The organism is Corynebacterium auris (assembly GCF_030408575.1).
GTDB classification, from domain to species: Bacteria; Actinomycetota; Actinomycetes; order Mycobacteriales; family Mycobacteriaceae; genus Corynebacterium; species Corynebacterium auris.
This window is the reverse complement of record NZ_CP047047.1, coordinates 2,268,124-2,323,754: the sequence shown is the minus strand read 5'-3', so window position 1 is coordinate 2,323,754 and position 55,631 is coordinate 2,268,124. Positions and strand designations below refer to the sequence as shown.

The window sequence follows — 55,631 nt, the reverse complement described above, 5'->3', positions numbered from 1 at the left end:
CGCGCCGGGCTCGAGGGAAGGCCCCGAAAGCGGCCCGAGGGGCACCAGGCCGTCCGGCCAAGAGCGCTGCGGGCAGGTGGCGCGCGCGACCGTCACACCCGCCACGGAGCGCAGCTCGCGCGATAGTCCGCCGATGTCGGCCACGACAGGCGTGCCGCACTCGGGGGCGAGCGCGTGGGCGAGCCGCCAACCGCCGAAGGTCACGGTGACGTCGGCCACGACGTGCACGTCGGCGGCCTCACCCGTATCCGCGTCGATCCCGCTGGGAACGTCGATGGCGAGCACCTGGCGCGCCGCCGTAAGGGTCCGCTCCAGCTCGGCGGGCAGGCTCCCGGAGCCGCCGAGGCCGACCACCCCGTCGACGAGCAAATCGTAAAGATCGTTCGGCGGGGCCGAAAGAACCCGGCCCCCGGCGTTGCGCAACGCCTCGAGGGCGGGGGAATGGGCGGTGCCGAACACGCACCACGCGTCGACGCGGTGCCCGGCGAGGGCAAGTTCGGCGCCCGCGTAGAGCGCGTCTGCGCCGTTGCCGCCCTTGCCCACCAGCAGAAGCACCCGCGAGGGTGCGCCGAGCATCGCCTCGGCGGTGCGGAAGGCGGCGTGCGCCGCCTGCTTCATCAGTTCATCCGGCGCGGATTGCGCGCTGATCAGAGGTTTTTCCGCCGCGCGGATCTGTTCTGCGGTGTAGGCCGTGTGGAACATGCCGCCATGCTACTGGCAGCCCGGGCACCAGAACAGGTTGCGCCCCTCCACCTTTTTCACTGCGATCGGCGTGGAGCAGACAAGGCAGGGCTCGCCGGCGCGGCGGTAAACGTAGACCTCGCCGCCGTGATCGTCCGCCCGCGGGGCGCGCCCCATCGCCTCTGGCGAGTGCTCGGGGCGCACGGTGTCTATGCGTCCGTGCTCTACCCCGTAGTGCATGAGTGCGACAAGGTCTGCCCAGAGCGCATCGAATTCCTCCCGAGCGAGGTCACGGCCCGGAAGAAAGGGTGAGATACCAAGGCGAAAAAGGGGCTCGGCGCGGTAGATGTTTCCCACCCCGGCGAAAAGCTTCTGGTCCATCATCAGCGAGCCGATGGAACGCCGGGAAGCGTGAACCCGCTCCCACAGCGCGTCCGGGTCGGCGTCCTCGCGCAGCGGGTCTTCGCCGGCGGTATCCAGAATTTCCTGCTGCTCCACGGGGGAGACGTAGCGGCAGGTCTGGGGGCCGCGCAGGTTCGCAGCCTGCTCGGCGGAGACTAGGCGCAGCCGGATCTGGCCCCGCACCTCGGCGGGTGGCTCGAAGCGCAGCGAGCCGATGAGGCCGAGGTGGATGTGGACGGTGTGACCGGAGGAAAACGCCATGAAAAGGTGTTTGCCGAAGGCCTCGGCCCGGAGCAGGAGGGAGGCGTCGATAGGCGAGGCCTCGAAGCGGCCCTGGGGCGAGGAGGCCTCCAAGGGGGCGCCGCGGAAGTGCGCGTTGAGGTGGTGGGCAAGCCGGTGTAGAACGTGGCCTTCGGGCATGCCCCCACCTTAAGGGCGCTAGTCGTGGTCGATGGGCTCCGGGGTGACCACGATGCCGTCCGCGTCCGCGTACAGGAAGTGGCCGGGGTGGAACTCCACGCCGCCGATGACCACGCGCGAGTTGACGGAGCCGACGCCGTCCTTGGAGGACTTGCGCGGGTTGGTGCCCAGCGCCTTGCAGCCGATCTGCATGGTCGCCACCGCGGCGGAGTCGCGGATCGCGCCGTTGATGACCACGCCGGCCCAGCCGTTGTCCACGCCCGCCTGCGCGATCTTGTCACCCATCAGGGCCGTGTGCACGCTGCCGTGGCCGTCGACGACCAAGACCTTGCCCCGGCCGGGGGAGTTGAGGGTCTTTTTCACCAGGCCGTTGTCCTCGAAGCAGGTGATGGTGACAATCTCCCCGCAAAACGAGGTGAGGCCGCCGAAGTTGATGAATTGGGTGTCGCAGCTGGCCAGCTGCTCCTGGTCGCCGTAGAGGTCGGCGATGTCTGCTGTTGCTATGCAGGATGGCATGGATTTCTCCTCGTTCTCAGGGGGCGTCTACGCAAAAAGGGGAAACCCTGCGGTTTCCCCTCACGCGCGGTGAACGCTTAGAACCGCTTAGAACTGCGACTCCTCGGTGGAGCCCTTCAGCGCTGCGGTGGAGGTGTTCGGGTCGACGGTGGTGGCGATGGTGTCGAAGTAGCCGGCACCGACCTCGCGCTGGTGCTTGACGGCGGTGAAGCCGCGCTCCTCGGCGGCCTTGAACTCGCGGTTCTGCAGGTCCACGAAGGCGCTCATGCCGTCGCGGGCGTAGCCGTGAGCCAGGTCGAACATGCTGTAGTTGAGGGCGTGGAAGCCGGCCAGGGTGATGAACTGGAAGGTGAAGCCCATGGCGCCGAGCTCCTTCTGGAACTTGGCGATCTCCTCCGGCGACAGGTGCTTGGACCAGTTGAAGGAGGGGGAGCAGTTGTAGGCGAGCAGCTGGTCCGGGAACTCGGCCTTGACGGACTCGGCGAACTTCTTGGCCACCTCGAGGTCCGGGGTGCCGGTCTCCATCCAGATCAGGTCCGCGTACGGGGCGTAGGACTTCGCGCGCGCAATGGAGGGCTCGATGCCGTTCTTGACGTAGTAGTAGCCCTCGGCGGACTTCTCGCCGGTGAGGAACTGCTGGTCGCGCTCGTCGACGTCGGAGGTGATGAGCGTGGCGGCCTCGGCGTCGGTGCGGGCGATGACGACGGTCGGGGTGTTGGCGACGTCGGCAGCCAGGCGGGCCGAGGTGAGGGTGCGGATGTGCTGCTGCGTCGGGATGAGCACCTTGCCGCCGAGGTGGCCGCACTTCTTCTCGGAGGCCAGCTGGTCCTCCCAGTGGGTGCCGGCGGCGCCGGCGGCGATCATCGCCTTCTGCAGCTCGTAGACGTTCAGCGCGCCACCGAAGCCGGCCTCGCCGTCAGCGACGATCGGAACGACCCAGTTGTCCACGGAGGTGTCGCCCTCGACGCGGGCGATCTCGTCGGCGCGCAGCAGCGCGTTGTTGATGCGGCGGACGACGTTCGGGACGGAGTTCGCCGGGTAGAGGGACTGGTCCGGGTAGGTGTGGCCCGCCAGGTTGGCGTCGCCGGCAACCTGCCAACCGGAGAGGTAGACGGCCTTCAGGCCGCCGCGCACCTGCTGCACAGCCTGGTTGCCGGTCAGGGCGCCGAGGGCGTGGATGTAGGAGCCGTCGCCCTTGGTCACGCCGTCCCAGAGGATCTCGGCGCCGCGCTTGGCCAGGGTGTGCTCCTCGACCACGGTGCCCTGCAGCTTCTCAACCTGCTCGGCGGTGTAGTCGCGCTGGATGCCCTTCCAGCGCGGGTTCTCGTCCCAGTCCTTCTGGATCTCCGCTGCGGTACGTGCCTTACCGGTGTTGGTCGTCATAGTGAAGTAGCCCCTTTCGCTGGACTGCCGTGCCTGTCTGCACTCAGGCCCATCAATGTGAAGTGCGCCACGAAGAATTGGCGTTGCCAGCCAGTATTGCGATTTTCGCCACATGAGTCAATACCTCGGCATTGTTAGGTTTCGCATGGGGGGATGCGGCTGTGGTGCTAATTTTGCGAACCTAACTCGCGCTTCCAGGAGGGGCCCTCCCGCGCTCGCGCAGCTCGGGGCACCTTTGGGCCGACCCTAAGGGGGGTTCAAGCGGGGGGAGAAAAGCGGCGACCGGGGCGCGCCGGATGTTGCCAGCGGGGGTAGGAGACGGGTTGTCATTGGAAAATCCGTTTACTTTGGTGACGTCCATCACTAGCCTCAATCAAGTAAGTCCAGATAACACAACCGGGCGCTAAGCGACGGCCCGCACCCTGACCGCACAGACAGAAAGGACCCCGTCCCATGACCACTGACCGTTTCGAAGTCTCCGACGACCGCACGGAACGCGTCGAGGTGGCGGGCCTTCAGGTGGCCCGCCCGCTGCACGACTTCGTGGCCGACGAGCTGCTCCCCGAAATCGGCATCGCCGCCGACGAGTTCTGGGACAAGGCGGCGTCCTACTTCGCCGACCTCACCCCGAAGAACAAGGCCCTGCTCGAGCGCCGCGACGAGCTGCAGAGCCAGCTCGACGACTACTACCGCGCCACCCCGGGCAAGCCCGACCCGGCAGAGCACGAAAAGTTTCTCCGGGCAATCGGCTACCTGGTGGACCAGCCGCGCGGGGAGAAGATCCGCACCGAAAACGTCGACGCGGAGTTCGCTGAGGTCGCCGGCCCGCAGCTCGTCGTTCCCATCACCAATGCCCGCTTTGCCATCAACGCGGCCAACGCCCGCTACGGGTCGCTGTACGACGCCCTCTACGGCACCGACGTCATTTCCGAGGAAGGCGGCGCCGAACCCGGCACGAGCTACAACCCCGTCCGCGGCGACAAGGTGATCGCCTGGGCGCGCGAGTTCCTCGACCGCGCCGTTCCGCTCGAGGGGGCGCGCCACGCGGACGTCGAGAAGTACTCGGTGAGTGGGGGGACCTTCGCCGCCACCGTCGACGGCGAGGAGCGCGGCCTCGCGCAGCCCGAGGTCTACGTGGGCTACCAGGGCTCGGAGGACGCCCCGGAGGGAATCGTGCTGCGCCACAACGGGCTGCACATCATCATCCAGATCGACGCCGAGCACCCGGTGGGCAAGACGGACAAAGCGCACGTCAAGGACGTCCTGCTCGAGGCGGCCGTCAGCTCCATCATGGACTTCGAGGACTCCGCCGCGGCCGTCGACGGCGCCGACAAGGCGGCCGCCTACGCCACCTGGTTCGGGCTGAACAGGGGCGATATCTCGGAGACGGTGTCCAAGGGCGGAAAGACCTTCGAGCGCACCCAGGCCGACGACCTCACCTACACCGCCGCCGACGGCAGCGGCGAGGTTCGCCTGCACGGGCGCGCCATGATGCTGTGCCGCAACGTTGGCCACCTCATGACCACCCCGGCCATCCTCGTCGACGGCGAGGAGGTGCCCGAGGGCCTCCTCGACGGCCTGCTCACCGTCGCCGCCGCCATCCCCGGCCTGCGCGAGGACAACCCGCACCGCAACTCCCGCACGGGCTCGATGTACATCGTCAAGCCCAAGCAGCACGGCCCGGACGAGGTTGCCTTCACCAACGAGATCTTCGACCGCGTCGAGGAGATCCTCGGCCTGCCCAAGTACACCGTCAAGGTCGGCGTGATGGACGAGGAGCGCCGCACCTCCGTCAACCTCGACGCCTGCATCGCGAACGCCGCCGACCGCCTCGTGTTCATCAACACCGGCTTCCTCGACCGCACCGGCGACGAGATCCACACCTCCATGTACGCCGGGCCCTTCGTGCGCAAGGCTGACCTGCAGACCGCCCCGTGGAAGCAGGCCTACGAGGACAACAACGTCGACGCCGGCATCGAGCACGGCCTGCCCGGCCGCGCCCAGATCGGCAAGGGCATGTGGGCCGAGACCGAGCACATGGCCGCGATGATCGAAAAGAAGATCGGCCAGCCCAGGGAGGGCGCCAACACCGCGTGGGTGCCTTCGCCGACCGGCGCGACCCTGCACGCCATCCATTACCACGAGGTCGACGTCCAGGCCGTCCAGGAGGAGCTGCGCTCCGCCGGGCGCCGCGAGTGCCTCACTGACCTGCTCACCGTCCCCGTCGCCGCCGGCGACAACTGGTCCGAGGAGGAAAAGCGCGAGGAGGTGGACAACAACTGTCAGTCCATCCTGGGCTACGTCATCCGCTGGGTTGAGCAGGGCGTTGGCTGCTCCAAGGTGCCCGATATCCACGACGTCGACCTCATGGAGGACCGCGCCACCTTGCGCATCTCCTCGCAGCTTCTGGCCAACTGGATCACCCACGGCGTGGTCACCGAGGAGCAGGTGCTCGAGTCCCTGAAGCGCATGGCCAAGGTGGTGGACAAGCAGAACGAGGGCGACGCCAACTACCTGCCCATGGCCGCCGACTATGACGCCTCCATCGGCTTCCAGGCGGCGAAGGATCTCATCTTCGAGGGCACCCGCTCACCCGCCGGCTACACCGAGCCGATCCTGCACGCCCGCCGCCGCGAGTTCAAGCAGGCCCACGCCCTGTAGCGGTGCGGCGCCCGCGCTAGACTTTCCTCGTTCTCCACGCGACGTTCTCCACGCGAAAGGAAGGCGCCCATGCCGTATGCCACAGGATTCGACCGCGAGCGGTACATCGAGATGCAGTCGGAGCACATCAGCGCCCGGCGCAGCGCGATCGGCGGCACCCTCTATCTGGAGATGGGGGGCAAGCTTTTCGACGACCACCACGCGTCCCGGGTCCTGCCGGGCTTTACCCCGGACAACAAGATCGCGATGCTCGAGCGGATCAAGGACGAGGTCGAGATCATGGTGTGCGTCAACGCTGGCGACATCCTCCGCCAGAAGGTCCGCGCCGACCTGGGCATCACCTACGAGGACGACGTGCTCCGGTTGATCGACGCGTTCCGCGGCCTCGGCTTCCTCGTCGACAACGTCGTGGTCACCCAGGTCGAGGACGGAACCCCGCAGGTGGAGGCGTTCATCGCCCGCCTGCGCCGCCTCGGCCTGAAGGTCTCGCGGCACCGCGTCATCCCCGGCTACCCCAACGACACCGCGCGCATCGTCTCCGAGGAGGGCTTCGGGCTCAACGAGTACGCCGAAACCAGCCGCGACCTCATCGTCATGACCGCGCCGGGCCCCGGCTCCGGCAAGCTGGCCACCTGCCTGAGTCAGATCTACCACGAGCACAAGCGGGGCAAAAAGGCCGGCTACGCCAAGTTCGAGACCTTCCCCATCTGGAACCTCCCCCTCAGCCACCCGGTCAACCTGGCCTACGAGGCCGCCACCGCGGACCTCGACGACATCAACGTCATCGACCAGTACCACCTCGAGGCATACGGCGAGAAGGTCTCCAGCTACAACCGCGACATCGAGGTCTTCCCGCTTTTGCGTTCCCTGCTGCGTGAGGTCACCGGCGAGGAGCCCTACCAGTCCCCGACCGACATGGGCGTGAACATGGCGGGCCACTGCATCTCCGACGACGCCGCCTGCCGCCACGCCGCCGAGCAGGAGATCATCCGCCGCTACTACAAGGCGCTCGTCGACGAGCGCCGCGCCGAGGCGGACTCCACCATCTCCGACCGCGTCGCCACCGTCATGCGCAAAGCCGACTGCAGCGTCAGCGACCGCGTCGTCGTCGCCCCGGCCCTCGAGGTCGCCGAGCGCACGGGCAACCCCGGGGTCGCCCTCGAGCTGTCCGACGGCCGCATCGTCACCGGCAAGACCTCCGACCTGCTCGGGCCTTCGGCGGCCGTGGTCCTCAACGCCCTGAAGCTCCTCGCCGGGATCCCCGACGAGGTGCACTTGCTCTCGCCCGCCTCGATCGAGCCGATCCAGTCGCTCAAGACCGTCTACCTCGGCTCCTCCAACCCGCGCCTGCACACCGACGAGGTCCTCATCGCCCTGTCCGCCTCCGCCGCCGCAAACCCGGATGCCCGCCGCGCCCTAGACATGCTGCCGCAGCTGCGCGGCTGCGACGCGCACGCCACCACCATCCTCGGCTCCGTGGACGAGGGGATCTTCCGCAGCCTCGGGGTGATGGTCACGTCCGAGCCGCAGTACTGGAAGAAGTCGCTCTACCACAAGCACTAACGCGGCCGGAGAATGAACGCGGGGGTTTTCATACCGAAACAGCAAAACCCGAAAACCCTCGAAAAACGCGGTATGTTTCTTCGGGAAACTACGTATAGTTGCCGCCATGAACATCAGAAACGTCACCGTTTTGGGCGCCGGAGTCCTCGGCGCGCAGATTGCCCTCGTCACAGCTTACCGCGGCTTCAACGTCGTCTCCTGGGACATCACCGACGAGGCCCTCCAGGCCGCCAGCGCGCGCTTCGATGCCTTCGGCGCGCAGATGGTGGCGGAGCTGGAGGACGCCACCGAGGAATCCATGTCCGCGGCGCGCGGCCGACTCCGCCAAAGTACTGATCTGGAGGACGCCGTCCGCGAGGCGGACCTAGTCATCGAGGCCGTCCCGGAGAAGCTGGAGATCAAAAGAGACGTCTGGCAGCGGGTGGGCCAGGCCGCGCCGGCCGAGGCCGTCTTTGCCACCAACACCTCGACTCTGCTGCCCAGCGACTTCGCCGCCGCCACCGGCTCGCCGCAGCGATTCCTGGCGCTGCACTTTGCCAACCACATTTGGCTGCAGAACACCGCGGAGATCATGCCGTACGCGGGCACCGACCTGAAGTACGTGGACGTGCTCACCGAGTTCGCCGAGAACATCGGCATGGTCCCGGTGCAGCTGAAGAAGGAACAGCCGGGCTACATCCTCAACACTCTTCTCGTGCCCTTCCTCAACGCCGGCAAGTACCTCTACGCCAACGGCATCGCCGAGCCCGCGGACATCGACCTGGACTGGCGCAATTCCTCGGGGGCTCCCCGTGGGCCCTTCGAAATAATGGACGTGATCGGCCTGCGCACGATGCTGGCCGTCGCCAAGCTGAACGAAAACCCGGCGGACTGGCAGCAGAAGTTCACGGGGATCCTCGAGGAGATGATCGCCGAGGGGCGCATCGGCGTTGAGGTGGGGCGCGGCTTTTTCATCTACGACTCCAACGGCAAGCGGGTCGATGAAACCGCTGCCTCGTAGAATCGAGGAATGATCAGCAAGATCCTCCTGTACTACAAGTTCCAGCCCGTCGCCGACCCGGAGGCCGTGCGCCTGTGGCAGCGCGACCTTTGTGAGGGGCTGGGGCTGCACGGCAGGATCATCGTCTCCCCGCACGGTATCAACGGCACGGTAGGCGGGGACATCGGCGCCTGCAAGGCCTACGCGCGCAAAACGCGCGAGTACTTCCGCGGCATTGAGTACAAGTGGTCGGAGGGCGGCAGGGAGGACTTTCCCAAGCTCAGCGTCAAGGCGCGCGAGGAGATCGTCTCCTTCGGGGTGCCGGAGGAGCTTCGCGTCGACGAGCACGGGGTCGTCGGCGGCGGCACCCGCCTGAGCCCGGAGGAGGTGAACTCGCTTATCGACGCCCGGCCCGACGCCGTCTTCTTCGACGGGCGCAATACCCGGGAGGCGCAGATCGGGCGGTTCAAAAACGCCGTGGTCCCCGACGTGGACACCACCCACGACTTCATCGCGGAGCTCGACAGCGGCAAGTACGACTGGATGAAGGACCGGCCCGTCATCTCCTACTGCACCGGGGGGATCCGCTGTGAGGTGCTCTCCAGCCTGATGGTCAATCGTGGATTCACCGAGGTCTACCAGCTTGACGGCGGGATCGTGCGCTACGGGGAAAAGTACGAAAACGACGGGCTGTGGGAGGGCTCGCTCTACGTCTTTGACAAGCGCATGCACACCGAGTTCGGCGCGCCGGACGACCCGAACTACGTCCAGCTCGGGCACTGCGTGCACTGCGGGGAGGCGACCAACCAGTTCTACAACTGCGCCAACGAGCCCGAGTGCCGCGCCCAGTACCTGAGCTGCCCGGCCTGCCGTGAGGCCCAGCCCGTGTGCGCAGCGTGCGCGGGTGCCTAGGCGGTGTCGCGGGCGAGGATGCCGATGGTCACCGTCAGCCACCACATGGTGAACGGGACGATGGGTAGCCAGAACACGCCCATCCACGGCACCCAGCGCTCATACCGGTTGAGCTTGCGCACCATGATCACCGCGCAGCCGATCAGGCCCGCGACCGGGGGCACCGAGTTGATGATCGCCCACCACAGGCGGGCTTCGCGCGTGCACAGCCAGGTCGCCGGGCCGGAGTCGCAAAGCGGGCCGCCGGCGAGCCGGAACGCGAGCGCCGTGAGAAAACCGACGAGCGCGGTGACCGCGAGCGTGCCGATGGCGTAGAAGATGGCCTGGCGCGTCGAGTTTCGGTTGCGCTGCGCCACCTCGAGCGGGTCGGGCTCGTCCGCGAGGTCGTCGAAGCTCTGCGGCTCGGGGCGGGGGCGGTTGTAGTAGTCGGCCCTGCCGTGCAGGTCGTTTTCCGGGTGGTCGCGCATGCCCCCACCATAGGCGCGGCGGCGTTTAATCCTCGACGTGGCCCTCGACGCGGCCCTCGACGCGGGGGAAGATGATCACTGGGGCCGGCGCGTAGCGCAAGAACTCGCTCGCCCGCGAACCGGCTAACACGCGCTGGTCCACAGCGGTGGGGTGGGAGCCGAGGCAGACGATGTCCCCCTTCTTCCATTTCACTGAGGTCACCGCCTTTTCCCAGCCGTTGCCATACGCGAGCGCGGTCTCCACCTCGAGGGGCGACTCGGACGCCGCGGCCTCCTCGGCGGCGAGTTCGAAGGCCTCGTCGCGGGCCCGGTCCAGAAGCGACAGCGCCGATTCGTAGGATTCGGCGGGCTCGGATCCCAGCCCGTCCACGTCGGGCATCTCGGGCAGCACCGAAACGAGGCGCAGCGGGGCCTCGAGGCGCAGCGCCAGGCGCACCGCGCACAGCAGGCCCGAGGTCTCGTCGCCCGCCGGGCCTCCGAAGCCCCCGGTGTGCAGCAACGCAAGGTTGACGCGGGTGACGCCCTTCTTCGACAGCTTTAGGCCCTTAGGGACGAGGCCGAGGGGCAGCGGCGAGGAATGCATGAGGGCGTCGGCGGTGGGGGAGGCAAGGAACCGGGCCTGCTTCAGGTGCGCGCTGGAGCTGAGCACGATGATGTCGGCGCCGACGGAGCGGGCCGCTTCGGTGAGGGCAGCGGGCTCGCTGGAGGCGTCGACAAGCATGCATGGTTCCTGCGCCCACTGGTGGCGGGGGAGGTGATCGGCGAGCGCCGAAAGCGCCCGCGAGGTGGCGTTTTCCTTCTCGGCGGCGAGCCACTTTTTGTACTTCTTCGGGGACAGCGACTTCGTCCACGAGCGCGGGGAGGCCGAGATGACGTTGACGGAAACGGCCATGGAACGGCCCAGCCAGGCTGCGAACTCCAACCCGTCGGGGTTGGCGGTGTCCCAGCCGACCGTCAGGCGCAGGGCGGGGGTGGGGTCGTCGCTGCGCCGGGAAAGGTCGAGAGTCATGGTCGTGAGGAAAGGGGTAGGGATCTGGACAACGGTCCCATTATCCCCTGTCAGTCCCGCTTGCCGTTAATGGGGGAGTTGACGTAGGCCTCGGCCAGCGCGTTGACCACATCCGCCAGTTCGCTCGCCTTGCGCAGATTCTCCTCGGAGAGGGTGGAAATCATGTCGGCCAGGTAGGCCGTGCGCTCCTCGCCCACCCGGTCGAGCTCAGTGCGACCCTTCTCGGTCAGCTCCACGGTCACGCCGCGCCGGTCGGACTCGTCGCGGGCGCGGTGCACGAGTCCGCGCTTTTCCAGCTGGTTGACGGTGTTCGAGGCGGTGGGCATGCGCACGCCCTCGGCCTCCGCGATCTTGCTGATGCGCGACGGGCCGTAGTCGTTGAGGCGGGAGAGGATGGACAGCTGCGGGCCCGTCAGATCCGACTGCTCCGCGATGCGGAAGTACGTGACGTACAGGCTCGTCATGGAGGGGCGGATGCGCTCCGCGATCTCGCGGGGGCTGGGCGTGGTGCCGCTGGGGGTGGCGCCGGAGTCTTCAGACATCTCCTACCTTCTTACGATTGCAAAACTATTGAGGAATCTTACCACCTGCGACGCAAAACCCAACCACGTTAGGATGGCGACGATGATCGCCTACAGCCAAGAGATCTCCCACGAGTGGCAAAGGCGTACCCTCCTGCGGGAGTTCAACCAGGGGCGGGTGCCTGTCGACGCCATATGCGACGCCGATTTCCTCCTCCGCGCGGCCGCGCAGTTCCACGGTACCGACTCCGCCCGGCCGTGCCCGGTCTGCGAGCGCGACATGCGCGAGGTGCTCTGGGTCTACGGGGACAACCTGGGCCGCAGGTCGGGCACGGCCCGCAGTGCGGAAGAGGTCGAAGCGCTGGTCGCGGAGGTCGGGCCGATTACCGTTCACGTCGTCGAGGTCTGCCAACATTGCAGCTGGAACCACCTTCTGCGAGAAGTCACAGCCGCGCCGGTAGTGTGATTCGTCAGCGGAGGACGTAGGGTATCACCTAGCAATCAACGCGCACGCGCTAAAGCGGTGCAGGGACGACGCAGGAAAAACTCGTGACAGACAAAGAAGACCTCACGCCCGAAGGGCAGGCACAGCGTACGGAGGCGGGGCAGGCGACCCGCAAGCGGAGCAAGGCGACGCAGTGGGTTCTCGCGATCCTCCTCGGCCTCGCGCTGCTCGCGGCGATCCCGCTGGGTTGGTTTGTGTGGCAGTACGCCCGCGCGGAGATCCCCCAGCCGCACGAGATCAACGCCGCGCAGGTGTCCAACATCTACTTCAACGACGGTGAAACCGAGCTCGCCCGCGTGGTCCCGGCGGAGGGCAACCGCGTCCAGATCCCGCTGGAGGAGGTGCCCGAGCACGTCCAGAACGCGGTGCTCGCCGCCGAGGACCGCGATTTCTGGACCAACTCCGGGTTCTCCTTCACGGGCTTCGCCCGCGCCGTGATCGGCCAGATCACGGGCAACCCCGCCGCCGGCGGTGGCTCGACCGTCACCCAGCAGTACGTCAAGAACGCCTTGGTGGGCGACGAGTACTCCTACGAGCGCAAGGCGAAGGAGCTGGTCTACTCCATCAAAATGACCAATTCGTGGAGCAAGGACGAGATCCTCAACGCCTACCTCAACACCGTCTACTTCGGGCGCAACGCCTACGGCATCGAGGCCGCGGCCCACGCCTTCTTCGACAAGCCAGCCGCCGAGCTGACGGTGGAGGAGGGCGGCGTGCTCGCCGCGTCCATCCAGCTGCCCAGCCAGCTCGACCCCTGGGCGAACCCGGACGCGGCGCGGGAGCGCTGGGACTACGTGATGGACGGCATGGTGGAAATGGGCGAGCTCTCCGCCGAGGAGCGCCAGCAGTTGACCTACCCGGAGACCCGTGACCCGCAGACCTACTCCGCCTACACCGAGGCGACGGGCCCGAACGGCCTGATCAAGAACCAGGTGATGGAGGAGCTCGAGCGCATCGGCATCACCGAGGATGACCTGACCAACCGTGGCCTGCAGATCACCACGACCGTCAGCGCCGCGCTGCAGGACGACGTCGAGCGCATCTCCAACGAGCGCCTCTCCGTGCTGCAGGAAGACGCGCGCACGGGCGTGGTGGCCATCGAGCCCGCAACCGGCGCCGTACGCGCCTACTACGGCGGCGACGACCCCAGCGGCTGGGACTACGCCAACGCGGGCCTGCAGACCGGTTCGACCTTCAAGATCTTCGCGCTCGCCGCGGCGCTGCAGCAGGGCATCCCGCTGACCGCCACCTTCGACGACTCCCCGGTTCCGCTGCCCGGCGGCATCACCGTCAACAACTGGGACGGCGGCAACGCGGGCATGATCTCCATGGCGGAAGCCACCCGCATCTCCTCCAACACCGCGTTCCTGCGCATCCAGGACGAGCTGCACAACACCACCCAGGACACCGCCGACATGGCGCACGCGCTCGGCGTGGCCCGCTCGATCCCGGGCATTCCCGTCACGTTGCGCGAAAACGGCGGCCAGCCTTACGAAGGCATCGTGCTGGGCCAGTACCAGAGCCGCGTGCTGGACATGGCGACGGCGATGACCACGCTGACCAACCGCGGCATTTACAGGCCCACGCACTTCGTGGAAAGGGTCGCCGACGCGCGCGGCGAGGTCCTCTACGAGGTGGACCGCTCCTACGAGGAGCGCCGCGTGTCCGAGCAGGTCGCCGACAACGTCATGCAGGCGCTGGGGCCCGTGATCCCGTACTCGAACGCCACCCTCGCGGGCGGTCGACCCTCCGCGGGCAAGACCGGCACCGCCCAGATGGGCGACACCGGCACGAACAAGGACGCCTGGATGGTCGGCTCCACCCCGCAGCTCGCTATGGCTGTGTGGGTCGGCACCGCCGACAACACCACCCCGATCTTCAACCAGTGGGGCGCCAACATGTACGGCTCCGACGCCCCGGCCCAGATCTGGAAGGGCGTCATGGACACCACCCTCGAGGGCCAGGAGTTCGAGTCCTTCCCCGACGCAGCGCCGGTGACCTGGGGCGTCAATGCTTACAGCGGAGGGACGGGCCTCGGTGGCGGCGGCGGCTACTACTACAACTACGGCTCGGGCACCGGCACTGGAGGCGGCGGCGGTGGCGGCGGCTACGCGCCTGCCCCGGCGCCCGCCCCCGCTCCTGCCCCGGCTCCCGCGCCCGCGCCTGCACCGGCCCCGGCTCCCGCCCCGGCTCCCGCCCCCGCTCCCGAGCCGGAGCTGCCGGAAGCGCCCGCCCCGGTGCAGGACGCGCTCGACGCGATCGGCGAGTTGCTCGGCGGCTAAGCGTGGTGGTGAGAGAGCACACGGCCCCCGACCCGACCGCGCGCGTCCAGCCGGGCCGCACCGAGCCTCTCGCCCAGGGGTGGGTGGCTTTCCTCGGCGGCCCGCTGGGCCGCTTCGCGGTGCCGGGGCGCGCGTCCTTCTGGACGCCACTCCGGGCGATCCTCGCCCTCGCCTGGGCCTTCCTTTCTCTGGGTGTGTTCAGCAAGGCGAACTGCACAGGCGGCGCGCCGGACGACAACGGGGTGCTCCAACTCGATTGGTCGGGCGCCCGGCAGTACACCTCCTTTTGCTACAACGACATCGTCCCGCTCTACCACGGTCGGGGGCTGGACCAGCCCGGCTTCGCGTACGACTACTCCTGGGTGGAAGACGGCGTCACCCGCTACATGGAGTACCCCGTCCTGGCCGGGGTGTTCCAGAACATCATGGGATTCATTGCCCGCAACACCGCGGGCCTGGTTTCCGGCGTGCTCCCGGAGGCCGGCTGGTACTTCTACCTCACCGCCTTCGTGATGGCCCTTGTGTGGGTCGCCACCGCACGCATGGTCGCGGAGCTCGCGGGAAACCGCGTCTGGGACACCCTCCTCGTGGCAGGCAGCCCGCTGCTGATCACCCACGCCTTCACCAACTGGGACATCCCCTCGATCTTCTTCCTCGTCGCGGCGCTCCTGGCGGCGCGCAACCGGCGGTTCTGGCTCGCCGGCGCTCTCATCGGCCTGGGCACGGCGTTCAAGCTCTGGCCCTTGTTCGTCCTCGGCGCCTACTTCACCCTGGCGCTGCGCACGCGGACGTGGGCTCCCTTCCTGCGGATGGCGGGCGCCGCGGCGCTCACGTGGATCGCGGTGAACCTCCCCGTCTACCTGCGCAACCCCGAGGCGTGGGCCGAGTTCAACCGCCTCAACACCGAGCGCGGCTGGGAGTGGACCACGATCTACGCCGTGATCTCGCGTCTGACCGGGTGGGAGGGCTTCGACGGGGAAGGCACCCCGGTCATCCTGAACACCGTGACCCTTCTGCTTTTTATTGGCGGCTGCCTGTTCACCCTCGTGCTCGGCCTCACAGCGCCGCGGCAGCCGCGCGTAGCGGAGCTGCTCTTCCTCATCGTGGCGTTCTTCCTACTCTTCAACAAGGTGTGGAGCCCCCAGTACTCCCTGTGGCTGGTCGTGCCCGCCGTGCTCGCGCTGCCGCGCTGGCGCCTGCTCCTGGCGTGGATGACGGTGGACATGATGGTCTGGCCGATCCTCATGTGGCACCTGCTCGGGGTGGACAACAACGGCCTGCCCGGGGAGGCCGTCAACGTCATCGTCATCGCGCGCGACGCCTTCATCGTGGCCATGATGGTGCTCGTCGTGCGCCAGGTGCTGGGCTACACCCGCGACAGGGTTGCCGAAGCGCACGCCGGGCGCGACCCGCTGCTTACCGTCCCGGTGCAGTGGAGGCGCCCGTGAATACCGCGACCATTGTCGGAATCGCCTCGATCGTCGTTGGGTTCGTGCTCATTGCGGCGTCCTTCTATGTGACGGCGCGCCGGCGCCACGTCCCGCTCGCCGTGGGGCTCGGCGTCGCGGCCTTCCTCTTCGTCACCGTGATCCCCGTCTTCATCGCGGTGTTCATCGCGGCACCCAACCCGGGCATGTAATCGGGGGCGTGTAATCGGGCGAAGACGCTGGTGAGGCGTCGATAAGCATTTTGCCCTGCGGCAACGGTGGGGTAGGCTGGTCGAGTTGCTTGACGCAACGACCCTCCTGCCACCGCGAGGTGCGGTGGCCGAAACCGTAAATTTTTAGACCACAGGAGGTGATGAGGTCCGTGCGTCACTACGAAGTAATGATCATCCTCGATCCGCAGCAGGATGAGCGCACCGTTGCCCCGTCCCTGGACAAGTTCCTGGAGACTGTTCGCAAGGACAACGGCACGGTGGAGAAGGTTGATGTCTGGGGCAAGCGCCGCCTGGCCTACCCGATCAACAAGAAGGAAGAGGGCTTTTACGCTGTCGTCAACCTCGTGTGCGAGGCCGACACCGTCAACGAGTTCGACCGTGTCCTGAACCTGAACGACAACATCCTGCGCACCAAGGTTCTGCGCACCGACAAGTAAGAGCGGATAGGCTCGTTTCCACACTGTCTTCTCCCATACTGTCGAGCGTCTCGCGAGGAAGGTAAAAGAGCATGGCCCAAGGAGATACCCCGATCACCGTCGTCGGCAACCTGGTTGCCGACCCGGAGCTGCGTTTCACCGCGGCCGGCGCCCCGGTGGCGAACTTTCGCGTCGCCTCCACCCCCCGTACGTACAACCGCGACACCAATCAGTGGGAGGACGGCGAATCCCTGTTCCTGACGTGCAACGTGTGGCGTCAGACGGCGGAAAACGTCGCTGAATCCCTTTCCAAGGGCATGCGCGTGATTGTCCAGGGTCGGCTGCGCCAGCGCTCCTTCCAGACCCGCGAAGGGGAAAACCGCACTGTTTTCGAGGTTGAGGTCGACGAGGTCGGCCCCTCCCTGAAGTACGCCACCGCCTCCGTGACCCGCACGCCGCGTGAGGGCGGCCAGGGCGGGTACGGCGGCGGCCAGCAGCAGCCGCGGCCCCAGCAGGGCGGCTTCGGCGGCGGCCAGCAGCAGTCGCGGCCCCAGCAGGGCGGCAACCGGCAGCCTGAGAATGACCCGTGGAACTCCGCTCCCCCCGCCGGTGGATACGGCGGGATGGACGACGAGCCCCCGTTCTAAACGTTTTCAACAGACCAGAATTATTCAACTCAAGGAAGGTTAGGATTCATGAAGCTGATCCTCACCGCTGCCGTTGATAACCTTGGCGAGCCCGGCGACGTTGTCGAGGTCAAGGACGGCTACGGACGTAACTTCCTGCTTCCGCGCGGCCTGGCTATCCCGGCCACCCGCGGCGCAGAGAAGCAGATCGAAGACATCAAGCGCGTGCAGGCCGAGCGCCAGGTCCGCGACTTGGACCACGCGAAGGAGCTGCGCGACCAGCTCGACCAGCTGACCGGCGTGAAGGTGACCGTCCGCACGTCCGGCAGCGGCAAGCTGTTCGGCTCCGTCAAGGCCGGCGACATCGCCGATGCCGTCAAGGCGGCCGGCGGCCCCTCCCTGGACAAGCGCCGCATCGATGTGCCGAAGGGCCTCATCACCAAGACCGGTGGATACCAGGTGAAGGTGAACCTCCACGACGACGTGGAGGGCAAGGTGAACTTCGAGGTCGCCGGCGCCTAACGCCCGGCGACGGCCCGTTACAGGGCCCAACGACAACAGCTATAACTTCGGCCCCACTTGTGAGGAGTGGGGCCGAAGCCATGAGCGGGGCCTATCGCCTCTCGACGCCCCACCCCTGTGGATAACATCCCCGCCTGTGGGATCTTTCGTGCCGTTCTGGAAAACAGCAGGTCAGACGGCTACGCGGACGTAGGTTTCTGCGGCGCGGGCACGCGGATTTATCCACAGGGAAAGCTCTGGCTGTGGATAATGTGATCGCGCACGGGCGCAGCCATGTCGACCCCGCGCGCTACGATAGGCGCATTAACCAACACGGAGGTGGATCATGGCTAACGCAAGCGCGGGGGACTTCGGGGCGTTCGCGGACACGGAGGAGGACTACGCCCTCCCGCCGGAGCCCGCGGAGCGTAGCTACGGCCGCGACAGGTTCGACCGGGATCGGTCCGACCTGCGGGAATATCGCCAGCCGCCCCACGACGAGCGCGCCGAGCGGGGCGTGCTCGGCGCCATGCTGCTCAGCCCGGACACCGTCGTCGACGTCACGGAGACGCTGCGGGCCGAGGACTTCTACTACCCGGCGCACCAGCTCATCTTCGGCGCCATCGTCGAGCTGTTTTCCCAGGGCAGCGATATCGACGTGCTGATCGTCGTCGGCCGCCTCGATCGCCTGAACCAGCTGGAGCGCGTCGGCGGCGCGCCGTATCTGCACACGCTTATCTCGGAGGTGCCCACCGCGGCGAACGCGCGCTACTACGCGGAAATCGTCGCGGAAAAGTCGCTGCTGCGCCAGCTGGTCAACGCGGGGACCCGTGTGGTGCAGTACGGCTACGAGGGCGAGGAGGGCATGGAGGTCGAGCAGATCGTCGACCGCGCCCAGCAGGAGGTCTTCGCCGTCTCCCGCAAGAAGGCGGGGGAGGACTACAAGTCCCTGTCCGAGCTGCTCAAGCCGACGATCGACGAGCTGGCCATCATCGAGCAGGGGGGCGGCCTGGAGCAGGGCGTGCCAACGGGGTTTTTGGACCTCGACCGGCTGACCAACGGCCTGCACCCCGGCCAAATGGTCATCATCGCCGCGCGGCCGGGCGTGGGCAAATCCACTCTGGCGCTCGACTTCATGCGCTCCTGCTCCATCGCGCACGGCAAGACCTCGGTGATCTTCTCCCTGGAGATGAGCGCCTCCGAAATCATCATGCGCATGCTCTCGGCGGAGACGGAGATCAAGCTCTCCGCCATGCGCTCCGGTCAGATGCAGGAGGCGGACTGGGAGAAGCTGACGCAGCGGCTGACCGAGATCCAGGACGCCCCCCTGTTCATCGACGACTCGCCGAACCTCACCATGATGGAGATCCGCAAAAAGGCGCGCGACCTCAAGCGCAGCCACGGCCTCGACCTCATCGTGCTGGACTACCTGCAGCTCATGAGCTCGGGGCGGAAGGTGGAATCGCGCCAGCAGGAGGTCTCCGAGTTCTCCCGTAACCTCAAGCTCCTGGCCAAGGAACTCGAGGTGCCCGTCATCGCCATCTCGCAGCTCAATCGCGGGCCCGAGGCACGCACCGACAAGAAGCCGCAGCTGGCGGACCTGCGCGAGTCCGGCTCGCTGGAGCAGGACGCCGACATGGTGTTCCTGCTGTACCGCCCGGATTCCCAGGACCGCGACGACGAGCGCGCGGGCGAGGCGGACATCATCGTGGCCAAGCACCGTGGCGGGCCGATCGACACGATCCCGGTGGCGCACCAGCTCCACTACTCGCGCTTCGTCAACATGGCCCACGGCTAGGTGATTAGGGAAGGCTCAGCAACGGTGACAGCGGGCCCCCGGGGGCCTAGCATTGCAGTTAAGAGCCTTTTTCGCCGTCCCTAAAAACGTCTTTCAAACCCAAAAAGGAGGGGCCATGTCTGTCCGATCCATTAAGGGCGCCAACCCGTGCGCGCACACTGTTCAGAAGACCGAAATGGTAGCGGTGTGGTGAGTATCTGGTAGCGCCTGAGTGGGTACCCGGTAGCGGTATCTCACTCAGGCGTTGCCGGTTGTTATGCGATGGTGGTCAGGCGCATGTTTGGTCCTTTGTCAAGCCCCGAGTTTTGTAGAGGGTCCTATTGTTGTCGATTAGGCCGCTTGGGTGTTCGCGGCGGTGTATTCCTGATGGACCTGGCGGGGTGGGCGGTACCCCAGCGCCGAGTGCACACGACGGTTGTTGTACCCGCCGACCCATGTCGACGTCGCGACGAGAACATCTCGCAGCCCCGGCCAGGTCCTACGGTCGATGAGTTCAGCTTTGAACACTGAGTTCAGCGCTTCTGCCATCGCGTTGTCGTAGGAGTCTCCCCGCGAGCCAACCGAAGCGATAACCTGCGACTGAGCCAAGGTCTCTCCGTAGACAACCGACCTGTACTGCACGCCCCTGTCTAAAGTGATGGATCAGACCGGAGACATCTTCACCGGCGCGCAGGCGCGCTGACAAGGCCATGTCAAGTGCGTCTTTAGCCAGCGATGTGCGCATGTGGTTGGTGATCTGCCAGCCAACAATCTCCCGGGTATACGCGTCGAGGACGAACGAGGCGTATACCCACCCGACACGCGTGGGGATGTATGTGATATCCGCGACCCACAGCCGGTTCGGCGCATCGACACAAAGTCGCGCTCGACCAAGTCGACTGGGCAGTTATCGGGGGCAGCGCTGCGGGTGGAGGGCTTTTTCTTCCTGCGCCGGATACCACGGATGCCTTCGAGTGCCATGAGGCGCTCGACGGTGCACCGGGCGACGTGACCGAAGTCACCTTGGCGATTGATCTCAGCCCAAAGTTTGCGCGCTCCATAGCAGGAGTAGTTGTCGTCGTAGATGGCACGCAAAGCTTTGCGTAGTTGTCGGTCGCGGATAGATCGAGATGATTCAGGCCGGGATTTGTAGGCGTAGTAGGTGCTCAGGGCGATTTTCGCGTCGGTTGCCGCCAAGGCGCGAATAATCGGCTCGACCCCGAATTCCTCCCGGTTGTCGTCGATGAACCGGACGACTACCTGTGTGGGCGCTCGCACTCGGGCGCGAAAAAAGCTGATGCTCTTTTCAAAATCTCGTTGGCGCGCTTCGCTTCAATCAGTTCAGCTCGCAGTCTGCGGTTCTCCGCTGCACAATCCACCGATTCAGCCGGGGTTGCCGCGCCGGATTGTTTATGAGCGCGGACCCAGCCGCGCAGAGTTTCCTTACTCATTCCGAGCTCGACAGCGATGCGGGTGATCGTACCGCGAGACGTGTCAGGGTCAGCTTGCGCGTGCAGCACCAGTTCGATGGCGCGCTGCTTCAACTTAAGGCGTGTACTTCGAGGGCATGTGTAGGGCTCCTTTTCCACATTCCCACCCTCCATTAAACCTGGGGCAAACCACCTACCAACTACGCGGATTGCCCCTACCTACTACACGGAAACGGCAGTCAACGCCGCGACCTGTTCAACAGTGGTCAGACCAAGGCTTCGCAGTGCTTGGTTCGCTCGTGAAATCGCGCGGTGCGAGCATCCGAGCTGGTGTTCAATCTGGCGGTAAGAACACTGCCGAATCAGCAGCGTCATCACCGCACGGTAATCCGTCATAAGCGGACTCCTTCCAGTACGAGCCGCACCCGAGTGGTGCGGCTACCGGAAGTATCACCTTGAGCGCTTTGAGCTGCTACCGGATACTCACTGAAGCGCTACCGGAAAGCCACGACGCTGCTACCAAATAGCCGGTCGCAACACGCACACCGTCGCGCGTCTCGACGGCTCCATCACCGTCGCCCGCACTGAGCAGTCGACGGTTCTCTACAACCTCCCCCGCGACATCGGGGAGATCGACGGCAAGGTGGGCAGGCCCTCGTGGCGCGCCCGCCTCAGCGCAGCGCTACGCCGCGCTGCTCCGGAAGGGTAAACGCGGCGACGCAGGCAAGCGCAAATGCCGCGGCGAACAGCCCGAACACAAGCAAGGGCCCACCCGCGGCGAGCAGCGGCGGGACCAGCAGGGGCGCGATGATCGAGCCGACGCGCCCGAACGCCGCGCCCGCCCCCGTGCCGGTGGCTCGCACGGAGGTCGGGTACAGCTCCGGCCCGATGGCGTAGAGGGCGCCCCACGCGCCGAGATTGAAGAAGGACAGCAGGCACCCGGCGGCGATGATCTGCCAGGGCGCGCCCGCCATGCCGTAGAGGAAGGCGGCGACGGCGGACCCGGCGAGGAAGACGGTGAGGGTAAGGCGCCGCCCCCAGCGCTCGATGAGCCAGGCCGCGGCCGCGTACCCCGGGAGCTGAGCGAGGGTGATCACCAGCGTGAAGGAAAATGAGCGCACCAGCGTAAAACCCTGCTCCACCAGCAGCGAGGGAATCCAGGTGAAGGCGCCGTAGTAGGCGAGCGAGACGCAGAACCACACCACCCAAAATGCGGCGGTGCGCCGCCACAGGTCGCGCCCCCACAGCCCGCCGCGCGGTTCGTCGTGGTGGGCGGGCGGGGTGGCGTCGTCAAGCGGCTTTCCTGCGTCCTCCTCGAAGGAGCGGACGATCTCCTCCGCCTCGTCGTGGCGCCCCTTGGATTCGAGGAAGCGCACAGATTCCGGCAGGCCGAGGCGAACGACGATGGCGTAAACGGCGGGCACGGCGCCGAGGGCGAGGCCCCAGCGCCAGCCGTTCTCGCCCTGCGAAACGACGAACGTGCCGATGACGGCGGCGAGGATCCACCCCACCGCCCAGAAGGCCTCGAGCACGACGACCATGCGCCCGCGTACACGCCGAGGGGAAAACTCGCTGACCAGTGTGGAGGCGACGGGCAGCTCGCCGCCGAGGCCGAGGCCGGTGAGAAACCGCAGCGCGATGAGCACCGCCACGGACCCGGCGAGCGCGGAGGCGCCGGTGGCCAGGCCGTAGACGACGAGGGTGAGGGCGAAGACCTGCCTCCGGCCGACCTTGTCGGCGGCCAAACCCGCCAGCGAGGCGCCCACCGCCATTCCGATGAAGCCGGCCGAGGCGATCCACGACGTCGTGGTGGCCTCCAGGTTCCAGTGCACGGCCAGCGCCGCGATGACGAAGGAGACGAGGCCGACGTCCATGGCGTCAAGCGCCCAGCCGATGCCGGAGCCGAACAGGAGGCGCCGGTGCTTCGGGGTGACGGGGAGGCGGTCGAGCCGCTCGTTGCGCGTCAGCGCGGGGGAAGTGGGCACGTGCATGAGTGCAGATCCTACCGGGATTCACCCGCGGCGCCCTGCGGGGCGCTGCGGCCGCGGAACCCGCGCAGGCGCAGCGAGTTGAGGACCACGAAGACGGAGGAAAAGGCCATCGCGATACCGGCGAGCATGGGGTTGAGCAGGCCGAGCGCCGCGACCGGGATGAGCACCGTGTTGTAGGCGAAGGCCCAGAAGAGATTGCCGCGGATCGTCGACAGGGTGGAGCGGGCCAAACGCACCGCGTCGACGGCCGCGTTGAGCGAGTTGTTCATCAGCGTGATGTCGGAGGCCTCGATGGCGACGTCGGTGCCGGCGCCCATGGCCAAACCGAGGTCGGACTGGGCCAGCGCGGCGGCGTCGTTGATGCCGTCGCCGACCATCGCCACCCGCGCGCCGCTCTCCTGCAGCCGCTCGACCGCGCGGACCTTGTCCTCCGGGAGCACCCCGGCCATGACGTTGTCAGCGTCGATCCCGGCCTCACGCGCGGCGTGCTGCGCGGCCTGCTCGTTGTCGCCGGTGAGCAGGTGGGGCACAAGCCCGAGGCCGCGGAACGCCTCGATGGCGTCGGCCGCGTCAGGTTTGAGAGCGTCGCGCACGGAGATGATGCCGGCGGCGGCGCCGTCGACCTCGACGGCGACGGCGGTGGCCCCGGATTCCTCTGCCGCGGCGAAGTCCTGCTCCAGCGCGCCGAGTGCGCCGGAGGGCCGCCCGACGCGAACCGCGCGGGATCCGACGCGGCCCTGCGCGCCGCGCCCGGGCAGCGCGCGGAAGTCCTCCACGGCGGGTGTCGCGCCCTCGGGGGCCGCCGCGACGATCGCCCTGGCGATCGGGTGCTCGGAACCGGCCTCGATCGCGGCGGCGAGGCGCAAAACGTCGTCTTCTGCAGTGCCGGGCGCGGCGGAGACGGCGGTGACGCTCATCTCGCCGCGCGTCAGCGTCCCTGTTTTATCCAGCACCACGGCGTCCACCCGGCGGGCCAGCTCGAGGACCTCGGGCCCCCGGATCAGAAGGCCCAGCTGGGCGCCGCGCCCGGTGCCGACGAGGATCGCGGTGGGCGTGGCCAGGCCGAGCGCGCAGGGGCAGGCGATGATGAGCACCGCAACCGCGGCGCTGAAGGCGTCCGCGACGCCGGAGCCGAACAGCAGGTGTGCGGCGAGCGTGACGGCGGAAACGCCGATTACGGCGGGCACGAAGATCCGCGAGACGCGGTCGACCAGACGCTCGACCGGGGCCTTCCCGGCCTGCGCCTGGGTCACCAGCTCAGCCATGCGCGACAGCGTGGTCGCGTCGCCGACGCGGGTGGCCTCGACGGTGAGGCGCCCGGACGTATTGATCGTCGCGCCCGTCACTGCGGAGCCCTCCGCCACGTCGACGGGGACGGATTCGCCCGTCAGCATGGATTCGTCGACGGAGGAAACGCCCTCGACCACGCGCCCGTCCGTCGCGATCTTCTCGCCCGGGCGAACCACGAAGACGTCGCCGACGGCGAGCTGGGAGATGGGCACGCGCACCTCGGTGCCGTCGCGAAGCAGCGTGGCTTCCTTCGCCCCCATCTCGGTAAGCTCCCGCAGCGCCCGCGAGCTGCGGCCCTTCGCCCGGACTTCGATCCACCGCCCGAGCAGCAAGAACGTGATGATCACGCAGACGGTTTCGAGGTAGATTTCCTCGCCCGGAGGCCCGGCAAACAGCGCGATCGCCGACCAGACGTAGGCGGCCGTGGTGCCCAGGCTGATGAGGGTGTCCATCGTCGTCGCGCCGTGGCGCAGGTTGGCCAGGGTCGCGCGGTGGAACTCGGCGCCCGCGGAGAAGTACACCAGCGTGGTCGCCGCGAACACGGCCCACTGCCAGTTGGGGAACTGCAGCGCGGGAATCATGGAGACAAGCGCGACGGGCAGCGTGATCAGCGCGGACCAGGCCGTGGTGCGGCCGAGCCGGGTCGCTTCGCGCTCGCGGGCGTCGTCAAGCTTCGCGCTTGGCGACGTCTCCTCGGCGCCCCCGGGGCCAGAGAGCGCGAAGGCGTCGTAGCCGGCGCCGCGGACGGCCTCGACGAGATCGTCCTGCGTGGCGCGCTCTGGGTCGTAGGAGACGGAGGCGGTCTCGGTGGAGTAGTTGACGGTGGCGTCGACGCCCTCGATCTTGTTGAGTTTGCGCTGGACGCGCGCGGAACACGACGTGCACGTCATGCCCGTGACGCCCAGCTCAACGCGAGAAAGCGTCGGAATATCTGGAGCGTTCATACCTCCACCCTATACCCCATAGGGGTATCAGCGAAGGGTGTAGCCCGCCTCGTGGACGGCCTTGGCGACTTCCTCCGCGGAAAAGCCCTCGCCGTCAACCTCCACGAGCCCCGTCGTGTGGTCGGCGCTGACCCCGGTCACGCCGGGGATGGCGGAGACCTCCTCCTTGATGCTCGCCTCGCAGTGCTCGCAGCTCATGCCTTCGACGTTAAACTGCCTTGTGGCCATGGTCTCTCCTTTCTTCGGTTGGGCCCATCCTACGCTCGGCGCGTCGGCGGGAAAGGGGCCGCGAAAAAGGGATCAGAGCGCGAGGTCTCCCCGCAGGCTAAAACCGGCAGCTTCTACGGCGTCGAGGATCTGCTGGTCCGAGAAGTTCTCGCCGGTGACGCTCATCGTGCTGGCGGCGATGTCCACGTCGACGCCCTGGGTGCCGGCAACAACACTGACCTCGTCCACGAGGGAGTCCACCGCCGCCTCGTGGGAGGGTCCGCTGATGAGGTAGTTCTTGTGCATAGCTGCTCCTTCGGGCTGCGCCGGGAATGTTCCGGTAATTGGTACTGTTGAACCTCACGGACAAGCTAACAAAACCGACAAAGACCGCAACGACATGGTAGGGAGCAGTAGAATGAGCACACTTGACGTTACTGAGGACACGTTTGAGCAGACCGTAACCGCCGAGGGCATCGTCTTCGTCGACGCGTGGGCGGACTGGTGCGGCCCGTGCAAGGCATTCGCCCCGACCTACGAGAAGGCCTCCGAGCAGTACCCGGACGTGACCTTTGCCAAGCTCGACACCGAGGCGAACCAGCAGCTCGCGTCGGCGCTGGAGATCCAGGCGATCCCGACGCTGATGGCGTTCCGCGACGGCATCATGGTCTTCCGTAACGCTGGCGCGCTGCCGCCGGCCGCATTTGACGACCTGATCCAGCAGGTCAAGGGCCTGGACATGGAGGAAGTCCGCCGCCAGGTGGCAGAGCAGAACCAGCAGGGCGAGTAAGAGCCCGACCGCAAAGCGCTCACCGGTAGGTGGGCGCTTTTTTGCGTAGGCTGTGGCCGTACGGGGCAGTCGGTGCCCATCCACCCATGAAGAAAGGACCTCCCCATGGCAAATCCCTTCCAGAAGGGCTGGAAGTACCTCATGCAGTCCCTTGACGCCAAGATCGACGAGAACGCCGATCCGAAGGTGCAGATCCAACAGGCTGTAGCCGAGGCGAAGAAGCGGCACCGGGAAATCAGCCAGCAGGCCGCCACCATCATCGGCAACCGCAACCAGCTGCAGATGAAGCTTGACCGGCTCATCAAATCCCAGGAGGACCTGCAGAACAAGGCGCGCACGGCGTTGCAGGCAGCGGACAAAGCCTCCGCCGCCGGCGACGCGGACAAGGCGCAGCAGTTCGGCAGCTCCGCGGAGGTCATCGCCAGCCAGCTTGTGTCCGTCGAGCAGGAGCTTGAGCAGACGAAAACCGCCTACGCCGCGGCCGAGAAAGCCGCCGCGGAGGCCCAGCAGCAGCAGAAGCAGTCTGAGGCGCGTTTGCAGGAGCAGCTCGGGGAGGTGTCGAAGCTGGAGAGCCAGATCGACCAGACCCTGATGCAGGAGCAGACGGCCCGGACAATGGACTCCATCAACCAGTTCGGCGGCAACGACAACGTCCCGACGCTCGACGGCGTGCGCGAGAAGATCGAGCGCCGCTACGCCAGCGCGCTGGGTGCACAGGAACTGGCGCAGGACTCCGTCAGCGGGCGCATGGCGGAAATAGAGACGTCGGGCACCGACCTGGCGGCATCCAACCGCCTCGCCGAGATCCGCGCCTCCCTCGGCGGCGGGGAGATTGAGTCCGGCGCCGCCGAGGCCGCAGGCGAGCTCGACGCTGCGACCGAGAAGGACAGCGGCGCTGGCGACAGCGTCGAGGATGCCCTCGCGGAGGCGGAGGCCTACATCGAGGCCGACGAGGATACCCCCGCGGAGGAGAAGAAGGACTAGGCCCCTGCGCTAGTCCGAGTTGCGGAGGTTCAGCAGCACCCCGCGGATGCCCGCGTGGAAGCCATCGCGCAGGCTGACGCGCTGGTGCTCGCTGAGCGTGTACTCGTGCAGGGTCTCGCAGGCGAACTGCAGCAGCGGCCTGTCAATCTCCGGGGGCAAGCCGCCGCCCGAGAGCATGTGCGCGTTGTCGCGCTGCTCCGAGGACGCGGCGTTTTCGTACCACCACGTGGCGTACTGTTGGCCAACGTCGAAGGGTGTCTGGAAGCCGGCGGACGTCCACACCTCCTCGGGAAGCGGGACGTAACGCGAGCGCAGCTTCCGGCGGGGCGCCATCATCGAGGGCTTTGGTGTCGGCTTCGGCCCAGGCTTCGCATTGGGCGCCTGCCTGTTGACCTCGGCTTCTGCCTCGCTCGGCTCCTCATCGGGCTCCGTCGGCGGCTCGGGTTTCTTCGGCGCCGCCCCCTCCTCTTCGGGCCCGCCGGGCCCCTCGGCCTTCGGCGCGGCGAGGGGGTTGCCCATCGGGACGGGCGCCGGGCCCTCGTCGGCGTCGAGAGGCTCGGCGTCGGCAAGCGGGCGTTCACGAATCGTCGGGGGAAGAGGGCCTTCGAGGACCTGGAGCTGCATCGAGCAGGCGAAGTCCTCGCGTGGGTCGAGGATCGTCGTCGTATCGCAGGCGTGGCGCAGGGCGGAGGACATCGAGTCCCAGCCGAAGCCGTACAGGTGGACGCGCACGCCGCAGGCGGCGGCTTCCTCCACGCCGGGGATCATGTCCGCATCGCCCGAGACGAGCACGAAATCGCTGAAGTTCCCGCGGCTTGCCTGGATGACGAGGTCCGCGACAAGACGCGTGTCCACAGCTTTCTGGGTGCGGCGGTCGCCCCACTCGATCAGTTGCCCGGTGCGCAGCTGTACGCCGTCGCAGGCGCGCAGCGCGCGCTGGTAGCGGTGTGGACCCGATTCGGGGATCCCGTCGTACCAGAACTGGCGGTGGAGTGGTTGGTGTAGTTGCTGGGTAACCATCTCCCGGAGCGTGGCGACGACCTCGGGAAGGTCAATTTCTAATTGCGACCGGGCGCCGATTTCCCACGAGTTGTAGAAACTCGCGAGCAGGTACGACGTGTCGACAAATACAAGAGTGCGTTCAAGCATGGCTCCTAGAATCCGTATCTTCGTAACTAATTACTTTCGTTGTACTCCTCTAGTGTGCCCTACTCCCTCGCCATCGTCACGGGCATTCCCGTGAGCTGCGGGTATAGGTCACTATTGGGCACTCGTACCAGTTTAACGGGTTTGTCTTGTCGTGGCTGGCAGCAGCCTATACGCTTAGTTAATCAAGTAACTAACCAACGTAAGGGGGCGCCTATGGCGGCGGAAACGGAGCCGCTTTTCGCCCAGGTGGCGCGTTTTCTCGAAGACCTCATCGTGGACGGGGGCCTGCGCGCGGGTTCGCGCGCTCCGTCAACGAACGAGCTCGCCGCGTTCCACGGGATCAACGCCGCAACGGCCCGCCGGGGCATCGCACTGCTTGTCGACGACGGCGTGCTGGAAACACGCCGCGGCATCGGCACCTTTGTCACACCGGACGCGCGGGGCGCCATACTCGCGCGGCGCCGGGAGATGTTGCCGGAGCAGTTTGTCGCCCCCCTGATCGACGAAGCCCTACGCCTCGGCTACGACCGAGCCTCCTTGGCTAGCCTGGTGGACAAGGTGGCGCAAAGCCGCGGAATGTACCGCTAAAGAAAACGCCGTTTTTGTGGGTTGTGCTGGGGGTTTGTGTTTGGTTGGGGGGGTGTGTAACTTTGTGTGAGTCAGCGAGACCGACAGCGCCCCGCCGCAGTGAGTGTGGTGAGTGGTTGCGAGGGAAACGTTCGCTGGTGTTTCAGCTGCTGTGATTGCCCTGTTTGGTGGGGTGGTTGTGGTGTGCGTGTGTTGTGTGAGAACTCGATAGTGTGCCAATGTACTTTTGTTTGTGGGTTGGTTGTGTGCTGCTTGCGCTGGCTGCTGCTGTTTTGTGGTGGTGGTTGGTGTGTGCCGGCGGGTGGTGTCTGAACCATTGATGGGATGCTGCTTTGTTGGTGTTTGTGGTGCGTGATTGATTCGCGTTTTTGCAGATACTTTGTGCCGCCCCCCGTTTTTTGTTGTGCCCTCGTCGGGTTGGGGGGTGGTTGGTAATTTTTGGATGGCCAGTTCTGCTGTAGTCCTGCCTGTGTTGGTGGGGTTGTGGTGGTGTTGGTTTGTTTTGGTTGGGTTTGGGCTTTTCACGGCCTGTTTCTTGTCGAAACTTTTTGTGGAGAGTTTGATCCTGGCTCAGGATGAACGCTGGCGGCGTGCTTAACACATGCAAGTCGAACGGAAAGGCTCCCGCTTGCGGGGGTACTCGAGTGGCGAACGGGTGAGTAACACGTGGGTGATCTGCCCTGTACTTCGGGATAAGCCTGGGAAACTGGGTCTAATACTGGATAGGACTGCTGGTTGGTGCTGGTGGTGGAAAGCTTTTGCGGTATGGGATGAGCTCGCGGCCTATCAGCTTGTTGGTGGGGTAATGGCCTACCAAGGCGTCGACGGGTAGCCGGCCTGAGAGGGTGTACGGCCACATTGGGACTGAGATACGGCCCAGACTCCTACGGGAGGCAGCAGTGGGGAATATTGCACAATGGGCGCAAGCCTGATGCAGCGACGCCGCGTGGGGGATGACGGCCTTCGGGTTGTAAACTCCTTTCGCCAGGGACGAAGCGTTTTGTGACGGTACCTGGATAAGAAGCACCGGCTAACTACGTGCCAGCAGCCGCGGTAATACGTAGGGTGCGAGCGTTGTCCGGAATTACTGGGCGTAAAGAGCTCGTAGGTGGTTTGTCGCGTCGTTTGTGTAAGTCCATGGCTTAACTGTGGGACTGCAGGCGATACGGGCATAACTTGAGTGCTGTAGGGGAGACTGGAATTCCTGGTGTAGCGGTGAAATGCGCAGATATCAGGAGGAACACCGATGGCGAAGGCAGGTCTCTGGGCAGTAACTGACGCTGAGGAGCGAAAGCATGGGTAGCGAACAGGATTAGATACCCTGGTAGTCCATGCCGTAAACGGTGGGCGCTAGGTGTGAGCCTCTTCCACGGGGTTCGTGCCGTAGCTAACGCATTAAGCGCCCCGCCTGGGGAGTACGGCCGCAAGGCTAAAACTCAAAGGAATTGACGGGGGCCCGCACAAGCGGCGGAGCATGTGGATTAATTCGATGCAACGCGAAGAACCTTACCTGGGCTTGACATGCACTGGATCGGGCCAGAGATGGTCTTTCCCTTTGTGGCTGGTGTGCAGGTGGTGCATGGTTGTCGTCAGCTCGTGTCGTGAGATGTTGGGTTAAGTCCCGCAACGAGCGCAACCCTTGTCTTATGTTGCCAGCATTTGGTTGGGGACTCATGAGAGACTGCCGGGGTTAACTCGGAGGAAGGTGGGGATGACGTCAAATCATCATGCCCCTTATGTCCAGGGCTTCACACATGCTACAATGGTCGGTACAGCGCGTGTGCGATACTGTGAGGTGGAGCTAATCGCTAGAAAGCCGGTCGTAGTTCGGATTGGGGTCTGCAACTCGACCCCATGAAGTCGGAGTCGCTAGTAATCGCAGATCAGCAACGCTGCGGTGAATACGTTCCCGGGCCTTGTACACACCGCCCGTCACGTCATGAAAGTTGGTAACACCCGAAGCCAGTGGCCTGTCATGGGAGCTGTCGAAGGTGGGATCGGCGATTGGGACGAAGTCGTAACAAGGTAGCCGTACCGGAAGGTGCGGCTGGATCACCTCCTTTCTAAGGAGTTTTTGTTTTTTGTGTGCCCTGCAAGGGTTTTGTGGGGTGTGGGTGGTTGAGTGCCCGTGTGTGGTGCTGCCACTGTTTGTAAAGTCCGGGTGAACACATGCCGGCGCGGAAGGATAGGTTTCGCGCGTTGTGTGGGTGGTGTGCGACCTGTTCCTGCAAGCATTGTGAGTGTGTTGGTGCGCTGTTGGGTGTCTGGGACTTCACGCGTTGTGTGTTGTTTCATGGCTTGCGCTCTTGTGTGCTGCTGCTGTTGTGTGGTGGTGCGGGGGTGTGGGTGTGGTGTGTGAGAACTGTATAGTGGACGCGAGCATCTTTATTCTTGTGTTTTTTGTGTTGTGTTTGTTGTTCAAGGGCGTACGGTGGATGCCTTGGCATGCTGAGCCGATGAAGGACGTGTGAGGCTGCGTTAAGCCTCGGGGAGTTGCCAACTGAGCGTTGATCCGAGGATGTCCGAATGGGGAAACCTGGCACCGGTTGTGTGGTGTTACCCGCAGGTGAATTCATAGTCTGTGTGGGGGTTGACGCGGGGAAGTGAAACATCTCAGTACCCGTAGGAGAAGAAAACAAGTGTGATTCCGTTAGTAGTGGCGAGCGAAGGCGGATGAGGCTAAACCATGTGTGTGTGATACCTGGCAGGGGTTGCGCATGTGGGGTTGTGGGGATGCATGGGCAGGCACTGTCATGTCTGCGCGTTTGTGTGTGTGTTAGCGGAAGTTGCCTGGGATGGTGCGCCGTAGTGGGTGAGAGCCCCTGTACGTGAAGGCATGCATGGAGGCGTTTTGTGTTTCCCGAGTAGCAGCGGGCTCGTGGAATCTGTTGTGAATCTGCCGGGACCACCCGGTAAGCCTAAATACTCAGTGTGACCGATAGTGGATAGTACCGTGAGGGAATGGTGAAAAGTACCCCGGGAGGGGAGTGAAATAGTTCCTGAAACCGTGCGCTTACAATCCGTCAGAGCATCTCTTGTGTGTGATGGCGTGCCTTTTGAAGAATGAGCCTGCGAGTCAGCGGCATGTCGCGAGGTTAACCCGTTGGTGGGGTAGTCGTAGCGAAAGCGAATCCTCATGGGGTGTTGTTAGTGGCATGTCCTGGACCCGAAGCGGGGTGATCTACCCATGGCCAGTGTGAAGCAGCTGTAAGAGGTTGTGGAGGCGCGAACCCACTTAGGTTGAAAACTGAGGGGATGAGTTGTGGGTAGGGGTGAAAGGCCAATCAAACTCCGTGATAGCTGGTTCTCCCCGAAATGCATTTAGGTGCAGCGTCATGTTAGCTTGCCGGAGGTAGAGCTACTGGTTGGTTGAGCGGGACTATCATCTTAGCAATGTCAGCCAAACTCCGAATGCCGGTGAAGTGGTGCATGGCAGTGAGACTGTGGGGGATAAGCTTCATAGTCGAGAGGGAAACAGCCCAGATCGCCGGTTAAGGCCCCTAAGGGTGTACTAAGTGGAAAAGGATGTGGGATCGCGAAGACAGCCAGGAGGTTGGCTTAGAAGCAGCCATCCTTGAAAGAGTGCGTAATAGCTCACTGGTCGAGTGGTTCCGCGCCGACAATTCAGTGGGGCTCAAGTACACCGCCGAAGCCGCGGCAGGCACACCTTGTGGTGTGTTTGGGTAGGGGAGCGTCGTGCATGGGGTGAAGCAGTACCGTAAGGGGTTGTGGACTGTGTGCGAGTGAGAATGCAGGCATGAGTAACGAGTGGTAAGTGAGAATCTTATCCGCCGGATGACTAAGGGTTCCTGGGTCAAGTTCGTCTTCCCAGGGTGAGTCGGGTCCTAAGGCGAGGCCGACAGGCGTAGTCGATGGTTAACGGGTTGATATTCCCGTACCCGTGTATACGCGCCCAAGTGCGAGGCGGTGATACTAACCATGTTGCGCTGTACTATTTACACGGCCTTTGGTTGTGTGTGGTGTGGTGTGATGTGGGGCCTGATCCGTAGTAGTGCAGTGATGGGGTGACGCAGGAAGGTAGCCACGCCGTTTAATGGATTGCGGTGTAAGCGTGTGGCACGGGCCTTTGTGAAATGCGGGGCCCTTTATGTGTGAGGCGTGATGCGTAGCCCCTGGTGGGTGATGGTGGTGATCCTATGCTGTCGAGAAAAGCCTCTAGCGAGTGTGTACACGGCCCGTACCCGAAACCGACACAGGTAGTCAGGTAGAGAATACTAAGGCGGTCGGGTGAACTGTGGTTAAGGAACTCGGCAAATTACCCCCGTAACTTCGGGAGAAGGGGGACCATGTGCGGTGCGCTGCTTGTACGGTGGTGGTGCTGTGTGTGGTCGCAGAGAATAGAGGGGAGCGACTGTTTATCAAAAACACAGGTCCATGCGAAGACTTCACGTTGATGTATATGGACTGACGCCTGCCCGGTGCTGGAAGGTTAAGAGGACCTGTTAGGCCGTTTCTGGTCGAAGCGGAGAATTTAAGCCCCAGTAAACGGCGGTGGTAACTATAACCATCCTAAGGTAGCGAAATTCCTTGTCGGGTAAGTTCCGACCTGCACGAATGGCGTAACGACTCCCCTACTGTCTCAACCACAGGCCCGGTGAAATTGCAGTACGAGTAAAGATGCTCGTTTCGCGCGGCAGGACGAAAAGACCCCGGGACCTTCACTATAGCTTGGTATTGGTGTTCGGTGCGGTTTGTGTAGGATAGGTGGGAGACTGTGAAGCGGCTACGCTAGTGGTTGTGGAGTCGTTGTTGAAATACCACTCTGACCGTAGTGGATACCTTAACCTTGGCCCATGATCTGGGTTGGGGACAGTGCCTGGTGGGTAGTTTAACTGGGGCGGTTGCCTCCCAAAGAGTAACGGAGGCGCCCAAAGGTTCCCTCAGCCTGGTTGGCAATCAGGTGGCGAGTGTAAGTGCACAAGGGAGCTTGACTGCGAGACTGACTAGTCGAGCAGGGACGAAAGTCGGGACTAGTGATCCGGCACCTACTTGTGGATGTGGTGTCGCTCAACGGATAAAAGGTACCCCGGGGATAACAGGCTGATCTTCCCCAAGAGTCCATATCGACGGGATGGTTTGGCACCTCGATGTCGGCTCGTCGCATCCTGGGGCTGGAGTAGGTCCCAAGGGTTGGGCTGTTCGCCCATTAAAGCGGCACGCGAGCTGGGTTCAGAACGTCGTGAGACAGTTCGGTCTCTATCCGCCGCGCGCGTTGAAACTTGAAGAAGGCTGTCCCTAGTACGAGAGGACCGGGACGGACGTACCTCTGGTGTGCCAGTTGTTCCGCCAGGAGCACGGCTGGTTGGCTACGTACGGAAGGGATAACCGCTGAAAGCATCTAAGCGGGAAGCCTGTTTTAAGATGAGGTTTCATTCGAGGTTCCCCACAGACGATGGGGTTGATAGGCCGGATCTGGACACGCAGCAATGCGCGAAGGTGACCGGTACTAATACACCAAAAACCAACACAACCCAAACAAAAAAAACACGACGAACCGTGCACGCGTCCACTATGCAGTATCTGACACACCACCCCTATACGCACGCACGCCAACAAAAAACACATCATGGTGTTCATAGAGTCCCACGACTGTGTCGGTGGTTGATGGCGGCGGGGAAACGCCCGGACCCATTCCGAACCCGGAAGCTAAGCCCGCCCGCGCTGATGGTACTGCCCCCGGGAGGGGGTGGGAGAGTAAGTTACCGCCGACCCAACAACTTCACAAAAACACAAGGCAGCGGAAAACCCCAACCGGGTGAACGCTGCCTTTTGTTGTGTCTCACCCCGCGTAGCCGGGTGTCGACACGCTAACGTTTTCACCTGAGAGCGGGTCGGTAAAAGAAAGGCCCACCGCGCACAGAAGCATCGGTGCGGAAAAGTCCTCCTCACCGAAACCACGCACCGTGGGGTACACACCGTCATTGACAATCGGCGCGCCGGCGGCATGCATCTGCACCCGCAACTGGTGCGTCTTTCCCGTGACCGGTTCAAGCTCGTACCGGGCCGCGGCTTCTCCCCACAAGGGAGCCGCCGGAAGAGGGCTGACGTCGCGGACGATGGTTAGCGCGTTTACCGGAGCACCTTCGACAATCCGCGCGGCGATGTCCCCGTGTTCTTTTGCGATGTGGTGTTCCCATCGTGCTGGCGGACGTAGCCCGGTGTCAGCGCCGATAGCCTCGTAGACTTTGCGGACGCTGCGGCGGGCGAACATGTCCTGGTACGCTCCGCGAATTTCGCGCCGCTTGGTAAAAAGCAGTAGCCCGGCGGTCAATCTGTCGAGGCGGTGAGCCGGCGCGAGCTCTTCGTTCCCCGTCGCGCGCCGGAGCCGAACAGTCGCCGTCTCGGTGATGTGGGCCGCGCGCGGCATCGTGGCCATAAACGGGGGCTTGCGCACAATGAGGACGTTCTCGTCCTCGTGGACGGTCTCAATCTCGAAGGGGACCGGGGTCTCGGGGGCTGGCCGGCGGTAAAAAAAGATGTCGGTTCCCGGGGCGAGGAGGGTGTCGGGGGCGAGCGGGGTGCCGTCGCGAAGCACTACCTCGCCGTCGTGGAAGCGTTGGAGCACCGCTTTGGCGTTGTCACGCGGGTGGCGGTGGCGCTGCTGCTCGATGACTCGGCAAAGGAAATCGTAGGCGGTCGCGGGTTCGGGCAGGCGGGCGCGCGAGGCCCCGAGCCCACCCCGCGGGGGTAGCGGGGGTTCGTTTTTGCGTTTTCTGCGCGCCATAGGGTGTAGAGTCTAGCGCTATGGATTTTGCAGCACTGCTGGAACCTGTGATCAGGTTCTTCTCCGAAGGCATCGGCAAGGTCATCGCCGACGCAGCCCGCTTCCTCTACGCCATTTTCTACCCCGCCAACGCCGAGGCGGCCCACCCAGTGCCCATACCGGAGTAACCCGGCCCAACGGCCCACCGGGTCTCGCTCGCACGCTAAAGTTGAGGTATACGTAGCGGACCGGTTTTCGCCGGTCGACGATCCGGAAAGGGCTCACTATGACCAAGGAAGATATCGTCGTCGTCGCCGTTGACGGCAGTCCCGCCTCCGAGGCCGCGGTGCGCTGGGCGGCCAACACCGCCCACAAGCGGGACATCCCCCTGCGGTTGGCCGCGAGCTACACCATGCCCCAGTTCCTCTATGCCGAGGGCATGGTCCCGCCGCAAGAGCTTTTCGACGACCTACAGCGCGAAACGGTGGACACCGTCGACGCTGCCCGCGACATTGCGCTCGAGGTGGCCCCCGAGCTGAGGATCGGCCACGCGGTGGCCGAGGGATCGCCCATCGACATGCTCCTGGAGATGTCCAAGGAGGCCACCATGATCGTCATGGGCTCCCGCGGCCTCGGCGGGCTGTCGGGGATGGTGCTGGGCTCCGTCTCGGGAGCCGTGGTCTCCCACGCGCATTGCCCGGTCGTCGTCGTCCGTGAGGACAGCGCGGTGACAGAGGAGAACAAGTACGGCCCCGTCGTCGTCGGCGTCGACGGATCCGACGTGTCAAAGGAGGCCACCGAGGTCGCCTTCCAGGAGGCCCAAGCCCGTGGTGCCGAGCTTATTGCGGTGCACACGTGGATGGACACGCAGGTGCAGGGCCCGGGCGCTGGCTTCACCGTCACGGACGACTACTGGGAGGAAGTGCAGAAGGAAAAGGCGGAGGTGCTCGAGGGCTACCTCGCTGACGGTCGCGAGGCCCACCCCGACGTGAAGGTGCGGACGATCATCGCCCGCGACCGGCCGGTGCGTGCCCTCACGGAGGCGGCGCAGGCGGCGCAGCTGCTGGTCACCGGCTCTCATGGGCGCGGCGGTTTCAAGGGCATGCTGCTCGGCTCCACCTCGCGCGCGCTGCTGCAGGCGGCGCCGTGCCCGATGATGGTGGTGCGCCCGGCCGACTAATCCGGCGTACTGTTGCACAATCGTTGTGGCGCGGGCGCGGTGTTATCAGCACAATGGATGTGTAAGAACATTTGCATAGATGAAGGGATAACACCATGACCCCCACCCTCGGCATTATCGGCTGGATCGTGATCGGCGGCCTGGCCGGCTGGATCGGCTCCAAGATTATGGGCCGTGACGCCTCGATGGGCCTGCTCGCGAACATCGTCGTCGGCATCATCGGCGGCCTCCTCGGCGGCTGGCTGCTGAGCCTGTTCGGCGTCGACGTAGCCGGCGGCGGCCTCTTCTTCAGCTTCCTGACGTGCCTGTTGGGCGCGGTGGTGCTGCTGTGGCTGGTCAACGCGATGGCCGGGCGCAGTCGATAGCGCCCAGCCCACGAGGCCCACGAGGGGCCTCGGTACCTGCGGGTGCCGGGGCCCCTTTTGCACAGGCGGCGCGGGGTGGTATAAACATACCGGTTTGTCTATATTGTAGTGAGACCCCGGACCACCTCGTGAGGGAGTGAACATTACCGTGGCTAACCCCAGCGTGACCAAGAAGAAGCCCGCAGGTTCGCGCCGCCGCAACCGCCCGAGCCCGCGGCAGAGGCTTCTCGACGCCGCCAGCAAGCTCTTCACCGAAGAAGGCATCCGCGTCATCGGCATTGACCGGATCCTCCGCGAGGCGGACGTCGCCAAGGCCTCGCTGTACTCTCTGCTCGGCTCCAAGGACAACCTGGTCGTTGCCTACCTGGAGCGCGTCGACGAGGAATACCGCCAGCGCTGGGAGGCCAGGGCGGCGGAGCGCGCGGACATTGACGAGAAGATCCTCGCGTTCTTCGATCTCGCCATCGAGGAGGAACCGGGCAAGGACTTCCGCGGGTCGCCCTTCCTCAACGCCGCCAACGAGTACCCCCGCCCCGAAACCGAGTCTGAGGAGCGGATCGTGGCCACCTGCCTGAACCACAGGGCGTGGATGCGTACCACCATGTCGGAGCTGCTGCGCCGCAAGAACGGCTACGATTCCGAGGGGGAGGCGGACCAGCTTCTTATCTTCCTCGACGGCGGGCTCGCCGGAGCGCGCTTCCTGCGCGACGTCGCCCCGCTGGAAACCGCGCGGGAGCTGGCGGTGGACCTGCTTGGCGAGCCGCCGGCGGATTACTCCATCTGATCGGCGGGCTTTTCCGCCGCCGCGCGGTCGCGGCGCGTCGCCTCCCTGCGCGCCTCGTTGCGCTTGCGGGCCAGCTCCTTCTTCTCCTGCTTCGCGTCCGCTTTCGTGCGTTTTTCCTCCGCCTTCTCGGCGCGGATCTCGCGGCGGACCGAGGCAATCGTCGAGGGCCGAGCCAGGGACTTCAGGCGGCGGCTGCGGCGAGAACGCTTCGTGCTCCGAGTGGCCGCGCGCTGCTCGTTGAGCGCCACGCGGGAGGCCGCGATGTGCTCGCGGACATCGTCGCCGAGCGGGTGGACCCTAACGACGAGCCACCACAACACGATCGTCTGCCCCAGCGTCCACAGGTTGCCGGTGAACCAGTACAGCAGTAGGGCCACGGGCACGAGGCCGGTCATTCCGGCGATGCCGATCATGAGCGGCACGAAGGGGACCACGAGCCAGATCAGCCTGTAGATGCGGCGGGCGGTGGGGTCGTTCCACTCCAGGGTAGAGCGGGTGCGCAGCTGGGAGACCACCATGTTGAAGGTGGTGAAGAACAGGGCGCAGGCGAGCATGGGGATGGCGACCGACTGGACGTCGTCAAGCGATGTGCCGAGGTGGGCGAACTGCTCGGGCGACATCGACATGTAGGCGGGAAGCGGGACGCCGAAGAACTCAGCCTCCTGGAAGGAGGCGACGTCCTCGGGGGTGAGCAGGCCGAGGGAGTGGCCCTGCGCGCGGTCGGGGAGAGCCATCCATAGCAGAAGGCGGTACAGGCCCAGGAAGAAGGGCAGCTGGATGAGCACCGGAAGGCAGCCTGCGAAGGGGTTGTAGCGGTGTTCCTTGTGCACCTCGCGCTTCGCCTGCTCGTGCTTGCGCACGCCCTCGGGGGTGGTGTCGGCACCGTACTGCTCGTCGAGCGCCGCCAGTTTGGGGCGCATGATGACGATGACGCGGCTGGTCCGGTAGCTCATCCAGGTCAAAGGCGCGATCAGGGCGCGGATGGTGACCACGAGCAGGATGACCGAGGCCACCCACGCCCCGGAGCTGGGGAAGCCGAGCACGGTGCCCAACAGCCAGTGCCAGAGCTTCATCACCGCCGACACCGGGTAGACGAAGGCATCGATCATGCTCGAACCACCTGTTCCTCTGAGGCTTCCACCGCGTTAATGTTAGGCCATGAGTACTGCCCGGCCCAGACCACACCCGCGCCCGGCACCGAGCCAGGTCGTCGGTGAGATTTTGCTGACGCTGGGCGTGCTGCTGCTTCTTTTCGCGTTCTACGAAGCGTTCTGGACCAACCTGCACTCGCGGGGCCTGCAAAACGACGCCCAAGAGGCCCTCGATCAGCAGTGGGTCAACCCGCGCACCACCTCGTCGCCCCAGCTTGGCGACGCGTTCGCCCGCATGTACATCCCGGCCTTCGGCACTGACTACCGCTTCGCCATCATCGAGGGCGTCGACGAGGAGGAGCTCCTCGCCGGGCCGGGCCGCTACCCGGACACGCAGATGCCGGGGCAGCCGGGAAACTTCGCGGTGGCGGGCCACCGGGTGGGCAAGGGCGCCCCCTTCAACGACCTCGGCCGCCTGCGCGCCTGCGACGCCATCGTGGTGGAAACCCAGACGCAGTGGGTCACCTACCGCGTCATGCCGCTCTCCGCCGACCCCCTCGAGCGGGCGGCGGAGGCGGCGCCCTGCATGCCCACCGAGACGGCCCAGCGCGTCGCCGCGGGGGACTACGGGCACGTGGCCGGGCGCCACATCACCCTGCCGGCGGACGTGGGCGTGCTCAACCCGCTGCCGGGCTCGGGCAGCAACGAGCTCGTCCCGGGGCTCGAGGCGGTGATGACGCTGACGACGTGCCACCCCCAGTTCTCCAACGCGGAGCGCATGATCATCCACGCCGTGCAGACGGACGTGGCGGACAAGTCGGCGGGCATGCCCGACGCGATGACGGAGGTGTCCTAGATGTACACGTGGTTCTGGCACGCGCTGCCCGGTCGGCCCTGGCTGAAGGGGCTGCTGGTTGCCCTCCTCCTGGTGGCGGTGTTCTTCCTGCTCATGGAGGTCATCTTCCCCTGGGTCTCCTCGCAGATGCCCTATAACGACGTGGTGGTCTAGCCCCAGCGCGGCGGCGGGGCGACCCAGGCGCAGAGGGCGTCGAGAAGCTCGTCGGGGTCGTCGGCGAGCACGAGGGACTCCCGGTCCTCGCGGCGGATGAAGCCCTCGGCGACCATGTGGTCGACCAGGGCCACGAAGGGGGCCCAGAAACGCGCCCCGAGCAGGCCGATCGGGGTGCGGTGCAGGCCGAGCTGCTGCCCGGCCCACTCGGCGAAGAGCTCGTCGAGGGTGCCGGTGCCGCCCGGCAGGGCAACCACGGCGTCGCTCAGCTCGCTCATCCGCTCCTTGCGCCGCGCCATCGTGTCCACGAGCTCGAGGCGGGTCAGTCCCTCGAACCGCAGCTCGTAGCTGGCCAGGTGCCGGGTGAGCACGCCTATCGACTCCCCGCCGGCCTCCATCGCCGACAGGGCGACGCGCCCCATCACGCCCAGGCGGCTGCCGCCGTAGACGAGGGTGACGCCGCGCCGGGCGAGCGCAGCCCCGAAGCGGCTGGCCAGTTCGAGGTTTTCGGGGTTGGTCCCCGGGTTCGCGCCGGCGTAAACGGCCACCGCCCGGAGCCGGCGCGGCACAAGCGCCGGGAAAACCGCCCGCGCGAGCGGCGCGAGTTCGTGCGCCCCGGGGCGGGCCGGGTGGATCCACGCCAACTCGGCGCCACAGGTTGAGCTCGGCGCGGCGGGGTCCGCAGCGGGGCCGGTGTGCTCGTAGACGCTGGCGCGCACCGCGTGGCCGGGGTGCCCGGGAGCGCGGGCGGTGAAGGCGCCCAGCGGGGTGAGCTCGCGGGGGTCAAGCCGCAGCCCGGTGCCGCGCTTGGCGGCGCGCAGGGCGGCGCGCAGCGGGGTTTCGCCCGGCTCGATTGCCTCCGCGGGCAGCTCGAACAGGGGGCTCGGGGCGCGGCGCACGCACAGCACCGCCCCGGCGGGATCTCGCAGCACGGCGGCGGCGACGTTGCGCTCGCCCATTACAGCCCCAGGGTGGCGATGACCTGCTCGGCCACCGTCTGTGCCTTGACGGACTCGTTCTGGTTGGTCCACACGCTCACCGCCACCGGGCCCTTCGCCACGGCGTAGAGCGCCCCGACGGCGCCCGGCAGGACCCCGCCGCCGGCGCGGCCGCCGTTCCAGCCGGGGGGCTGGTCGGCCGGGTCGGTGACCTCGATCGGGGCGGCCCAGTCGACCACCGCCATCGCCTCCTCCGGGCTGGGCATGTGGCGCACCAGGACTGTCAGCTGAGGCTCGTCCGGGTAGGACCAGAACACGCAGGCCGGGGGGTCGAAGCGCGGGTCCGTGCCAATGTCGGTGACCCGCTGCCCGTTGGCCTCCTCCACCCAGGCCGTGTCCAGGTAGGGGCACTCGGCGGCGGAGCCGCGCTCGGCGACGGGTGCGGCGTTTGGCGGCGGCCCCGTTTGCTCGTCCTGCGCGGCCGGTGCGTCGCTGGGCGCCGGCTCGTTTGGCGCCGGCTCGTTTGGCGCCGGCTCGTCCTGCGCCGGCTCCCCGGCGCACCCGGCCAGCAGCAGGGACGCCGCGAACACGGTGGGTAGGGTAATGCGCATGAATCCCAGACTAGCGCCGCCGGGCGAGCCCTCCCCGGAGGTGCCCGACAACAAGGCCCTCGACATCGGCATTACGGTGCTGAGCCTGACGCTGCTGCTGATTTCGCTCGGCGCGCTGATCAACATGCCGCTGGACCTCGCGCTGCTGCACATCGTGCTCGTCTCGGTGTTCTCCTTCCTCCTGTTCTACGGGATGGTGGAGATGCACCGCTGGGGCCACCTCGGCCGCTCCCTGTGGCTGACGTCTCTGACCGTGCTGTGGGTCGCCGACTCGCTTTTCACGCCCGTGGCCGTCTACTGGGTGTTCATCCTCTTCTTCGTCTACCTGCGCGCCTTCAACAACTGGGTGGGATTGGTGTGGGTCGCCTTGGGCCTGGGCATCTCCATCGGTATCCAGCTGCCGGACGGGGTGACGCTCGGCGGGATCATCGGCCCGGTGCTCTCCGCCCTTGTGGTGGTGGCCTCCAACTACGCCTTCACCACCATCGCCCGTGTGAGCAAGGAGCGCGAGCAGCTTATCGACGAGCTCCTGGCCACCCGGAGGCAGCTCGCGGACACGGAGCGCGCGGCCGGGATCTCCCAGGAGCGCGAGCGCCTCGCCCACGAGATCCACGACACGGTGGCGCAGGGGCTGTCCAGCATCCAAATGCTGCTGCACGCCGCCGAGCGCGACCTGGAGGCGACGGGGCTGACGGCACAGGAGCGTGAGTCCCCGCAGCGACGGATGGAGACGGCGCGCAGGGCGGCGTCGAATAGCCTCGCGGAGACGAGGGCGATGATCGCCGCGCTCGCGCCCGCGCCGCTGAAGGAGACCTCGCTCGGGGAGGCACTCAACCGCATCGCGGCGGACTTCTCGCAGGCCGGCGGCATGCGCATCGAGGTGGCGACGGACGGCGAAGTCGCGCAGCTGCCGATGCGCACCGAGGCCGGGCTGCTGCGCATCGCCCAGGGAGCCGTGTCGAACGCGGTGCAGCACTCGGGGGCGAGCCGCGTCCGGGTGACCCTGACGTACAACCCGGGCGAGGTGCGCCTGGACGTGGTTGACAACGGGCGTGGCTTTGACGTCGCGGCGCAGGGGCAGACGCCGACCGGAATGGGGCACCTCGGGCTGGACGCTATGCGCACCCGGGCCGAGGAGCTGGGCGGGCACCTGGAGGTCGAATCCGCCCCCGGCGGGCCGACGGCCGTTTCCGTCGCGCTTCCGGGTACCATCATCCAAAAGGAGGATGAAACATGATTCGTGTTCTGCTCGCTGACGACCACGAGATTGTCCGGCTTGGGCTGCGCGCCGTGCTGGAGGAGGCCGAGGACATCATGGTCGTCGGTGAGGTGGCCACCGCGGAGGGGGCGATTTCCACGGCGCAGGCAGGGGGAATCGACGTGATCCTCATGGACCTGCGCTTCGGCGCCGGGCCGGAGGGAAACCGCGTGACCACGGGCGCCGAAGCGACCGCCGAGATCCGCCGCTCCATGGCACACCCGCCGAAGGTGCTGGTGGTGACCAATTACGACACCGACGCCGACATCCTCGGGGCCATCGAGGCCGGGGCCGTGGGCTACCTGCTCAAGGACGCCCCGCCCGAGGAGCTCCTCGCTGCCGTGCGTTCCAGCGCGAAGGGCGACACCGCGATGAGCCCCGGGGTGAAAAACCGCCTGGAAACGCGCGACCGCACCCCGCGCACCTCCCTGACCCCGCGCGAGCTCGAAGTGCTCCAGCTCGTGGCGGGTGGGGCATCGAACCGCGAGATCGGCCGGGAGCTCATGCTTTCCGAGGCGACGGTGAAATCACACCTCGTCCACATCTACGACAAGCTGGGGGTGCGCTCCCGCACCTCCGCCGTGGCCTCGGCGCGGGAGCAGGGCGTGCTCTAAGTCGCGCTAGCCGCGGATCTTCTCCTGAACCTCGGTGGCGACGGTGTCGATCTCCGCGCCGATGGAGTTGTGGGCAAGGCGCTGCTGCTCCGCGTTGAGGTGCTCGGCGTTGCGCACGGCGAGGGCGAGCTCGTCGAGGCGCACCTCGAGGTCCTTGCGGTAGCTGGAGCTCAGCTCGTCGCTCGCGGAGGCCTCGTCGCGGATCGCCTCCACGCGCGCCTTCAGCTCCGCGCCGCGGCCCGAGTAACGGGCCAGGTCCTGCGTGCTCAGGCCCAGCGAGCTCGCGCGGTTGTGGATGCGCCGCTGCTGCGCCGCGGTAATCGCGCGGTAGGCCAGCGGGATAAGCACCGGAATGAGCACGCGCGCCGCGCCGACCCAGTTCTGGGCCTTCTTCTTGGTGATGCCGGACTGCTCAATGCGCTTCAGGTGGGCCTCCGCAAGCTGCTTTTCGTGCTTACGCTTGCGCTTGAGGCCTTTCTTCTCCTCCTTCAGCAGGCGCTTTTCCGCCTTGTCCAGCAGCTCGGCCGTGCGGCGGTCGTTCTTCGCCTCCTCCTTTGCGGCCTGGCGGGCGCGCGCCTGCGCGGCTTTGATCTCGGCCTTCGTCTTGGCGCGGGACTTGCGGATCGTCTCGATGACTCCCATGGCTACTCCTCTAACTCGAGTGTGGTGCTATTTGTCTACAGCTTTTGCAGCACCACCTTACCTGTGCCGAGGCGATAGGCTTGGCAGAGTTGTGAGCACCCCTGCTGATTTTCCCCATCTGGTACGCGCCTCCGACCTCGTCGGCTGCCGCTACCGGCTTGGCCAGCGCCTGGCCCACCCGGACGTGCCCCAGCCGCCCGAGGCGCTCGCGCGCCAGCCCCAGGTCGACGCCGCGCGCGCGGCCGTATTCGCCGCGTTGCCGGTCAAGCGCGCGCTCGGCGATGGCAGCGCGCGGCGTTTTCTGCGCGTGGACATGGACCCGGCCTTCCCCGCCGCCTCCGAGGGGGAGACGGCCGAGGCGCTCGCGGCGGGCGCCGACGTCATCACCAACGCCGTTCTCACCGGGGAAGTCGCGGGCGTAGGGCTCGTCGCGGAGGTCGACGTCCTGGCCCGCACCCCGGGCGGGTACATGCCGGTGATCATTTCCAACCACAGGGTCGCCCGCGCAGCGGACGTGCCGCCCGGCCAGGGCATGCCGTTTATCCCGACGGGCCGCCTCAGCCTCGGCCGCCCGGTGGAGGCGGCCGCGCGCCCGCGCCACCACACCGTCGATGGCTACCGGTTGGCGCTCGCCCACCTGCTGTTGGGCCAGCGGTCCGCAGGTACCGCCGCGGTGATCGGCCAGGACCGCGCGCGCGCCTACCTCGCCGATCCAGGCCGCTACGTCGCACCGCTTCTCGACGCCCTCGCGGCGCCCATCCCCACCGAACCCCGCCGCCTGAAGCAGTGCGCCTCCTGCCGCTTCTGGCCGCTGTGCGAGCCGCGGCTGCGCGAGCTCGACGACATCTCGCTGCTCTTGCCCGGCGGGCGCGCCGACACCTACCGGGCGCGGGGCATTGACACGGTGCAGGCGCTCATCGACGCCGACCTGGGCGAGGCCTCCCGCCTCGCGCGGGCCTGGCGCGAGGGGATCCCCGTGCTCAAGCGGGGCGGCGCCCCGCCGGTGCCGCGCGCCGATGTCGAGGTGGACGTGGACATGGAGGCCTACCTGGACCAGGGCGCGTATCTGTGGGGTGCCTTCGACGGCGAGACCTACCGCCCCTTCGCCGTGTGGGAGGACGTCGGCGGGGCCGCCGAGGAGGCGAACTTCGCGGAGTTTTGGTCCTGGCTGATGGGGGTGCGCGCCGCCGCCCACGCCGCGGGCAAGAGTTTTCGCGCCTACTGCTACGCCGCCGGCGGGGAGAACCACTGGCTGCGCCTGTCCGCCCGGCGCTTCGCCTCGGTGCCGCGCAGCCAGGTGCATGACTTCATCGCCTCGGAGGAGTGGGTGGACGTCTTCGCCTACGCCAAGCGCCACCTGGTGGGCACGGAGGGGCTGGGGCTGAAGGTGCTCGGCCCCGTCGCGGGGTTCGAGTGGGAGGACGACGACGTCGACGGTGAGCGTTCCGTCGCGCTGCGGCTCGCGGCACGACGCGGTGATACGCAGGCGCGGGCGATGCTCCTGCGCTACAACGAGGACGACTGCCGCGGTACGCGCGCCGTGCGCGATTTCCTGACCGCGGGCGCGCCGGGCGTGCCGGAGCTCTAGCCGGTCCGGCGCCTGGAGGCGGCGGCCAGGGCCGCGGCAACGGCGACGAGGAGGGCGAGCAGGCCGCCCAGCAGGGCGGTGAACCCGGCCCAGGGCAGGGCCTCGAACGCCGCCCCGGTGGCGGCGCCCACGATGGAGGAGCCCATGTAGTAGCAGAAGACGTAGAGCGAAGAAGCCTCCGCGCGATCCTTGTCGGGGATGCGGCCAACCCACCCGGAGGCGGTGGAGTGCATGGCGAAGAAGCTCGCGGTGAATACCAGCATCCCGGCGAGGGCGACCCCCAGGTTGCCGCTGGCCGCAACGAGCACGCCCGCGAGCATGAGCGCGGCGGAAACAAGCACCACGCGACCGCGTCCGAAGCGCCCCACGTAGGCGCCGGCGCGGGCGGAGGACCAGGTGCCGGAGAGGTACATGAGGAACACCAGGCCGGCGAGGGCGGGCGGCAGCCCGAAGTGGTCGATGGCCCGGTAGCCGAAATAGTTGTACAGGGAGACGAACACGCCCATGCCCACGAAGGCGGTGGCGTAGAGCGCGAGCAGGCGCGGGTTGGCCGCGTGGCGGGCGATGGCGCGCAGCTCCGCGCCGGGCCGGAGGCTCGTTTTGGGCACGAAGCGGCGCTGCCGGGGCAAAAGCGCGCAGGCTGCGATCGCAAGCCCGAAGGCGAAGACGGCGTTGGCTGCAAGCGCCCAGCGCCAGGAGGCGAACTCCAAAGCGGCGGCCGGGATGAGGCGCCCGCTCAGCCCACCGAGCGTCGAACCGGAGACGTAGAGGCCCATTGCACCGGCGAGGTCGCGCTCGTCGAGTTCCTCGGACAGCCACGCCATGACGGTGGCGGGGGTGCCGGCGATGAGCGCGCCCTGCAGGGCGCGCAGCGCGATGAGCTGCTCCGCGCTCTGGGCCAGCGGCAGGGCGAGGCCGAGGCCGGTGGCGCTCAGGGAGGAAAGGATGATGATCCGCCCGCGCCCGCACTTTTCCGAAAGGATGGAAAACGGCACCACGAACACGGCGAGGGCCCCCGTCGTGGCGGAAACCGTCAGCGCCGCGGTGGACGGGGGCACGTCGAGCTCCGCGGAGAGCACGGGCAGCAGCGCCTGAGTGGCGTACATGGAGTTGAAAACGGCAAGCCCGACGGCGAGCATCGCCAGCTGGGCGCGGCGAAACGGCGCGGTGTGTTTGCGTAAGCCTGCTGCGGGCTCGGCTGCGGGATCGGTCGTCGGCATCGTCGGCTCCCCGGGAAACGCGAAAAGCGGGGCCCCTCTTTCGGGAGGGGCCCCGCCCGTCGTGGTGCTTACTTGGAGGCGGCGGCGAGGCGCTCGTTGACGTCATCCCAGTTGACGACGTTCCAGAAGGCCTTGGCGTAGTCCGCCTTCACGTTCTTGTACTGCAGGTAGTACGCGTGCTCCCACATGTCGAGCATGAGCAGCGGGGTGAAGTCGACGGAGATGTTGCCCTGCTGGTCCGTCAGCTGCTGGATGATGAGGCGGTCGGCGACGTGGTCGTAGCCGAGCACGGCCCAGCCGGAGCCCTGCAGCGAGGTGGCCACGCCCTCGAACTGCGCCTGGAACTTCTCGAAGGAGCCGAAGTCGCGGTCGATGGCGGTGGCGATCTCGCCGGTCGGGGCGCCGCCGGCGTTCGGTGCCATGTTCTTCCAGAAGATGGAGTGGTTGGTGTGGCCACCCAGGTTGAAGGCCAGGTTCTTGGTCAAAGCGCGCAGCTTGTCCGGGTTGGCCTCGCCGTTGCGCTCGGCCTCGAGGGCCTCGAGGGCGGCGTTGGCGCCCTTCACGTACGTTGCGTGGTGCTTGTCGTGGTGGAGCTCCATGATCTCGGCCGAGATGTGGGGCTCAAGAGCGTCGTAAGCGTAGGGGAGATCGGGAAGAGTGTACACAGCCATGTTTTTTCTACCGTCCTTTCATGAAGATGTTGTGACGTGGGCCCCATGATAGACAGTTTTGCCGCGCCTGCAATGACCCTCGGGAGGGAACAAACAGCGCCGGCCTGGCGTTGGAAAACGCATGGGATTTCTTTTCGGACGCACGCCGGAACTTATCGACGACGACCGCGCCCTGCCCGGCCGCAGCCAGCCGGTCCTGGCCAACCCGCGCCCCCACGCCGTGCTGGGGACCCCGCTCACGGGCCCCTGGCGCGAGGGGCAGAAGCGCCTGCTCGTGGGGCTGGGCTGCTTCTGGGGGGCGGAAAAGCTCTTCTGGCAGATGGACGGCGTGGAGTCGACGTCTGTGGGCTACGGCGGTGGGGTGACGCCGAACCCGACGTACCGTGAGGTCTGCTCCGGCTCCACCAACCACGTCGAGCTGGTCGAGGTGGTTTACGACCCGGAGCGGATCAGCCTGAAGGACCTGGTCCGCGCCGCCCTCGAGGCCCACGACCCGACCCAGGGCTTCCGGCAGGGCAACGACGTGGGCACCCAGTACCGCTCGGCGTTCTACACCGACACCGAAGCGGAGGCCGAACAGATCCGCGAGTGGGTCGCGGAGTACGGCCGCCAGCTTTCCGAGGCCGGGTTCGGCGCCATCACCACCGAGGTCCGCTCCGGGGTGGACTACTACCTGGCCGAGGACGAGCACCAGCAGTACCTCCACAAGGTGCCGAACGGCTACTGCCCGCACCACTCGACGGGTGTCGCCTGCGGGATCTGACGTTTCCCCGCCCCAGATACTTTCGTGCCGCTAAGGTGAAGGGAACCTGGCAGGGACGAAAGGAAGGCAACGCAGATGAACTACGCAGCTCAGCCGCCGGTTCTGGTGGTGACGGGCGCGGCCTCCGGGATCGGTTTGGAGACCGCCCGGCAGTGGGTGCGCGAAGGCGGGCAGGCGGTCCTGCTTGACGTCGATAGTGAAAAGCTCGATCAGGCGCAGGCGGAGCTCGGCGAGCGCGCGTGGAGCGTGCGCACCGACGTCGGCGACGCCGCCTCGGTGGACCAGGCGTTCGCGCAGGTGGCCGAGCGCCACGGTGGAATCGACGCGCTGGTTAACTCCGCGGGCGGGACGCGCCCGCGGCCGACGGCCGAGATGTCGGACGAGGACTGGGGCGCGGTGATCGACATCCACCTCAGCGGCACCATGCGCGCCTGCCGTGCCGCCCACCCCCTGCTCAAAGAGGCGGGCGGGGCGGTGGTGAACCTCTCCTCGGTCGCCGCGGTGCTGGGGATGCCGCAGCGAGCGAGCTACAACTCGGCCAAGCACGCGATCGTGGGGCTGACGAAGAGCCTGGCCACGGAGTGGGCGGCCGACGGGATCCGCGTCAACGCGGTCGGCCCGGGGTACGTGGAAACGCAGCTGACGCGCAGGCTTATCGAGGCGGGCTCCCTGGACCCGGCGCCGACGCTGGAGCGCACACCCCTGAAGCGCTGGGCGCAGACCGGGGAGATCGCGGACGGCATTATCTTCCTGCTCAGCAAGCGCGCCAGCTACATCACCGGCCACACGCTGATGATCGACGGAGGCCTGAGCATTGACGGATCGTGGTACGGCTGACATGAACGCTACGCAGACGTTTTCCCCGCGTGCCTTCGCCGGCAAGCGCGCGCTGATCACCGGCGCCGCCGGGGGGATCGGCGCGGCCTGCGCCGAGGTTCTCGCCGCGGCCGGAGCCGACCTGATTCTCGCGGACCTGCGGGACCCGGAGGTGTCCGGCGCCCGTACCTTCGGCGGGGACCTGACGGATCCGGGGGTCCGCGCCGACCTGGTCGCCCTCGTCGCGGAGGCGGGCGGCATCGACTTTTTCGTGCCTGCGGCCGGGATATACCCCGAGTCGCCCGTGACCGAGATGACCGACGAGGCGTGGGAGCGCGTCTTCGCGGTGAACCTCAGCGCCGTGTTCGCGCTTACCCGCGACGCGGCGGAGCACCTGCGCGACGGCGGGGCGGTGGTGAACTTTGGCTCGATCGCCGGCGCGCGCGGCAGCCGCAACCACAGCGCCTACGCCGCGACGAAGGGGGCGATCACCTCGTTCACCCGCAGTATCGCGCTGGAGTTCGCCGGGCGTGGGATCCGCGCCAACACGGTCGCGCCCGGGATCATCGAAACGGCCATGTCGGCGGACCTCGTTGCGGCGAGCGGAAAGGCCCTGCTCGGCAACACCCCGCTGGGCAGGTTCGGCACGGCGCGGGAGGTCGCGGAGGTCGTGGCCTTCCTCTGCTCGGACGCGGCGTCCTTTATTACTGGAGAGGTGGTCCACGTCAACGGCGGTTTGCACATGGGATGATGAACCCATGAGCATGCTGGTGAAGGTCCTCGAGCACGCGCAACGGGGAAAAACGGTGCCCCGGGAGGTATTCGCGGCCCTTTCCCCGGACGAGCAGGAGGCCGTGCGGGCCTTCGAGAACAACCGGCGCAGCGAGTTCGGGTGGCGCTCCATCACGCTGTCGCTGCTGCGCACGGCGACGGACCTATCCCGCGGCCGCGACCCCATGCAGGTGCTCGAGGAGCTGGTGCACAGCAGTCGGCAGATCATGCACTCGGACGTCGCCTACATCAGCGTCAACGACGAGGCCACGGCCACGACCTCAGTGTTTATGACCTCCGGGGTGGTCACCGACAAGTTCCGCAACATCCGGATCCCCTTCGGGGTCGGCGTCCTGGGCAACGTGGCGGCGAAGCGGAAGGCCTCGTGGACCCACGACCACGGAAAGGACCCCGAGGTCACCCACGTGCCGGAGGTGGACGAGGCGGTCCGGGCGGAGGGGATCCGCGGGATCCTCGGCGCCCCGCTGACGCATAACGGCGCCGTGGTCGGCGCGCTCATGGTGGGCGACCGCCGCCCCCGCTTTTACACCGCCGACGAGATCGTCGTGCTGGATTCGCTGGCGTCGCTCGCCTCGGTCGCCTTTGAAACCTCGCAGCTGATCGAGGACCTAGAGAAAGCGGTTGCCACCCTGCAGCAGGCGCAGGAGCAGAGCGAGAGGCAGATTAGGCAGCTTGAGGCCCTCTCGGAGGCCGACGCCAAGCTTATGGACGCGCTGACCAACGGCGCCCAGCTCCACCGGGTGCACGAGGTGATTACCGAGGCGCTGGGCTGCCGGGCGTGGTTCTGGCGCGACCGCGAGCTGGTGCTGCCCGCGCCCGGCGCCGCCGAGGACGCGATGCGCGAGCTGATCGCGGTATCGGAGGCCGAAGGGGGCATTGCCACGGGGAAAGGGATGTCGGCGCTGGCCATTTCAGTGAATCAGCGCTACCTCGGGGCGATCTGCCTCGACTGCGTGGTCGACGCCTCGCAGGCGCGGATTCTGCACCGCGCCTCGCTCACGTTTGCCGCGATCGTCCTCTTCCGCGAGGCGCTGGTCGCCGCGGAGAGCCGCCAGGCCACCGACCTCGTGCGCAAGATCTTCGCCGGGACGGTCACGGACGAGGACGTGGCGCGCCTGAAAAGGATGACGGGGCTGGACCTGAGGGAGGATAAGAGCCTGTACGTTGTCGTCGTTAAGCCTGGCAAACGGCCGCTGAGCGCGGTGACCCTCGACCGCCTGCTGGCGGAGCGCGGCCTCATCTTCGAGCACGGCGACCACATGTGCGCGGTGCTGCGCGCCCCGGCCGGGCCCGACAAGGCCCTCGGTCCGATCCTGGCGCTGGCGGAGGAGGAAAAGAGCGAGGTCTTCGCCGGGGCCGTTCGTCTGCCGGAGGATCTGGGGGACCTGGTGGGAGCGCACGCGCAGGCGGAGTCTCTGGCGGCGGGGATGCGCAGCCTCGACCTGGCGAACCGGGTGGCCACCCTCACCACGTTCGGCGCGCTGGGTCTGCTGCTCAATGCGGGGGGCGCGACCATCGACGCGATTATCGACGACACAATCGGGCCGCTTCTGCGTTACGACGCCCAGAACCACACCGAGCTGGCGCGCACGGCGGAGCAGTTCTTCGACAACGGGCGCAACATCGGCGCAACGGCGAAAGCGCTGTTTATCCACGAGAACACGGTGCGCCAACGGGTCGACAGGATCGCGAGCATTCTCGGTGCCGGGTGGAACACGGGGCCGCACGCCTTCGACATCCACCTGGCGCTCCGGGCGTGGCGCATCCGCGGCGATGATGTTTGATGTGGGAAACTATATGTCGGCCGGGCGATAGTAGGGATATCCACACTGCGTAACCCTTGTCATAGGATTACGCGAAAGTAACCTAAGTCTCACGCTGTCATCCCCTCGGCAGAAAGTGAGATCCCGATGTCTAGCGCTTTGCGGGCCCCCAGCGCCCACGACCAGGCAGACAAGTCGACGCTCCGCCGCGCCGTCACCGGCTCCATGGCCGGCACCATCATCGAGTGGTACGAGTTCTTCATCTACGGCACCGCTGCTGCCCTCGTCTTCAGCGTGACGTTCTTTCCCGGCGGGGACAACCCGCTCGACGCGGTCATCGCCGCCTTTTTGACCTACGCCATCGGGTTCATCGCGCGACCGCTGGGCGGCTTCGTCTTTGGCCAGCTCGGTGACCGTTTCGGCCGCAAGAAGCTGCTGCAGGTCTCGCTCATCATGATCGGCGTGGCGACCTTCCTCATGGGCTGCCTGCCAGACTTCAGCGTCTGGGGCTACTGGGCGCCGATCGCGCTGGCCACCCTGCGCTTCATCCAGGGCTTTGCCGTGGGCGGCGAGTGGGGCGGGGCCATCCTGCTTGTCGGCGAGCACAGCCCGCCGGAGCAGCGCGGCTTCTGGGCGTCCTTCCCCCAGGCCGCGGCCTGTGTGGGCAACGTGCTGGCCAGCATTGTTCTTCTCAGCGCGAATATTCTGCTGCCGGAGGAGGACTTCTTGAGCTGGGGCTGGCGCGTCGCCTTCTGGCTCTCGGCCGTCGTGGTCTTCATCGGCTACTACATCCGCAAGAAGGTCGAGGACGCCCCGATTTTCAAGGAGGCCCTGAAGCGTCAGGAGGACAACGCCCACGCCTCCTCCGGTCTGCGCGCCGTGATCACCCAGTACCCCAAGGAGCTTTTGGTGGCCACGGCGGTGCGCGTCGGCGAGAACGCGATGTACTACCTCATCATCGCGTTCACCCTGACGTACCTGACCATCTTTGACACGATGAGCAGGCAGGACGTGCTGCTGATCATGTTCATCGCCAACATCATCCAGTTCTTCGCCATGATCTACGGCGGCTACCTGTCCGACCGGATCGGCCGGCGCAAGACCTACCTCCTCGGAGGCCTCCTCTCGCTCATCTGGGCGCCCTTCTACTTCCCCCTTCTCAACACCGGGGATTTCACCATCATCCTCTTGGCTGTGGTCTTCGGTCTCGTGGCGCAGTCCTTCATGTACGGCCCCGAGGGCGCGCTGTTCGGCGAGCTCTTCCCCACCCGTGCCCGCTACTCCGGCATCTCCGCCGCGTACCAGATGGGCTCCATCCTCGGCGGCTCCCTCGCGCCGATCCTCGCCACCTACCTGTGGGGTGCTTTCGACAGCTGGGTTCCCATCGCGATCTACCTCGTGGCCATCCTGATCTTCTCCGTGTTCAGCCTGATTGTCGGGGTGAGGGAGACCCGCGGGGCGCGGCTCGAGGAGATCGACGCCGAGGACTACCGCAAGCACATCAACAGCGCCGAAGTGGCTACTGACGAAACTCTGAAAGTGAGGACTCATTAATGTCGGTTCAGACGAAACCTGCCCGCACCATCCAGGGCGCCGTTCTGGAAAACCCGGGGGCGCAGCGCCCCTATGCGGAATCGAAGCCCATCGTGGTCTCCGAGCTGGAGCTTGCCGCCCCCGAGGAGGACGAGCTGCTCGTGCGCATCACCGCGGCCGGCGTGTGCCACTCGGACCTGTCGGTGGTGAACAACGACCGCCCGCGTCCGGTGCCGATGGTCCTGGGCCACGAGGCCACGGGCGTGATTGAGCAGGTGGGCCCCGACGTCGAGGACCTCGCCGTGGGTGACACGGTTGTCATGACGTTCCTCCCGCGCTGCGGGCACTGCGCCGGCTGCCGCTCCGAGGGCAAGATCCCCTGCGAGAACGGTTCCAAGGCCAACGAGGCGGGCACGCTCCTCAGCGGCGGGCGGCGCCTGAGCAGGGACGGCGAGGTTGTCCAGCACCACATCGGCGTCTCCGGCTTTGCCACCCACGCCGTCGTCTCGCGCCGCTCGGTCGTGCCCGTTGGCAGCGACGTCCCGCCGGAGATCGCCGCGATTTTCGGGTGCGCGATCCTGACGGGCGGGGGCGCCGTGTTGAACGTCGCTAAGCCTGGCCCCGACGATGCGCTCGCTGTCGTCGGCCTGGGGGGCGTGGGCATGGCCGCGATCATCACCGCCGCCGCGGTGGGGGTCAAGGAGATCATCGGCATTGACCTGCAGGAAGGCAAGCGCGAGCAGGCCCTCGAGCTGGGCGCCACTGAGGTCATGTCCCCGGAGGAGGCGGAAGCCTCCGGCAGGCGCTTCGCGGCCGTCGTCGAAGCGGCCGGCCACCCGGCGGCCCTGAAGACAGCGTGGGAGGTCACCGCCCCCGGCGGAGTGACCTGCACCGTGGGCCTGCCCGCGCCGGGCGGCGAACTCAGCGTGGACCCCCTGAAGATCACCACGGAGGCCCGCCACTTGGTCGGCAGCTACCTCGGCTCCGCGGTGCCCAGCGTGGATATTCCCAAGTACGAAAAACTCTGGCGCGAAGGCAAGCTCAACGCCGAAGGCCTTATTTCCTCGCGCATCGAGCTCACCGACATTAACGAAGCGATGGACCGCCTGCAGGACGCGAGCGTCCTGCGCCAGATCATCCTCTTCCCTAACCCCTCCGACGAGGGAGACAAGGAGTAAACACTATGAGCAACGAGCACATCTACAACGCAATCATCATCGGTGCGGGCTTCTCCGGCCTCGGCCAGGGCGCCCAGTTCGTGCAGGACGGGGTGGACAACTTCCTCATCCTGGAGAAGGAGGAGCGCCTCGGCGGCGTGTGGCGCGACAACACGTACCCCGGGGCGGCCTGCGATACCCAGTCCGTCATCTACTGCTTCAGCTACTTCCTCCACCTCGGCGCCTCCCGCATGTTCTGCAGCCACGACGAGCTCCTGCGCTACCTGGACAATCTGGCCGCGGAGTTCGGCCTCGAGCAGTACCTGCGCACGAGCCAGCTCGTCACGCGCGCGGAGTGGGACGAAGACAACAAGGTGTGGCGGGTGTTCATCGCCGACGGCACCGAGTACCTGACGCGTATGCTGATCCCCGCGTGGGGCCAGCTCGGCACCCCGAGCATCCCCAACTTCGAGGGCCTGGACACCTTCGAGGGCGACTACTTCCACTCGGCCCGCTGGAACCACGACATCGACCTGAAGGGCAAGCGCGTCGCATCCGTCGGCGCCGCAGCCTCCGCCGTGCAGTACATCCCGGAGATCGCACCGGAGGTCGCGCAGCTGACGGTGTTCCAGCGTTCCGCAAACTACATCCTGCCCCGTAACCAGAGGGTGTTCACCGACGAGGAGCTGGCCGCCTTCCAGCGCGACCCGGACGTCTACCGCGAGCTGCGCCACTCCATCCACGACGAGCGCGAGGCTGGCTTCGAGCGCACCCGCCGCCAGACGGACGCCGCCGCCGAGGGCATGCGCCTGGCCAAGGAGCACCTGGAAAGCCAGATTCAGGACCCCGAGCTGCGGGAGAAGTTCACCCCGGACTTCGACTTCGGCTGCAAGAGGATCCTGCGCACCGACGACTTCTACCCCGTGTTCAACCGCGACAACGTCACGCTGATCACCGAGGGCATCGAGCGCATCACGCCGAAGGGCATCGTCACCAGCGACGGCGTGGAGCACGAGTTCGACGTCCTCATCTTCGGCACCGGCTTCCACAGCCAGGCCTTCCAGGCCGGGACCGAGATCATCGGGCGCGACGGGCTGAGCCTCGACGACCGCTGGGGCAACTCCCCGGAGGCCTACCTCGGCATGACCGTCGACGGCTTCCCCAACCTGTTCATCCTGTACGGGCCGAACACCAACCTCAACCACCACTCGATCGTGACCATGCTCGAGGCGCAGAACCGCTACGTGCGCCAGGCCCTGAGCTTGCTTCTCGACGGCCACGACGACGTCTTCGAGGTCCGGCCTGACACCCTGCGCAGCTTCAACGAGCACGTGCAGGACGACCTCAGCAAGTCCGCCTACTCCTCGGACTGCTCCTCCTGGTACAAGAACGAGGACGGCAAGGTGATCAACAACTGGTCCGGCACCGTCGCGGAGTACCACGCGCTGACCGCCGAGT

The 55,631-nt window shown here is 66.4% G+C and carries 54 protein-coding genes, 3 rRNA genes and 1 pseudogene (2 of these 58 only partly in view); 34 read left to right on the top strand and 24 right to left on the bottom strand.

Annotation, left to right across the window (positions count from 1 at the left end):
* The 4 genes from CAURIS_RS11025 to aceA all read right to left on the bottom strand — a co-directional run.
* Positions 1-702: the 5' end (the start) of a bifunctional ADP-dependent NAD(P)H-hydrate dehydratase/NAD(P)H-hydrate epimerase gene (locus CAURIS_RS11025; protein WP_290342115.1), read on the bottom strand. Its footprint begins 789 nt before the window's first position; the window shows 702 of its 1,491 coding nt (coding positions 1-702); it begins with the start codon at positions 700-702; the stop codon falls past the left edge of the window.
* A 9-nt stretch (positions 703-711) separates the two neighbouring features.
* Positions 712-1,503, bottom strand: coding sequence for an Fpg/Nei family DNA glycosylase (locus CAURIS_RS11020; protein ID WP_290342114.1), 792 nt, complete (start codon positions 1,501-1,503; stop codon positions 712-714).
* An 18-nt stretch (positions 1,504-1,521) separates the two neighbouring features.
* Positions 1,522-2,019: a ribonuclease E activity regulator RraA gene (gene rraA / locus CAURIS_RS11015; RefSeq protein WP_290342113.1), complete on the bottom strand. Its 498-nt coding sequence runs from the start codon at positions 2,017-2,019 to the stop codon at positions 1,522-1,524.
* Positions 2,020-2,106: 87 nt separating this feature from the next.
* On the bottom strand, positions 2,107-3,402 hold the full coding sequence (aceA, locus tag CAURIS_RS11010) for an isocitrate lyase (protein ID WP_290342112.1): 1,296 nt from the start codon (positions 3,400-3,402) through the stop codon (positions 2,107-2,109).
* Positions 3,403-3,855: 453 nt separating this feature from the next.
* Here aceA and CAURIS_RS11005 point away from each other — a divergent pair, with 453 nt between their 5' ends.
* The 4 genes from CAURIS_RS11005 to trhO all read left to right on the top strand — a co-directional run bounded on the left by CAURIS_RS11005 (position 3,856) and on the right by trhO (position 9,517).
* Positions 3,856-6,063: a malate synthase G gene (locus tag CAURIS_RS11005; protein WP_290342111.1), complete on the top strand. Its 2,208-nt coding sequence runs from the start codon at positions 3,856-3,858 to the stop codon at positions 6,061-6,063.
* Positions 6,064-6,132: 69 nt separating this feature from the next.
* Complete coding sequence (locus CAURIS_RS11000; RefSeq protein ID WP_290342110.1) at positions 6,133-7,626, top strand: DUF1846 domain-containing protein; 1,494 nt, start codon at positions 6,133-6,135, stop codon at positions 7,624-7,626.
* Between the two features lie 106 nt (positions 7,627-7,732).
* A complete protein-coding gene (locus tag CAURIS_RS10995) occupies positions 7,733-8,626 on the top strand; it encodes a 3-hydroxyacyl-CoA dehydrogenase (protein WP_290342109.1) in 894 nt (297 codons plus the stop codon).
* A 9-nt stretch (positions 8,627-8,635) separates the two neighbouring features.
* Entirely contained in the window at positions 8,636-9,517 is an 882-nt protein-coding gene (trhO, locus tag CAURIS_RS10990; protein ID WP_290342108.1) for an oxygen-dependent tRNA uridine(34) hydroxylase TrhO, read from the top strand.
* On the opposite strand, the gene CAURIS_RS10985 is transcribed toward trhO, so the two are convergent.
* The 3 genes from CAURIS_RS10985 to CAURIS_RS10975 are packed head-to-tail and all read right to left on the bottom strand — an operon-like array spanning position 9,514 to position 11,535.
* Positions 9,514-9,984, bottom strand: a complete 471-nt coding sequence (locus CAURIS_RS10985) for a hypothetical protein (RefSeq protein ID WP_290342107.1) — start codon at positions 9,982-9,984, stop codon at positions 9,514-9,516. The two genes, trhO and CAURIS_RS10985, sit on opposite strands and share 4 nt — an antisense overlap.
* A gap of 25 nt (positions 9,985-10,009) precedes the next feature.
* Entirely contained in the window at positions 10,010-10,993 is a 984-nt protein-coding gene (locus tag CAURIS_RS10980) for a universal stress protein (protein ID WP_290342106.1), read from the bottom strand.
* A 50-nt stretch (positions 10,994-11,043) separates the two neighbouring features.
* A complete protein-coding gene (locus CAURIS_RS10975) occupies positions 11,044-11,535 on the bottom strand; it encodes a MarR family winged helix-turn-helix transcriptional regulator (RefSeq protein WP_290342105.1) in 492 nt (163 codons plus the stop codon).
* Between the two features lie 82 nt (positions 11,536-11,617).
* Between CAURIS_RS10975 and CAURIS_RS10970 the strand changes: the two genes are divergently transcribed.
* From CAURIS_RS10970 to dnaB, 8 genes are all read left to right on the top strand, one after another.
* Positions 11,618-11,980, top strand: a complete 363-nt coding sequence (locus CAURIS_RS10970) for a DUF5318 family protein (RefSeq protein WP_290342104.1) — start codon at positions 11,618-11,620, stop codon at positions 11,978-11,980.
* 83 nt (positions 11,981-12,063) lie between these two features.
* Complete coding sequence (locus CAURIS_RS10965; protein WP_290342103.1) at positions 12,064-14,301, top strand: transglycosylase domain-containing protein; 2,238 nt, start codon at positions 12,064-12,066, stop codon at positions 14,299-14,301.
* Between the two features lie 8 nt (positions 14,302-14,309).
* A complete protein-coding gene (locus tag CAURIS_RS10960) occupies positions 14,310-15,749 on the top strand; it encodes a glycosyltransferase family 87 protein (RefSeq protein WP_290342102.1) in 1,440 nt (479 codons plus the stop codon).
* Positions 15,746-15,940, top strand: coding sequence for a hypothetical protein (locus tag CAURIS_RS10955; protein ID WP_290342101.1), 195 nt, complete (start codon positions 15,746-15,748; stop codon positions 15,938-15,940). The genes CAURIS_RS10960 and CAURIS_RS10955 overlap by 4 nt, the downstream gene beginning before the upstream one ends.
* Positions 15,941-16,110: 170 nt before the next feature.
* The gene (rpsF, locus tag CAURIS_RS10950) at positions 16,111-16,398 is read left to right on the top strand and encodes a 30S ribosomal protein S6 (protein WP_290342100.1); all 288 of its coding nucleotides are present in this window, start codon (positions 16,111-16,113) and stop codon (positions 16,396-16,398) included.
* 71 nt (positions 16,399-16,469) lie between these two features.
* Positions 16,470-17,024 carry a single-stranded DNA-binding protein gene (locus CAURIS_RS10945; protein ID WP_290342099.1) on the top strand — a complete coding sequence of 185 codons (555 nt, stop codon included), beginning with the start codon at positions 16,470-16,472 and terminating at the stop codon, positions 17,022-17,024.
* Between the two features lie 48 nt (positions 17,025-17,072).
* Positions 17,073-17,525, top strand: a complete 453-nt coding sequence (gene rplI, locus CAURIS_RS10940; RefSeq protein WP_290342098.1) for a 50S ribosomal protein L9 — start codon at positions 17,073-17,075, stop codon at positions 17,523-17,525.
* Positions 17,526-17,850: 325 nt separating this feature from the next.
* Entirely contained in the window at positions 17,851-19,302 is a 1,452-nt protein-coding gene (gene dnaB, locus CAURIS_RS10935) for a replicative DNA helicase (RefSeq protein WP_290342097.1), read from the top strand.
* A 330-nt stretch (positions 19,303-19,632) separates the two neighbouring features.
* Here the strand turns inward: dnaB and CAURIS_RS11660 are convergent, their stop codons facing one another.
* The 9 genes and pseudogenes from CAURIS_RS11660 to CAURIS_RS10905 form a co-directional block, all read right to left on the bottom strand.
* Entirely contained in the window at positions 19,633-19,830 is a 198-nt protein-coding gene (locus CAURIS_RS11660; RefSeq protein WP_353959266.1) for an integrase core domain-containing protein, read from the bottom strand.
* On the bottom strand, positions 19,796-20,113 hold the full coding sequence (locus CAURIS_RS11655; RefSeq protein ID WP_353959265.1) for a DDE-type integrase/transposase/recombinase: 318 nt from the start codon (positions 20,111-20,113) through the stop codon (positions 19,796-19,798). The genes CAURIS_RS11660 and CAURIS_RS11655 overlap by 35 nt, the downstream gene beginning before the upstream one ends.
* A 167-nt stretch (positions 20,114-20,280) precedes the next feature.
* Positions 20,281-20,559 (bottom strand): annotated as a pseudogene (locus CAURIS_RS11650) (IS3 family transposase); the annotation flags it as partial.
* A complete protein-coding gene (locus CAURIS_RS10930) occupies positions 20,538-20,825 on the bottom strand; it encodes a transposase (protein ID WP_290342096.1) in 288 nt (95 codons plus the stop codon). The gene CAURIS_RS10930 and the pseudogene CAURIS_RS11650, both read right to left, overlap by 22 nt.
* Positions 20,826-20,933: 108 nt before the next feature.
* Positions 20,934-21,107 carry a hypothetical protein gene (locus CAURIS_RS10925; RefSeq protein WP_290342095.1) on the bottom strand — a complete coding sequence of 58 codons (174 nt, stop codon included), beginning with the start codon at positions 21,105-21,107 and terminating at the stop codon, positions 20,934-20,936.
* Positions 21,108-21,382: 275 nt separating this feature from the next.
* The gene (locus CAURIS_RS10920) at positions 21,383-22,702 is read right to left on the bottom strand and encodes an MFS transporter (RefSeq protein ID WP_290342094.1); all 1,320 of its coding nucleotides are present in this window, start codon (positions 22,700-22,702) and stop codon (positions 21,383-21,385) included.
* Positions 22,703-22,713: 11 nt separating this feature from the next.
* The gene (locus CAURIS_RS10915) at positions 22,714-24,936 is read right to left on the bottom strand and encodes a heavy metal translocating P-type ATPase (RefSeq protein ID WP_290342093.1); all 2,223 of its coding nucleotides are present in this window, start codon (positions 24,934-24,936) and stop codon (positions 22,714-22,716) included.
* 27 nt (positions 24,937-24,963) lie between these two features.
* A complete protein-coding gene (locus tag CAURIS_RS10910; RefSeq protein WP_290342092.1) occupies positions 24,964-25,164 on the bottom strand; it encodes a heavy-metal-associated domain-containing protein in 201 nt (66 codons plus the stop codon).
* A gap of 72 nt (positions 25,165-25,236) precedes the next feature.
* Positions 25,237-25,449 carry a copper chaperone gene (locus CAURIS_RS10905; protein ID WP_290342091.1) on the bottom strand — a complete coding sequence of 71 codons (213 nt, stop codon included), beginning with the start codon at positions 25,447-25,449 and terminating at the stop codon, positions 25,237-25,239.
* 112 nt (positions 25,450-25,561) lie between these two features.
* Here CAURIS_RS10905 and trxA point away from each other — a divergent pair, with 112 nt between their 5' ends.
* Positions 25,562-25,933, top strand: a complete 372-nt coding sequence (gene trxA / locus CAURIS_RS10900; RefSeq protein WP_290342090.1) for a thioredoxin — start codon at positions 25,562-25,564, stop codon at positions 25,931-25,933.
* A 105-nt stretch (positions 25,934-26,038) separates the two neighbouring features.
* The gene (locus tag CAURIS_RS10895; RefSeq protein ID WP_290342089.1) at positions 26,039-26,917 is read left to right on the top strand and encodes a PspA/IM30 family protein; all 879 of its coding nucleotides are present in this window, start codon (positions 26,039-26,041) and stop codon (positions 26,915-26,917) included.
* 9 nt (positions 26,918-26,926) lie between these two features.
* Here the strand turns inward: CAURIS_RS10895 and CAURIS_RS10890 are convergent, their stop codons facing one another.
* Complete coding sequence (locus CAURIS_RS10890; RefSeq protein WP_290342088.1) at positions 26,927-28,066, bottom strand: NYN domain-containing protein; 1,140 nt, start codon at positions 28,064-28,066, stop codon at positions 26,927-26,929.
* Positions 28,067-28,279: 213 nt separating this feature from the next.
* On the opposite strand from CAURIS_RS10890, the gene CAURIS_RS10885 reads away from it, so the two are divergent.
* From CAURIS_RS10885 to rrf, 4 genes are all read left to right on the top strand, one after another.
* Positions 28,280-28,654: a GntR family transcriptional regulator gene (locus tag CAURIS_RS10885; RefSeq protein ID WP_290342087.1), complete on the top strand. Its 375-nt coding sequence runs from the start codon at positions 28,280-28,282 to the stop codon at positions 28,652-28,654.
* A gap of 547 nt (positions 28,655-29,201) precedes the next feature.
* A 16S ribosomal RNA gene (locus CAURIS_RS10880) occupies positions 29,202-30,717 on the top strand.
* Positions 30,718-31,061: 344 nt separating this feature from the next.
* Positions 31,062-34,145: ribosomal RNA gene (locus CAURIS_RS10875) — 23S ribosomal RNA — on the top strand.
* Between the two features lie 123 nt (positions 34,146-34,268).
* Positions 34,269-34,386 (top strand): 5S ribosomal RNA (rrf, locus tag CAURIS_RS10870).
* Together the 16S, 23S and 5S rRNA genes form the textbook arrangement of a ribosomal RNA operon.
* Before the next feature lie 68 nt (positions 34,387-34,454).
* Here the strand turns inward: rrf and CAURIS_RS10865 are convergent.
* Positions 34,455-35,399: a pseudouridine synthase gene (locus CAURIS_RS10865; protein ID WP_290342086.1), complete on the bottom strand. Its 945-nt coding sequence runs from the start codon at positions 35,397-35,399 to the stop codon at positions 34,455-34,457.
* A gap of 20 nt (positions 35,400-35,419) precedes the next feature.
* Here CAURIS_RS10865 and CAURIS_RS10860 point away from each other — a divergent pair, with 20 nt between their 5' ends.
* The 4 genes from CAURIS_RS10860 (at position 35,420) to CAURIS_RS10845 (ending at position 37,707) form a co-directional block, all read left to right on the top strand.
* Entirely contained in the window at positions 35,420-35,566 is a 147-nt protein-coding gene (locus tag CAURIS_RS10860; RefSeq protein ID WP_290342085.1) for a hypothetical protein, read from the top strand.
* Positions 35,567-35,664: 98 nt separating this feature from the next.
* Positions 35,665-36,558 (top strand): universal stress protein, encoded by an 894-nt coding sequence (locus tag CAURIS_RS10855; protein ID WP_290342084.1) that lies wholly within the window; start codon positions 35,665-35,667, stop codon positions 36,556-36,558.
* A 95-nt stretch (positions 36,559-36,653) separates the two neighbouring features.
* Positions 36,654-36,923, top strand: a complete 270-nt coding sequence (locus CAURIS_RS10850) for a GlsB/YeaQ/YmgE family stress response membrane protein (RefSeq protein ID WP_290342083.1) — start codon at positions 36,654-36,656, stop codon at positions 36,921-36,923.
* 148 nt (positions 36,924-37,071) lie between these two features.
* Positions 37,072-37,707 (top strand): TetR/AcrR family transcriptional regulator, encoded by a 636-nt coding sequence (locus CAURIS_RS10845; RefSeq protein WP_290342082.1) that lies wholly within the window; start codon positions 37,072-37,074, stop codon positions 37,705-37,707.
* Here the strand turns inward: CAURIS_RS10845 and yidC are convergent.
* On the bottom strand, positions 37,695-38,816 hold the full coding sequence (yidC, locus tag CAURIS_RS10840; protein ID WP_290342080.1) for a membrane protein insertase YidC: 1,122 nt from the start codon (positions 38,814-38,816) through the stop codon (positions 37,695-37,697). The genes CAURIS_RS10845 and yidC overlap by 13 nt on opposite strands.
* A gap of 49 nt (positions 38,817-38,865) precedes the next feature.
* Here yidC and CAURIS_RS10835 point away from each other — a divergent pair, with 49 nt between their 5' ends.
* Both CAURIS_RS10835 and CAURIS_RS10830 read left to right on the top strand, forming a co-directional pair.
* A complete protein-coding gene (locus CAURIS_RS10835; RefSeq protein WP_290342079.1) occupies positions 38,866-39,654 on the top strand; it encodes a class E sortase in 789 nt (262 codons plus the stop codon).
* Entirely contained in the window at positions 39,655-39,807 is a 153-nt protein-coding gene (locus CAURIS_RS10830) for a hypothetical protein (RefSeq protein ID WP_290342077.1), read from the top strand.
* Here CAURIS_RS10830 and CAURIS_RS10825 read toward each other — a convergent pair.
* Positions 39,804-40,766 carry a TIGR00730 family Rossman fold protein gene (locus CAURIS_RS10825; RefSeq protein ID WP_290342076.1) on the bottom strand — a complete coding sequence of 321 codons (963 nt, stop codon included), beginning with the start codon at positions 40,764-40,766 and terminating at the stop codon, positions 39,804-39,806. The genes CAURIS_RS10830 and CAURIS_RS10825 overlap by 4 nt on opposite strands.
* Positions 40,766-41,356 carry a DUF2020 domain-containing protein gene (locus CAURIS_RS10820; protein WP_290342074.1) on the bottom strand — a complete coding sequence of 197 codons (591 nt, stop codon included), beginning with the start codon at positions 41,354-41,356 and terminating at the stop codon, positions 40,766-40,768. The genes CAURIS_RS10825 and CAURIS_RS10820 overlap by 1 nt, the downstream gene beginning before the upstream one ends.
* Between CAURIS_RS10820 and CAURIS_RS10815 the strand changes: the two genes are divergently transcribed.
* On the top strand, positions 41,355-42,593 hold the full coding sequence (locus tag CAURIS_RS10815; RefSeq protein ID WP_290342073.1) for a sensor histidine kinase: 1,239 nt from the start codon (positions 41,355-41,357) through the stop codon (positions 42,591-42,593). The genes CAURIS_RS10820 and CAURIS_RS10815 overlap by 2 nt on opposite strands.
* Positions 42,590-43,228: a response regulator gene (locus CAURIS_RS10810; RefSeq protein ID WP_290342072.1), complete on the top strand. Its 639-nt coding sequence runs from the start codon at positions 42,590-42,592 to the stop codon at positions 43,226-43,228. Before CAURIS_RS10815 ends, CAURIS_RS10810 begins: the two co-directional genes overlap by 4 nt.
* A 6-nt stretch (positions 43,229-43,234) precedes the next feature.
* Here the strand turns inward: CAURIS_RS10810 and CAURIS_RS10805 are convergent, their stop codons facing one another.
* Positions 43,235-43,870, bottom strand: a complete 636-nt coding sequence (locus CAURIS_RS10805) for a DUF6474 family protein (protein WP_290342071.1) — start codon at positions 43,868-43,870, stop codon at positions 43,235-43,237.
* Positions 43,871-43,961: 91 nt separating this feature from the next.
* On the opposite strand from CAURIS_RS10805, the gene CAURIS_RS10800 reads away from it, so the two are divergent.
* On the top strand, positions 43,962-45,458 hold the full coding sequence (locus CAURIS_RS10800) for a TM0106 family RecB-like putative nuclease (protein WP_290342070.1): 1,497 nt from the start codon (positions 43,962-43,964) through the stop codon (positions 45,456-45,458).
* On the opposite strand, the gene CAURIS_RS10795 is transcribed toward CAURIS_RS10800, so the two are convergent.
* Both CAURIS_RS10795 and CAURIS_RS10790 read right to left on the bottom strand, forming a co-directional pair.
* Positions 45,455-46,678 (bottom strand): MFS transporter, encoded by a 1,224-nt coding sequence (locus CAURIS_RS10795; RefSeq protein WP_290342068.1) that lies wholly within the window; start codon positions 46,676-46,678, stop codon positions 45,455-45,457. The two genes, CAURIS_RS10800 and CAURIS_RS10795, sit on opposite strands and share 4 nt — an antisense overlap.
* A gap of 68 nt (positions 46,679-46,746) precedes the next feature.
* Positions 46,747-47,349, bottom strand: coding sequence for a superoxide dismutase (locus tag CAURIS_RS10790; RefSeq protein WP_290342067.1), 603 nt, complete (start codon positions 47,347-47,349; stop codon positions 46,747-46,749).
* 121 nt (positions 47,350-47,470) lie between these two features.
* Here CAURIS_RS10790 and msrA point away from each other — a divergent pair, with 121 nt between their 5' ends.
* The 7 genes from msrA to CAURIS_RS10755 form a co-directional block, all read left to right on the top strand.
* Positions 47,471-48,112, top strand: coding sequence for a peptide-methionine (S)-S-oxide reductase MsrA (gene msrA, locus CAURIS_RS10785; protein WP_290342065.1), 642 nt, complete (start codon positions 47,471-47,473; stop codon positions 48,110-48,112).
* Positions 48,113-48,187: 75 nt separating this feature from the next.
* A complete protein-coding gene (locus CAURIS_RS10780; protein ID WP_290342064.1) occupies positions 48,188-48,949 on the top strand; it encodes an SDR family NAD(P)-dependent oxidoreductase in 762 nt (253 codons plus the stop codon).
* 1 nt (position 48,950) lies between these two features.
* Positions 48,951-49,679, top strand: coding sequence for an SDR family NAD(P)-dependent oxidoreductase (locus CAURIS_RS10775; protein ID WP_290342063.1), 729 nt, complete (start codon positions 48,951-48,953; stop codon positions 49,677-49,679).
* 7 nt (positions 49,680-49,686) lie between these two features.
* Positions 49,687-51,504 (top strand): helix-turn-helix domain-containing protein, encoded by a 1,818-nt coding sequence (locus CAURIS_RS10770; RefSeq protein ID WP_290342062.1) that lies wholly within the window; start codon positions 49,687-49,689, stop codon positions 51,502-51,504.
* Between the two features lie 126 nt (positions 51,505-51,630).
* The gene (locus CAURIS_RS10765; RefSeq protein WP_290342061.1) at positions 51,631-53,037 is read left to right on the top strand and encodes an MFS transporter; all 1,407 of its coding nucleotides are present in this window, start codon (positions 51,631-51,633) and stop codon (positions 53,035-53,037) included.
* A complete protein-coding gene (locus tag CAURIS_RS10760; RefSeq protein ID WP_290342060.1) occupies positions 53,037-54,194 on the top strand; it encodes an alcohol dehydrogenase catalytic domain-containing protein in 1,158 nt (385 codons plus the stop codon). Before CAURIS_RS10765 ends, CAURIS_RS10760 begins: the two co-directional genes overlap by 1 nt.
* Positions 54,195-54,199: 5 nt before the next feature.
* Positions 54,200-55,631: the 5' portion of a flavin-containing monooxygenase gene (locus CAURIS_RS10755; protein WP_290342059.1), read on the top strand. 59 nt of this gene lie beyond the right edge of the window; 1,432 of the gene's 1,491 nt are visible here — the first part of the coding sequence; the start codon lies at positions 54,200-54,202; the stop codon falls past the right edge of the window.

Bases quoted from the DNA above. Each gene is read 5' to 3' on its own strand.
- CAURIS_RS10830 (WP_290342077.1), top strand. From the start codon at position 39,655: ATGTACACGTGGTTCTGGCACGCGCTGCCCGGTCGGCCCTGGCTGAAG.
- msrA (WP_290342065.1), top strand. From the start codon at position 47,471: ATGGGATTTCTTTTCGGACGCACGCCGGAACTTATCGACGACGACCGC.
- CAURIS_RS10775 (WP_290342063.1), top strand. From the start codon at position 48,951: ATGAACGCTACGCAGACGTTTTCCCCGCGTGCCTTCGCCGGCAAGCGC.
- CAURIS_RS10885 (WP_290342087.1), top strand. From the start codon at position 28,280: ATGGCGGCGGAAACGGAGCCGCTTTTCGCCCAGGTGGCGCGTTTTCTC.
- CAURIS_RS10920 (WP_290342094.1), bottom strand. From the start codon at position 22,702: ATGCACGTGCCCACTTCCCCCGCGCTGACGCGCAACGAGCGGCTCGAC.
- CAURIS_RS10780 (WP_290342064.1), top strand. From the start codon at position 48,188: ATGAACTACGCAGCTCAGCCGCCGGTTCTGGTGGTGACGGGCGCGGCC.
- CAURIS_RS10860 (WP_290342085.1), top strand. From the start codon at position 35,420: ATGGATTTTGCAGCACTGCTGGAACCTGTGATCAGGTTCTTCTCCGAA.
- CAURIS_RS10985 (WP_290342107.1), bottom strand. From the start codon at position 9,984: ATGCGCGACCACCCGGAAAACGACCTGCACGGCAGGGCCGACTACTAC.
- CAURIS_RS10790 (WP_290342067.1), bottom strand. From the start codon at position 47,349: ATGGCTGTGTACACTCTTCCCGATCTCCCCTACGCTTACGACGCTCTT.
- CAURIS_RS11020 (WP_290342114.1), bottom strand. From the start codon at position 1,503: ATGCCCGAAGGCCACGTTCTACACCGGCTTGCCCACCACCTCAACGCG.
- CAURIS_RS10905 (WP_290342091.1), bottom strand. From the start codon at position 25,449: ATGCACAAGAACTACCTCATCAGCGGACCCTCCCACGAGGCGGCGGTG.
- CAURIS_RS10765 (WP_290342061.1), top strand. From the start codon at position 51,631: ATGTCTAGCGCTTTGCGGGCCCCCAGCGCCCACGACCAGGCAGACAAG.
- CAURIS_RS10890 (WP_290342088.1), bottom strand. From the start codon at position 28,066: ATGCTTGAACGCACTCTTGTATTTGTCGACACGTCGTACCTGCTCGCG.
- CAURIS_RS10835 (WP_290342079.1), top strand. From the start codon at position 38,866: ATGAGTACTGCCCGGCCCAGACCACACCCGCGCCCGGCACCGAGCCAG.
- CAURIS_RS10895 (WP_290342089.1), top strand. From the start codon at position 26,039: ATGGCAAATCCCTTCCAGAAGGGCTGGAAGTACCTCATGCAGTCCCTT.
- CAURIS_RS10975 (WP_290342105.1), bottom strand. From the start codon at position 11,535: ATGTCTGAAGACTCCGGCGCCACCCCCAGCGGCACCACGCCCAGCCCC.
- CAURIS_RS10805 (WP_290342071.1), bottom strand. From the start codon at position 43,870: ATGGGAGTCATCGAGACGATCCGCAAGTCCCGCGCCAAGACGAAGGCC.
- CAURIS_RS10855 (WP_290342084.1), top strand. From the start codon at position 35,665: ATGACCAAGGAAGATATCGTCGTCGTCGCCGTTGACGGCAGTCCCGCC.
- CAURIS_RS10810 (WP_290342072.1), top strand. From the start codon at position 42,590: ATGATTCGTGTTCTGCTCGCTGACGACCACGAGATTGTCCGGCTTGGG.
- CAURIS_RS10815 (WP_290342073.1), top strand. From the start codon at position 41,355: ATGAATCCCAGACTAGCGCCGCCGGGCGAGCCCTCCCCGGAGGTGCCC.
- dnaB (WP_290342097.1), top strand. From the start codon at position 17,851: ATGGCTAACGCAAGCGCGGGGGACTTCGGGGCGTTCGCGGACACGGAG.
- CAURIS_RS10915 (WP_290342093.1), bottom strand. From the start codon at position 24,936: ATGAACGCTCCAGATATTCCGACGCTTTCTCGCGTTGAGCTGGGCGTC.
- yidC (WP_290342080.1), bottom strand. From the start codon at position 38,816: ATGATCGATGCCTTCGTCTACCCGGTGTCGGCGGTGATGAAGCTCTGG.
- CAURIS_RS10850 (WP_290342083.1), top strand. From the start codon at position 36,654: ATGACCCCCACCCTCGGCATTATCGGCTGGATCGTGATCGGCGGCCTG.
- CAURIS_RS10795 (WP_290342068.1), bottom strand. From the start codon at position 46,678: ATGCCGACGACCGATCCCGCAGCCGAGCCCGCAGCAGGCTTACGCAAA.
- CAURIS_RS11660 (WP_353959266.1), bottom strand. From the start codon at position 19,830: ATGGCAGAAGCGCTGAACTCAGTGTTCAAAGCTGAACTCATCGACCGT.
- CAURIS_RS10980 (WP_290342106.1), bottom strand. From the start codon at position 10,993: ATGACTCTCGACCTTTCCCGGCGCAGCGACGACCCCACCCCCGCCCTG.
- CAURIS_RS10760 (WP_290342060.1), top strand. From the start codon at position 53,037: ATGTCGGTTCAGACGAAACCTGCCCGCACCATCCAGGGCGCCGTTCTG.
- trxA (WP_290342090.1), top strand. From the start codon at position 25,562: ATGAGCACACTTGACGTTACTGAGGACACGTTTGAGCAGACCGTAACC.
- rplI (WP_290342098.1), top strand. From the start codon at position 17,073: ATGAAGCTGATCCTCACCGCTGCCGTTGATAACCTTGGCGAGCCCGGC.
- CAURIS_RS10825 (WP_290342076.1), bottom strand. From the start codon at position 40,766: ATGGGCGAGCGCAACGTCGCCGCCGCCGTGCTGCGAGATCCCGCCGGG.
- CAURIS_RS10945 (WP_290342099.1), top strand. From the start codon at position 16,470: ATGGCCCAAGGAGATACCCCGATCACCGTCGTCGGCAACCTGGTTGCC.
- aceA (WP_290342112.1), bottom strand. From the start codon at position 3,402: ATGACGACCAACACCGGTAAGGCACGTACCGCAGCGGAGATCCAGAAG.
- CAURIS_RS10970 (WP_290342104.1), top strand. From the start codon at position 11,618: ATGATCGCCTACAGCCAAGAGATCTCCCACGAGTGGCAAAGGCGTACC.
- CAURIS_RS11005 (WP_290342111.1), top strand. From the start codon at position 3,856: ATGACCACTGACCGTTTCGAAGTCTCCGACGACCGCACGGAACGCGTC.
- CAURIS_RS11000 (WP_290342110.1), top strand. From the start codon at position 6,133: ATGCCGTATGCCACAGGATTCGACCGCGAGCGGTACATCGAGATGCAG.
- CAURIS_RS10910 (WP_290342092.1), bottom strand. From the start codon at position 25,164: ATGGCCACAAGGCAGTTTAACGTCGAAGGCATGAGCTGCGAGCACTGC.
- CAURIS_RS10865 (WP_290342086.1), bottom strand. From the start codon at position 35,399: ATGGCGCGCAGAAAACGCAAAAACGAACCCCCGCTACCCCCGCGGGGT.
- CAURIS_RS10770 (WP_290342062.1), top strand. From the start codon at position 49,687: ATGAGCATGCTGGTGAAGGTCCTCGAGCACGCGCAACGGGGAAAAACG.
- trhO (WP_290342108.1), top strand. From the start codon at position 8,636: ATGATCAGCAAGATCCTCCTGTACTACAAGTTCCAGCCCGTCGCCGAC.
- CAURIS_RS10995 (WP_290342109.1), top strand. From the start codon at position 7,733: ATGAACATCAGAAACGTCACCGTTTTGGGCGCCGGAGTCCTCGGCGCG.
- CAURIS_RS10820 (WP_290342074.1), bottom strand. From the start codon at position 41,356: ATGCGCATTACCCTACCCACCGTGTTCGCGGCGTCCCTGCTGCTGGCC.
- CAURIS_RS10925 (WP_290342095.1), bottom strand. From the start codon at position 21,107: ATGACGGATTACCGTGCGGTGATGACGCTGCTGATTCGGCAGTGTTCT.
- rraA (WP_290342113.1), bottom strand. From the start codon at position 2,019: ATGCCATCCTGCATAGCAACAGCAGACATCGCCGACCTCTACGGCGAC.